The sequence below is a fragment of the Rahnella sp. AN3-3W3 genome (assembly GCF_003263545.1).
Classification (GTDB): domain Bacteria; phylum Pseudomonadota; class Gammaproteobacteria; order Enterobacterales; family Enterobacteriaceae; genus Rahnella; species Rahnella variigena.
On sequence record NZ_JYDG01000029.1, the window covers coordinates 1 to 44,928 of the forward strand.

The window sequence follows — 44,928 nt, forward strand, 5'->3', positions numbered from 1 at the left end:
AACCCTCCCCTTCGCAGGGGAGGGAGCCGTTCAGCGCGTTGCCTTCAACCTTCGCAGAACAAGGAGTTAACTGCCTTAACGTCTCAACTCCCCAGCCGCTTCCGGCTGAAACAACAATTCCAGCACTTCAATCCGGCTGTTCTCGCCATTTGGCATTTCCCACGTGATGCTTCCGCCTACGCGCAGCCCCAGCAGGGCGGCACCTAACGGCGCCATCACCGACAGTTGCTCGTTGCTGTCTTTGAGCGCAGCCGGATACACCAGCGTGCGGATGTGTTCTTCGCCGTCTTTACCTTCAGTAAAGCGAACCTTGCTGTTCATCGTAACCACGTCGGCCGGGATTTGCTCGGGTGGCAAAATCTCTGCGCGATCCAACTCTTCATTCAGTGCGTCGGCGACCGGGCTGTTGGCAAAAGCCGGTTGTGCCAGCAGTGTGTCCAGGCGTTCTGCGTCAAGTTCATTGATGATCAGTGTCGGTTTACTCATAACATTCTCCGTGGTTCCTTTTGCATCACCCGCTTCATGCGAGTGGGGTGCCGGTCGGCAAAAAATAACACCCCCGCGCGTTAACGCAGGGGTGTCAGTGATTTGCATGTGTTCTTTGATACTAGGCACTCTTAAGCGGAAATGAAAGCGTTGTGAGGGAATTAATCCGCATTGCGAAAAATCCGATTACCAGTGAAATACGCTGCTACAGACAGCAATATTCAGTGATATGCCGACTTAACTTTCCGTTTTGCGAATTGGATCTGCTCAGCTCATCGTATTTCCACTTTGAACTGGAAAAAGACCCACTACACAGGAAATCTTCCCGGAGTTAGGGTAAAGACAGACGAAATAAACGGCTGAAATAGTGAGTCAGGTAAGGAGAGAGGTAATCGCGAGTGAATAACGCAAGCGCATCTGTGAAAGGGATCGGGCGGATTGAATTGAAAGATGCTCCGGCCACAACAGAGCAAGTATTAAAAGATATTCAGACAATGCAAAGCGCGAAGAATATCTACACCACAGATGTTCAGTTGCAGATGTTAACGTCTCACGTAAAAGCCATGGTATTACGCGCCATTACCGGCGAGCCGTTACCAGAAGTCGAAAAAGATTTATTTGATGAGATTTCTGCCGAATCCATGCAAATGGCAGAAGAAGTGGTCAGCTGGTTCGGAAATTTACCGATTGAGGAAGCCTATTTGCTCTCGGTGCATTTTGAAGTCGCAAGAGACAACGAACCGAAATAACTTTTTTAGAATACCGCGAATTAATTAATCTGGAGATGTGAATTATGGGACAAGTATTAGTTGTGATCGGCGACCGTTTAGGTAAAGGCCAGAAAGTGGCGGCAGGCGTGGAAGCAGCTGGTGGCAAAGCCATTGTTGTCCCGGGTATGGCAGCAGATATGAAACTCGGCGACGTGATGAAAGCAGAAGGTGCCAGCTTAGGTATTTCCTTCTGCGGCAGTGGCGGCGCAGGTGCGATTACCGCACAAAATAAATATGGATATAAAGCCAAGTACGGGATGCGCTCAGTGGATGAAGGCGTCACGGCAATTAACGAAGGCTGTCTGGTATTAGGGTTCGGATTTATGGATAAAGAAGAACTGGGTCAGCGTCTGGTTGAAGCGTTTAACAAGAAGTATGGTCAGGCGTAATGAAGCAACAATTAACCACGACAGTTCGGGTTGAAGGAAAAGGCGAAAATAAGGCTGCCGCCTTTTCTTCCGCACTGAGTCAGGTTCAGAGGACTGTTCTCAAATCTTCCGCCAATAATGTCTTGCTGCGTATTGAACCGCAGGACGTCAAGGTAATAAAAGCAGAAGAGTCAGTGAAAAGAGAAAAGTTTCTGTTCTTTTTTCTGGCCAGGGAAAGAAAGAGTTATTACGTGGCGTTAGACATTATCGTCAACCTGACTGTTATTAATACGGAACAGGTAGTTTTTGTCATGAAATAAAAGCGTTAGCTATAAATGACAAGGATATACTGATGTTTTTAATTATTTTATTTAAGTCGCTTATTATCGGCGGACTGGTTGGCGTGGGTGTAGGTGCGGGTGCCGCACGTATGTTCCATGCGCCAACCGTGCAAGGAATGGGGGCTTTTCGTACGCTTGGGGAATTAAACTCCTGTGAAGGCGATCCGGCTTCGCATTTCTCATTCGGTCTGGGCTTCTTCTTTAACGCCTGGGCATCTTCCGTTGCAGCAGGTTCTTTCACGCAGGACGTTGACCACCGCATTATCCCTCACTGGGCTACCGCGGCGCTGATGTTCAAAAACCGCAATGTCGCCGAAACCATGCATGATCCACGCAAGATGGCGATTGCCGGCGGCATCATCGGCATGATTGTGGTGGCCTTCCTCAACACCACCGCGTCCGCCGTTCCTCCGGCGTTACAGGTTACCGCGATTAAAGTGCTGGTACCGGCGGCCAACCTGCTGGTGAACACTGTCATGCCGGTGATTTTCTGGCTGGCGGCGATTGATGCAGGGCGTCGTTCCGGTTTCTGGGCCACCATTTTTGGCGGTCTGGCGCAGATGATCATGGGTAACGCCGTACCGGGTCTGGTGCTGGGTATCCTGATCGGTAAAGGCGTCGAAGAAAGCGGCTGGAACCACGTGACCAAAGTGATGATGGCGGCGATTATCGCGCTGTTCGTCCTCAGCGGTTTCTTCCGTGGTTTCGACGTCAAACTGTTGCAGTCATTCATGCTGGACGTCCCGACATGGCTGAACGGCATTCACAATTCACTCAGCGGTAAGTAAGGGAGCATGACAATGGAAGAACAAGCCAAACGTGGTTTCTGGTACGCCGAGTGGTCGTTCCCGATTTTTGTCGGACTGCTGTCTTCCGGCGTTTTCGCCGGGACACACATGTATTACCTGTACGGCATCGGCGCATTTAACGAAGTGGCGTTTGTGTCGATGTTGCGCTCGGGCATGGACACCGGTGTGTACGGCGCAGTGGCGGCCTTCGGTGCCAGCTTCCTGTTTGCCCGCATCATCGAAGGTTCACTGGTCGGTATTCTCGATATCGGCGGCGCAATCCAGACCGGTATTGGTCTGGGCGTTCCGGCGATGCTGCTGGGTGCAGGGTTTATTTTCCCGGTGGCGAACTTCGCCGCTTCGCTGGTCACCGGCCTGATCCTCGGTTTAGCCGTTGGTTACATCATCATTCTGGCGCGTAAATTCACCATCAATCAGAGCAATTCAACCTACGGCGCTGACGTGATGATGGGCGCGGGTAATGCCTCCGGCCGCTTCCTCGGGCCGTTGATTATCCTGTCAGCGATGGCGGCCTCGATTCCGATCGGTCTGGGTTCACTGCTCGGCGCACTGGGTTTCTATCTGTGGCAGAAGCCTATCACCGGGGGGGCGATCCTGGGTGCCATGATCCTGGGCGCTATCTTCCCGGTTTCATTGTAAGAACAGCAACATAGAAGCAAATCAGCAGTAAAGCGGGCGTCGGGAATATTCCTGACGCCCGGATTATGGAGAACGTCGTATGTATGACTTAATCATCCGGCAGGCATTACGCACAGACGGCAGCCTGACTGATATTGCAATTCAGGACGGCAAATTCGCCGCCATTGGCACGCTGGCAGCCGATGCCACTGCCCGCCAGACTCTCAATCTTCAGGGCAAGGTTTATGCCAGCGCAGGCTGGATTGACTCCCACGTTCACTGTTACCCCAAATCGCCGATTTATCATGACGACGCCGATCTGATTGGCGTCGCCTGTGGTGTCACCACTGTGGCGGATGCCGGCAGCACCGGCGCGAATGATGTCGACGATTTCTATCAGATAACCCGTGCGGCGAAAACCAACGTCTACGCGTTTCTGAATATCGCCCGCACCGGCATTGTCACGCAGAACGAACTGGCGGATATGACGCAGATCGACAAAGTCGGCGTGCGTGACGCCATCGCGCGAAATCCCGGTTTTATCATCGGTATTAAAGCGCGCATGAGCAGCAGCGTGGTCGGCCAGAACGGCATCAAGCCACTGGTGCGCGCAAAAGAAATTCAGCAGGAAAACGACGACCTGCCGCTGATGGTGCATATCGGTAATAACCCGCCGAACCTCGATGAGATCGCGGATTTGCTGACGTCGGGCGACATTATCACCCACTGCTACAACGGCAAACCGAACCGCATTCTCTCGCCGGAAGGCGTGCTGCGCGATTCCATTAAACGTGCGCTGAGCCGCGGCGTATTGCTGGATGTCGGTCACGGCACCGCGAGTTTCAGTTTCGACGTGGCGGAACTGGCCATTAAGCAGGGCATTTTGCCGCACACCATCAGTTCCGATATTTACTGCCGTAACCGTATGAACGGCCCGGTGCATAGCCTGGCGACCGTCATGTCGAAGTTCTTTAGCGTCGGTATGACCCTGACGCAGGTGATTGACTGCGTCACCTCACACGCCGCTGACGCGCTGCGCCTGCCGGCTAAAGGCCGCCTGGAAGCCGGCGCTGATGCAGACCTGACCCTGTTCGAGCAGCGTTTTGCGCCACAGGTGTTTGTCGATTCCGAAGGACAGTCCGTGAAGGGCGAAAGTTTGCTGGTGCCTCTGGCCGCTGTGGTCGCGGGCGTCACCCTGTTAACCGAAGAAGGGAAATCTGCTCATGTCTTCTGAACAATCGTTATATGAAAAATATGATTTAAAAAAGGTTATTAACGCATCTGGTCGTATGACGGCGCTGGGCGTTTCCACGCCGCGCGAGGAAGTCGCCGCGGTAGTGAATACCGGTCTGAATCATTACTTCGAGATGAAAGATCTGGTGAATAAAACCGGCGCTTACATTGCGAAACTGCTGAACGTAGAAAACGCCGTGGTGGTGTCCTGTGCTTCCGCCGGGATCGCGCAGTCCGTAGCGGCGGTGATCGTCAAAGATGATGCGTGGCTGCTGGAAAACCTGCACGCCGCACCGCTGGACATCCCGCACGATATCGTGCTGCCAAAAGGCCATAACGTGAATTACGGTGCGCCGGTGGGCACGATGGTCACCATGGGCGGCGGCAAAGTGGTGGAAGCCGGTTACGCCAATGAATGTTCTGCCGCGCAGCTTGCTGCCTGCATCACGCCGCGTACCGCCGCCATCATGTACATCAAATCGCACCACTCAGTGCAGAAAAGCATTCTGTCCGTTGCGGAAGCTGCTGAAGTGGCGCGTGCGCATAATCTGCCGCTGATCGTCGATGCTGCCGCAGAAGAAGACCTGACCTGCTACTACGAGATGGGCGCAGATCTGGTGATTTACAGCGGCGCGAAAGCCATTGAAGGGCCAACCAGCGGTCTGGTGCTCGGCAAAAAACAGTACGTCGAATGGGTAAAACTGCAATCGGGCGGGATTGGTCGCGCGATGAAAGTCGGCAAAGAAGGCATTCTTGGCCTGACGCAGGCGATCGAAAGCTACATCACGCTGCCGAAAACCACCGGGCAGGAAATGGTCGACAAGATGACGCCATTTATCGCCAGCCTGAATGAAATCAACGGCGTTACCGGTCGCGTAGTCTGGGACAGTGCAGGACGTGATATCGCCCGCACGGAAATCACTTTCGATGAAGCGGTGCTGGGCTGGGAAACCAAAGACATTGTGGACGCCATGAAAAACGGCGATATCGCGATTTATTTCCGTGGCTACCGCGCCAACGAAGGCAAGATTGAAGTCGATGTGCGCAGCGTGACGCCACCGCAACTCGCCGTCGTCGCACAACGTTTTAAACAACTTTTTAGCGGAGAGAAAGCATGAAGCTGACCCCAAATTTCTACCGTGACCGCGTGTGCCTGAATGTGCTGGCGGGCTCGAAAGACAATGCCCGTGACATCTACGAAGCGGCAGAAGGTCATGTGCTGGTCGGCGTGCTTTCCAAAAATTATCCGGATGTCGCGAGCGCAGTGGCGGACATGAAAGAGTATGCCGCTCTGATTGAAAACGCGTTGTCCGTCGGTCTGGGCGCGGGCGATCCACGTCAGTCGCTGATGGTCAGCCAGATTTCTGCGCAGGTTCAGCCGCAGCACGTCAATCAGGTCTTTACCGGCGTCGGTACCAGCCGTGGAATGCTTGGGCAAAACGACAGCGTGGTCAACGGTCTGATTTCACCGACCGGTAAACCCGGCTTTGTGAAGATCAATACCGGACCACTGAGTTCTGCTTCTGCGGACGCCATTGTGCCGGTGGAAACCGCCATTGCACTGCTGAAAGATATGGGCGGCAGCTCGGTGAAATATTTCCCGATGGGCGGCCTGAAAACCCGCGATGAATTCGCTGCCGTGGCCCGAGCCTGTGGGGAACAGGATTTCTGGCTGGAACCGACCGGCGGCATCGATTTAGAAAACTTCGAGCCGATTATGGAAATCGCGCTGTCGGCGGGCGTGACCAAAATCATCCCGCATATTTACAGCTCAATCATCGACAGCGCATCGGGTAACACCCGTCCTGAAGATGTGAAAACCCTGCTGGCCAGCGTCAAAAAGCTGCTGGGCTGAGGGTTCTGACCTTTCCTGCGCGGTAAGCCGTCTGCGCGGTTAAACACCCTGCATCTCTCAGCGACTGAGCGGGTGCAGGGTTCTCTCGTTTGTCTGATATCCCAAATTCTGAGGAAATGTATGAGAAACTGGTTTCTGATTTCAGGTTTAACCTCCGCGATGCTGGCAGTGTCTGCCATGCCGCTCTATGCAGCAGAAAAAACAATGACTCCGACGACTCCTTATTTTGCTTACGTCGGCACCTACAACCCGAACGGGGAAGGTGTCTACCGCTTTAAACTCGATCCGAAAACCGGCGCGCTGAGTGATAAAACGCTCGCCAGCCAGCTGCCGAATCAGGCGCAGATGGTACTCAGCCACGACGGTAAAACGCTGTTTATCGGCAGTGAAATTGATAATTACAACGGCGGCAAACATGGCGCTGTGGCGGCCTACCGCATTGCGCCGGAAGACGGCAGCCTGACGCTGATTAACCAGGTGGATTCACAGGGTGCAGGGCCGGTGTATTTGTCGCTGACGCCAAAAGGTGATTATTTGCTGGTGGCGAACTACATCAGCGGCGTGGTGGCGGTGTTCCCGGTGGATGCCAGCGGAAAGCTGAGTGAAGCCAGCCACCGCCAGCAGGATTCCGGTCCGGCGGGGGCAGGCAAACCGGCAGCGGCGGCGGAGGGTAGTTTTGCCATCAGCGACCATAACGGGCCGCACGCGCACATGATCGCCACCGATCCTTCCGGCAAATTTGTGTTCTCCACCGATCTCGGGCTTGACCGGATCTATCAGTGGAAACTCAACAGCGAAACCGGCGTGCTGGAAGCCAACGATCCGCCGTTCATCAAGGCCTCTTCAGCAGGTGCAGGACCGCGCCATTTTGTGTTCCATCCGAACGGCAAAGTGGTTTTCCTGATCAACGAGGAAGCGTCGACCCTGACCAGTTATCGCTTTGATACCACCAAAGGCACGCTGACGGAGCTGCACAGCCTGTCATCGCTGCCGGCCGGTTTCAAAGGCACCAACTTTGCGGCAGGGATTGTGCTGAGCAAAGACGGCAGGCATCTGTACGTAGCGAACCGCCTGCATAACAGCATCGCGCAGATTAACGTGACCGGCGAAGGCGCAATGACCTGGAGTGATGAAACCTGGACGCGTGGCGATTATCCACGAACGCTTACGTTGTCACCGGACGGCAAATATATTTACGCAATGAATCAACGAAGCGATAACATCACCAGATTCAAGGTTTCTGGCGAAAACGGCAAACTGTCATTCGTTGATGATTATGTGGCTGTGGGCAGTCCGTCACAGATGGTGATTGCGCCCTGATAACGTACTGCGTCTGAACTAAACCTTCTGCGTGGAAACTTTCCCGGTGACTGCGCAGAGGGAGTATCCGCAATAATATGGAAGAACAATGGTGAGATTTCCCAATCAACGTCTGGCGCAACTGTTTGATGCGCTGCAAACCGAAACCCTTCCTCAGGATGAGCTGGCAAAACGTCTGTCTGTGTCGACGCGCACGGTGCGTGCCGATATTACTGCGCTGAATGAAATCATCGCCGATTTTGGCGCGACCTTTGTTCACAGCCGTGGCAGCGGGTATCAGCTGCGGATTGACGATCAGACGCTTTTCTCAACGTTACAGCAATCGACGCAACGCAAACCGAATCCGACGCCGCGCACTGCCGCTGAGCGGGTGAAAACGTTGCTGATCCGCTTTTTGACCTCAGCTTTTTCATTGAAGCTGGAAGATCTGGCCGATGAATGGTTTGTCAGCCGGGGAACCCTGCAAAATGATATGGCTGAGGTGAGGGAGCATCTGGCTCGCTATCACCTGAATATCGAAACCAAGCCGCGCTACGGCATGAAACTGTTCGGTGCAGAACTGGCGATCCGCGCCTGTCTGACCGATCTGCTGTTCCAGCTGGATGCCGAGGAACAGGCGAATCCGCTGCTGAAGGCGGAAAGTCTGGAGCCGGAAGCGCTGGTCCCGCTGACACGCTTTATGCATCAGGTGCTGACGCAGTCTTCTGTTCAGCTGACCGATGAGGGCGAGCAGTATCTGATTTTGTACTGCGCGGTGGCGATTAAGCGCATTACCGGCGGTTACCCGCTGACCGATTTTGATGCGGAAGACGGTGACCCGGCGGTGAAGCAGGTTTCCGTACGACTGGCGGCTGAGCTCAGAAATCTCGTCGGCAAGGAAATTCCTGCCTCTGAGGAAGCTTATCTGCGGGTGAATATCGCCGCGCGCCGCGTGCAGCAAATCCTGCCGACCGACATTAACGCCGACGATGACGAAGCGCTGGTCGATTACATTCTGTCGTATATCAATTCGCACTATAACTATGATTTGCAGGGCGATAAGCAGCTGCGTGCTGACCTGCTGACGCACATTAAGACCATGATTACCCGGGTGAAATATCAGATAAATATCCCGAATCCGCTGCTGAACAATATCAAACAGCATTACCCGATGGCCTATGACGTCACGCTGGCGGCGGTCTCCAGCTGGGGAAAATACACGCCGTATACGCTGAGTGAAAACGAGATTGGTTTTCTGGTGCTGCATATCGGCGTCGGGCTGGAGCGGCATTACAATATCGGCTACCAGCGGCATCCGCAGGTGATGCTGGTGTGCGACACCGGCAATTCAACCATCCGCATGATCCAGGCGCAGATTAACCGTAAGTATCCGCAACTGGTGATGAAACAGGTGGTTTCGCTGCGTGATTACGAGCAGCTGGAGCATATCGACGAAGATTTTATTATTTCCAACGCCCGCATTACCGAGAAGAATAAGCCGGTGGTGGTGTTGTCGCCGTTTCCGACCGAATACCAGATGGAACAGCTCGGCAAGCTGGTGCTGGTCGACCGCACACGGCCTTATATGCTGGAAAAATTCTTCGACGAAAAGCACTTCATGATCGTCAACGAACCGATGACGCAGGGCGAGTTGTTCCGCCATGTGTGTTCACAGCTGGAAGAAGAAGGATATGTCGATCAGGCGTTTTACCCGTCGGTGGTCGAGCGTGAAGAGATTGTCTCGACCATGCTGGGCGAAGGGATTGCGCTGCCGCACTCGCTGGGACTGCTGGCGAAGAAAACCGTGGTGATTACGTTGCTTTCGCCGCAGGGCATTGCCTGGGGAGAAGGGGAAACCGCGCACGTGATTTTTCTGCTGGCGATCAGCAAGGCGGATTACGAAGAAGCGATGGCGATTTACGATTTGTTCGTGACGTTTGTGCGGGAACGCTCAATGAGCCGTTTGCTGAGCAGTGAGAATTTTGAAAGCTTCAAGGCCATTGCAATCGACTGTTTAAGCCGCATTTAATACGGCTCAAATAGTGCTTCAATTATTAGTCTTCGTCAAAACCTGAATTAATCAGATTTACGACGGCGCTGAGAGCCTGTTCTTCATCTGGCCCGGTGGCTTCGATTTCGATTTTCTGACCTTTCGGGGAATCGAGCATCAGCAGCGCGATCACGCTGCTGGCTTCCGCTTCAATGCCTGTGCCGTTGCGCAGCATCACTTCTGATTCAAAGCTCTGCACCAGTTCAAATAACTTCATCGCCGGACGGGCATGCATCCCTAACCGGTTTTTGATTTCTACCGTTTGTTTTACCGTCATGATTTACGTTTTTCCAGCGTGCGATGGCGGGATTGCACGTTCTTCCCGCGGGAACGGAAATAGTCGGCCAGTTGCTCTGCGATATACACCGAACGGTGCTTACCGCCGGTACAACCAATGGCGACGGTCAGATAGCTGCGGTTGTTGGTTTCCAGCATCGGCAGCCATTGTTCAAGGTAGCTGCGGGTCTGGTAGATAAAGTTGTGCACTTCGGTATGACGGTCGAGGAACGCCGCCACCGGTTTGTCTAGGCCGGTCATCGGACGTAGTTTCGGATCCCAGTGCGGGTTCGGCAGGAAGCGTACATCGAATACGTAATCAGCATCAATCGGAATGCCGTGTTTGAAACCAAAGGATTCGAAGACCATCGTCAGTTCACGTTCGCGTTTACCCAGCAGGCGGGTACGCAGCATTTCTGCCAGTTCGTGAACGGACATTTCGGACGTGTCGATGATGAGATCAGCAGACGAACGCAGAGGCTCGAGCAGATCGGCTTCTTCATCAATGGCACTTTCGAGGGAGAGATTTTTGCTGGAAAGCGGGTGCAGACGACGGGTGTCGCTGTAGCGGCGGATCAGCGTGTTGCGGTCGGCGTCAAGGAACAACAGCTGCGGTGAGAAGCTCTCCGGCAGTTGTGACATCGCGTACTCATAAACTTCCGGGGTTTCCGGCATGTTACGCACGTCAATGCTGACGGCCGCTGACGTATTACGTTCAACGAGGGTCTGGGCAAGCTGCGGCAATAACACCACCGGCAGGTTATCCACACAGTAAAAACCCATGTCTTCCAATGCCCGTAGGGCAACCGATTTCCCGGAACCGGAACGGCCGCTGACAATCATCAGCACCATGGTGTCACTCCCCTGGCATTCAGTGTTCAGAATTCATTTTCCCGGCACCGTACCGGGAATCAGCAATTTAATCGTTTTCAGTCATTATCTGGAACAGTTCTTCATCGCTCTGCGCACCACGAAGGCGGCGACACACTGTTTTATCAGCTAATTTCTTAGCCACCAAAGATAATGTATGTAAATGGGTTTTACATTGATCTGCCGGTACCAGCAAGGCAAAAAGTAAGTCTACCGGCTGATTATCGATGGCATCAAAAGCGATCGGTTGTTCCAGCTGAATGAACACGCCGACGGCACGTAACGTATCTTCTTCCAGCTTACCGTGCGGGATGGCGATCCCGGCACCGATCCCGGTGCTGCCCATACGTTCACGGGTCAAAATAGCGTCGAAAATCACCTGTGGCGACAAATTAAGTTGTCTGGCTGCCAGTTCGCTGATGATTTCCAGTGCGCGTTTTTTGCTGGCGCAATGAACGCCGCTTTTGGTGCATTCGGCATTAAGCACCGACGTTAATTGCATTGCTATATCGTTGATCATGTCATCTTTCACTTTTGCGCTGTTTCACCCTTAAAGCTATATCGGCTCGTTTCCCGAAGGTCACAAGCCGATGCCCGAAGGTTTGTAGCACAGGGTTGGCTACATGAATGTCAGTGCTGTTTCAGTTTGTCTTTATGTTTATTCAGCTGGCGGGCCAGTTTATCAACCAGTCCGTCAATCGCTGCGTACATATCCTGATGTTCCGAGGTGGCATGTAACTCGCCTCCATTCACATGCAAAGTCGCTTCGGCAACTTTTTGCACCTTTTCCACGCTCAACACCACATACACCTGATTAATCCTGTCGAAATACTGCTCAAGCTTGGCCAGCTTCGACGTGATGAACTCTCTCAGGGGATCCGTGATCTCAATGTGATGTCCGGTAATGTTGAGCTGCATAATGTCTTCCTTCTCTGTTGAGGTCAAACTAACTGTTTACGTTGGTTTGAGGGCGGGATGGACAAAGACTCTCGGTATTTGGCGACGGTTCGTCGTGCAACCATAATTCCCTGATCGGAAAGCAGGGTCGCTAACTTACTGTCACTGAGCGGTTTTACAGGATTCTCCGCTGCGATTAATTTCTTCACCAGCGCCCGGATGGCGGTTGACGATGCCTCGCCGCCGCTGTCTGTACTGACATGGCTGGAAAAGAAATACTTCAGTTCGAAAATGCCACGCGGGCTGTGCAGAAACTTCTGCGTCGTGACGCGTGAAATCGTCGATTCGTGCATTTCTACGGCGCTGGCGATATCAGCCAGCACCATAGGTTTCATAAATTCTTCACCCAGTTCAAAGAACGCCTGCTGCTGCTCAACGATACAGCGCGTGACTTTCAACAGCGTGTCGTTACGGCTTTCCAGGCTTTTGATTAACCATTTGGCTTCCTGCAGGTTGCTGCGGATAAACTGCCCGTCGCTGTCGCTGCGTGCGGAATTCCCCATCGCGGCGTACTGCTGGTTAATCTTCAGACGCGGAATGCTGTCCGAATTGAGTTCAACCGTCCAGACTCCTGACACTTTGCGCACCAGCACATCCGGGATCACGTATTCGGATTCGCCGGTATTGATCGACTGGCCCGGACGCGGATCAAGAGACTGGATCAGGAGCATCGCTCCTTTCAGTGTATCTTCTTTTAACCGGGTTGATCGCATAAGTGCGCGGAAATCATGGTTCGCCAGCAAATCCAGATGTTCGCTGATGATAAGACGGGCTTCGGTGATGAAAGGCGTGTCGGTCACATACTGGGAAAGCTGGATCAGCAGGCAGTCGCGCAGGTCGCGCGCGGCCACGCCGACCGGGTCAAAACGCTGTACGCGTTTGAGCACGGCTTCCACTTCGTCCATCGTGACGTTTTCATCCCCGATGCTTTCCAGAATGTCGTCAAGAGAAACGGTGAGGTAACCGGTGTCATCGACCGCATCGACAATGGACGTCGCAATCGCCGCATCAGTATCTGAGAACGGCGTCAGCTCGACCTGCCACATCAGGTAATCCTGAAGGGTCTGGGTGGTTTCACCCTGATAAATCGGCAGCTCGTCGTCGCTGTAATCATTACCGGTGCCGGAAGGCGTGCCCGCGGTATAGATTTCATCCCAGGTCGCATCCAGCGGCAGCTCTTCGGGCATGTCTTTTTGCTCGAGTGCTTCGCGGGTATCTAACCCTTCGCTGTCGGTGGCTTCTACCGAGTCGATTTCTTCATGAAGGTCGGTTTGTTCCAGCAGAGGGTTGCTCTCCAGCGCGAGTTGGATCTCCTGTTGGAGCTCAAGCGTGGACAATTGCAACAGGCGGATGGCCTGTTGTAACTGTGGAGTCATTGCCAGTTGTTGGCTGAATCTGAGTTGCAAACCTTGCTTCATATCTTGGCTTTATTTCCGTTGATGAGTGAAAACGGCAACACTTCTGTCAGAGACGGCCTGTTTCATTTTAAGGCGAAACAGGCACGGTTCCGGCGGCACAGATCACAGACGGAATTCTTCACCAAGATAAACGCGTTTAACTTGTTCATCAGCAAGAATATCGGCTGGCGTGCCGTGGGCGATTAACTTGCCCTGACTGACGATGTAAGCGCGTTCACACACGTCGAGCGTTTCGCGAACGTTATGGTCGGTGATCAGTACGCCGAGGCCACTGTCACGCAAATGCTCAATGATTTTTTTGATGTCGATAACTGAAATCGGGTCAACACCGGCGAACGGTTCATCCAGCAGAATGAATTTAGGGTTCGCCGCCAGCGCGCGGGCGATTTCAACACGACGGCGTTCACCACCGGACAGTGACTGACCGAGGTTATCGCGCAAATGAGAAATATGGAACTCTTCCATCAGTTCATTGGCGCGATCGTTACGCTGTTCTTTGTTCAGATCGTCGCGGATCTGCAACACGGCCATCAGGTTATCAAACACGCTGAGGCGGCGGAAAATGGACGCTTCCTGAGGAAGATAGCCAATACCGCGACGGGCGCGGGTATGCAATGGCAACAAGCTGATGTCTTCGTCATCGACGATAATACGGCCTGCATCACGCTGCACGATGCCAACGACCATGTAGAAGGTCGTGGTTTTACCGGCACCGTTTGGCCCTAATAACCCGACGATTTCGCCGGAGTTGACCATCAGGCTGACATCTTCAACGACCTTGCGGCCTTTGTAGGCTTTTGCCAGATTCTCTGCGATTAATTTAGCCATAAAAATCAGTTACTCTTTTTGGTCGGCTGGCCCGCCGCTGCAGGTGTTTTCTGTTGCAGCTGCGAAGGAACCAGAACGGTCGTCACACGGTTGCCTTTATCACTGAAGGCTTCCATTTGCTGTTTCTGCACCAAATACGTAATACGGTCGCCTTTCACGTTGCTGTCGAGCTGTTCAAGGTAAGCGTTACCGGTTAGGGTCACCAGATCGTTTTCCACTTCATAGCGGACTTTCTGCGCATGGCCTTTTACCGGCTTGCCGTTGTCCTGCATCTGATAGAAGGTCACCGGGTTACCGTAACCTTCAACCACTTCTTTGCCGGAAACGCCTTGCGGGCGGATGACGACAACTTTGTCCGCTTTAACCTGGATCGTGCCCTGGTTTACCACCACATTACCGGTAAAGGTCGCGGTATTGGTGTTCACGTCCAGCGCCTGATTAGCCGAATCAATGGTAATCGGTTTGGTCGTGTCATCTTTCAGGGCGAATGCCGGAACGCTGACGGCTAACAATGAGCTGACGATCAGGAGATTACGGATTTTATTTTTTGCTTTGAATTTCATAAGAGGTCGTTACCTTTTCGATCAGCTCTGCTGTTTTATCACGCAGATTACCACGCATTTTCATGCCGTTAGATGTAAAACCTGTGCCATAAAGCGTTACTTCATCATCTGAGGCAACGTCCTGTGTCGTCAGGTTAACCCGTGCATTGTCCGTTTTGATTCTTTGCAACTGAGAAGTCTCAGGTGTCAGGCTGTCTGCCTGCACATGCCCGTAAAGATACAGCATTTTATCCTGAGTCAGCTTGGCCTTGTCAGAATGCAGCACCCACGTCGGGACTTTGTTTTTGTCGTACATGGTCGCTACCGGATTGGTAAACCATGTCACCTGATCAGTGGTGTAATATTTCACCTGATCTGAAACCAGTTTATACGTCAGGCTACCCAGCGGATCGTACACCATCGTGACGGTGTGGGAGCTCTGGTAGGTCGGATCCTGATCGTTGACCGCCGGCTGGACGTCATCGCTGTTGTCAGACATTGACCAGCCGATCAGCACCAGAACGATGGCTGTCAGCGCCAGAATAATCCAAAGTCTTGTTTTACTCATATCGACAGCCCTTTGGCGTCCTCCAGCTTACCCTGTGCCAGTAAAATCAAATCGCACAATTCGCGTACTGCACCACGTCCGCCGGCAATTCGGGTGACATAATGCACTTTCGGCAACAAGATGGGATGCGCGTCCTGAACGGCCACGGAAAGACCAACTTCAGCCATAACCGGCCAGTCGATCAGGTCATCACCGATGTAGGCCACTTCTTCGGCCCGCAAAGACAGTGTATCTAACAGTTCGCGGAAGGCCAAAAGCTTATCCGATTGTCCCTGGTACAAGTGGCGTATACCGAGGGTTTCAGCGCGATCTTCCAGTAATTTCGCATTGCGGCCTGTAATAATCGCGACCTCGATGTCCGAAGTCAGCAGGCAGCGGATACCGTAACCGTCGCGAACGTTAAAACTTTTCAGCTCTTCTCCCTGATTTCCCATGTAGATCAGGCCATCAGACATCACGCCATCTACATCGCAAATCAGCAGGCGGATAGCTTTCGCCCGTTCCAGCACTTGCGTGCTGACCGGACCGTAGCAAGTTTCCACCAGGGCTGCGCTATTACTCATTCAGGGGATTCCTCAATTAAACTACGCCAGCGCGCAGCATGTCGTGCATATGTAACACACCCAGCAACTGGTCACCATCAGCAACCATCACGCAGGTTATGTTTTTTTCCTGCATTAAATTCAGCGCATCCACCGCCAGAAGAGAAGGGCGGACGCGGATACCCCCGGTCGTCATGACATCGGCAATCGAGGCTTCGTTGATGTTAACGCCCATATCGAAGATGCGGCGTAAATCACCATCGGTAAAGATACCTTCGATCCGCATCAGGTCGTTGCAGATAACCGTCATGCCGAGATTCTTGCGGGTGATTTCCAGCAAGGCATCACGCAAAGACGCGTCACGGCTGACATGCGGAATTTCATCACCGGTGTGCATGATATCGCTCACGCGCAGTAAGAGCTTGCGACCCAGTGCTCCGCCCGGATGGGAAAGGGCGAAATCTTCGGGTGTGAAACCGCGAGCTTCCAGTAAAGCCACCGCCAGCGCATCGCCCATGACCAATACCGCCGTGGTGCTGCTGGTCGGTGCCAGACCCAGCGGGCAGGCTTCTTTGGGGACTTTCACGCAAAGATGCACATCAGCTGCTTTGCCCATGGTGCTTTCCGGATTAGACGTCATGCAGATAAGCGTGATGTCCAGACGTTTGAGTACCGGGATCAGCCCGAGAATTTCATGTGCTTCGCCGGAATTGGAAATCAGGATCACAACGTCCTGTTTCGACACCATGCCCAGATCACCGTGGCTGGCTTCGCCCGGATGGACAAAGAAAGCCGGTGTGCCGGTGCTGGCAAAGGTCGCTGCCATCTTGCGACCAATGTGGCCGGATTTGCCCATGCCCATCACGACGACTTTGCCGTTGCAGGCGAAGATTTTTTCGCATGCACGGGTAAAATCGCCGTTAATGTATTGATCTAACTGCTCAAGTCCTTCTCGTTCTGTTTTCAGCACATCACGCCCGACGGCCTGAAAATCAAAGTCTGAGGCGAAGTTAACGTTAGCCATAGTCAGTTCCTGACAAAGTTCAGAAGGCAATGCTGTCCGGCAACAGGAACAGAACCGCCATATAGGCGATAAATCCACACAGTAACAGTGCGCCGGCGAGATGGCCGATACGATGTTTACGCATCAGGCACAGCCCGGAAAGCACGATACTGACCGCCAGCATGACCCAGTAATCGCGATGAAACGCGTCCGGGTTGAACGAGCCTGGCGCAACCAGCGCGGGTAATCCCAGCACCAGACAGGTATTAAAAATATTCGCACCAATGATATTGCCCAGTGCGATATCATCTTCGCCCTTAATGGCACCGGCGATAAACGTCGCGAGTTCCGGCAGGCTGGTGCCGATGGCGATGACCGTCAGGCCAATCACCAGTTCGCTGACGCCAAAGTAACGGGCAATCACTGTACTGTTGTCGACAATCATGCCCGACGCCAGCGGCATGATGATAAAGCCCAGTGCCAGCCACAGAAATGCCACGGTGTTGCTGCTGTCCTGAGGAAGTTCGGACATCTGCTCGTACGTCAGCGTATCCAGCCCTTCTTTTTCGGCCGCGCGGGCGATTTTTATCACCAGCATCATAAACACTGCGGCACTGGCCAGCAGCAGAACGCCGTCAAACCGGCTGAGTTCACCGTCACTTAGCACAAAACCACAGAGTGCTGTGACCAGTAACAATAAAGGGAGTTCGCGGCGTAATATATCAGAACGAACGGAAAGTGGATGAATCAGGGCTGCACCGCCCAAAATCAGAAGAATATTAATGATATTCGAACCAATTGCGTTTCCGACGGCCAAATCCATCTGATCATTGATGGCGGCTGTGGTAGAAACCACCAGTTCCGGGAGAGATATTCCGACGCCGACGACGGTCATGCCAATCACCAGCGGAGGTATGCCTATTGAGCGTGCCAACACTGCGGCTCCGTACACCAGACGATCGGCGGCGTAAACTAACAGTAACAAGCCGACAATCATCAGTACGATAGCGAGAAGCATGAAACATCCTTTATTGGGTATAATGCGAGGTTCGTTGCCTTTGCAGGCAGGCGATTCCTTCGTCAACATGAGCTAAGGCAACATTTTCTCTGAAAACAAGGCCTGCAGGTTCCTGTATGTTAGACGATGAAGGCTTTTAATTTAAAATGATAATTCATCGATTTTGACCGTCTGTGGCGGAAAAGTAAAACGATGGCAACTTTGGTAACGAAACCGGGGTAAGTTTTTGTAAAAATACCAAAGTTATACGACACCCCATCTGGGTCAGACGTATTCTTAGCGAAAGTATTCCGAAGGGATAAACTGAATGAGTCAAAGCGAATCGAATCTGGTTGAGATCAAGGGCATGAGCTTCGTGCGTGGCGATCGTCCCATTTTCGAAGAGATCAATATGACCGTGCCACGCGGCAAAGTCACCGCCATTATGGGGCCTTCGGGGATCGGTAAAACCACCTTGCTTCGCCTGATCGGCGGGCAACTTGCGCCAAGTAGTGGGGAAATCTGGTTCGACGGAGACAACATTCCGACGTTGTCACGCCGTAAGCTGTACGAATCCCGCAAGAAAATGAGCATGTTGTTTCAGTCCGGTGCATTGTTTACTGACCTGACGGTGTTCGAGAATGTGGCATTCCCGTTGCGTGAGCACAGTAAATTACCGGAAGAACTGCTGCGCAGCACCGTGACCATGAAACTCGAAGCGGTAGGGTTACGCGGTGCCGGTGACCTGATGCCTGCTGAGTTGTCTGGCGGGATGGCGCGTCGTGTGGCGCTGGCGCGTGCGATTGCGCTTGATCCAGAACTCATCATGTTTGATGAGCCTTTTGTGGGTCAGGATCCGATCACTATGGGCGTGCTGGTAAAGCTTATCGATGAACTTAACCATGCGCTGGGCGTGACCTGTATCGTCGTCTCTCATGACGTACCTGAAGTACTCAGTATTGCGGATTATGCATATATTGTGGCGGCACAGCATGTCATTGCTGAAGGTACACCAGAGGAATTGCAGAATAACCCTGATCCGCGAGTTCGCCAGTTCCTCGACGGTATTGCCGACGGACCGGTGCCTTTCCGTTTTCCTGCCGGTGATTACAAAACCGAGCTGCTCGGATAATGGAGTTCCTGATAAATGTACCTTGTTTTGAAAATAAATAGGGCCTTAGCCTCTGTCGGGCGCCGCGGAATAAACACCTGTGCGTCTTTTGGCCGTGCCGGTCTGATGCTCTTTCGGGCGTTGGTCGGTAAGCCGCAATTTGCCAAACAATGGCCGCTGCTGATCAAACAGCTCTACAGCGTTGGCGTGCTTTCCCTGCTGATCATCCTGGTTTCCGGTCTGTTTATCGGCATGGTACTGGGCTTGCAGGGATACCTGATTTTAACCACCTACAGCGCTGAGGCCAGCCTCGGCATGATGGTGGCGCTTTCCCTGCTGCGTGAGCTGGGTCCTGTGGTGACGGCGCTCCTGTTCGCCGGTCGTGCGGGTTCTGCGCTGACCGCTGAGCTGGGTCTGATGAAAGCTACCGAGCAGATTTCCAGTCTGGAAATGATGGCTATCGATCCGCTGCGCCGCGTTGTGGCACCGCGTTTCTGGGCTGGCCTGATTTCCATGCCTCTGCTGACGGCGATTTTTGTCGCAGTCGGGATCTGGGGCGGCTCGCTGGTCGGCGTGGACTGGAAAGGCATCGATAGCGGATTCTTCTGGTCAGCGATGCAAACTTCCGTAGACTGGCGGACTGACCTGCTTAACTGCCTGATTAAAAGCCTTGTTTTCGCTATCACCGTGACCTGGATTGCGTTGTTCAATGGCTATGATGCGATACCGACGTCCGAAGGGATCAGCCGGGCAACGACACGTACTGTGGTGCATTCGTCACTGGCGGTGCTGGGATTGGATTTTGTGCTGACAGCACTGATGTTTGGAAATTAAACCATGCAAACGAAAAAGAGTGAAATCTGGGTAGGCGCATTTTTGATCATCGCACTGATTGCGGTGTTATTCCTGTGTCTGAAAGTGGCCGACATCCGTTCTATCGGCTCTGACCCGACTTACCGCATTTCTGCGGACTTCGACAATATCGGCGGCCTGAAAAGCGGTTCTCCGGTCAAAGTCGGCGGTGTGGTGATTGGTCGCGTCAGCAGCATATCGCTTGATAAAAACTATTCTCCACGCGTAGAAATGGATATTGACCAGAAGTACAACCAGATCCCGAGCACCAGTACGCTGGCTATCCGCACCTCGGGTTTACTGGGCGAGCAATTCCTGGCGCTGAACATTGGTTTTGAAGACCCTGACATGGGAACGACTATCCTTAAAAACGGTGGCGTCATTCAGGACACCAAATCGGCGCTGGTTCTCGAAGACCTGATTGGCCAGTTCCTTTATAAGAGCGGCGACGGGAAAGCGGATCCGGATGCAGGGGCTGCGACCGCAGCACCCGCGGGCGATTCTGCCCCTGCGCCAGACGCTAACACGGCTCCACAACCGGCTGCTCATTAAGAACTTGCTACTACGGATTCTCCATCAAAGAGGAAATGATTATGTTTAAACGTTTAGTGATCGCCGCACTGCTGGTGGTTATGGCTCCGCTGGCCAATGCCGCAGTTGATAAAACCAACCCTTACAGCGTGATGAATGAAGCGGCGAACAAAACCTTCACCCGCCTCAAAACCGAACAGCCGAAAATCAAGCAGGATCCTAACTACCTGCGTCAGATCGTGCGTGAAGAACTTCTGCCATACGTGCAGATCAAATACGCCGGTGCGCTGGTGTTAGGTCGCTACTATCAACAGGCGACCCCTGCACAACGTGAGGCGTATTTCGCCGCGTTCTCTGACTATCTGCAACAGGCATATGGCCAGGCGCTGGCGATGTACAACGGCCAGAACTATACCGTGCAGCCGGAACAGTCTTACGCAGATAAAGACATTATTGCTATCCGCGTGACCATTACCGATCCGAACGGTCGTCCGCCAGTGCGTCTGGATTTCCAGTGGCGTAAAAACAGCCGTACCGGCGAATGGCAGGCATACGACATGATCGCCGAAGGCGTCAGTATGATTTCGACCAAGCAAAACGAATGGGCGGATATCCTGCGTCAGAAAGGGATTGATGGTCTGACTGCGCGTCTGAAACAAGCTGCCGCAGAACCGATTACCCTGGATAAAAAATGAGTGAAGCATTGCGCTGGGAATCGCAGCCGCCGCGACTGACGTTGCACGGTGAACTGGATCGCGAAACGCTGGTCCCCTTCTGGGATGCGCGCAAAAAGCTGATGTCCGGGATTACCTGTCTGGATGTTTCCGGGCTGGAGCGTGTGGATTCTTCCGGTCTGGCGCTGTTAGTGCATTTGCGTGAAGAGGCCAGCCAGCAGGGCGTTTCTCTGACGGTGGCTGGTATCACCGACAGACTGAATACTCTGATTGCGCTCTACAATCTGCAGGATATTATTCCGGCTGCCTGAGCAAATAAGCCAGCAGTTCCGGTAAGTTAGGCGGCTGAAGACGTACCGTCGCCTGGCGCTCTCCAAAGCCCCTGTGCGAAACTCTTGCTCAGGGGCTTTTTCGTGGTTTAAGAATTGCGCCGATCCCTATAAGATATCGGGCTGTTATGATTCTTCAGAAGAATAGATCCCCTATGGAAACGAGTGAAATTAAAGACGTGCTGATGAACGCATTGGCACTGGACGAAGCCCACATTACTGGCGATGGCAGTCATTTTCAGGCCATTGTCGTTGGTGCGATGTTTGATGGCATGAGCCGCGTGAAAAAACAACAGACCGTTTACGCCCCGCTGATGGAATACATCGCCGACAACCGAATCCATGCACTGTCTATCAAGGCTTATACCCCTGAAGAATGGGCGCGTGACCGTAAACTGAGCGGTTTATAAGACTGCCGGAGTTCCGGCAGCTTCCTCATATCTGACCTGTCGTTTAAATGAATAGAGAGCAGTCATAATGGATAAATTTCGTGTACAGGGTGGGACTCGTCTAAGCGGCGAAGTCACTATCTCTGGTGCAAAAAATGCAGCACTTCCTATTTTGTTTGCCGCACTGCTTGCTGAAGAACCTGTTGAACTCCAGAACGTTCCTCACCTGAAAGATATCGATACCACCATCAAACTGCTGAGCCAGCTGGGCACCAAAATCGAACGTAACGGTTCGGTCTTTGTGGATGCCAGTGCGGTAAACGAGTTTTGTGCGCCATACGATCTGGTGAAAACCATGCGTGCTTCCATCTGGGCGCTGGGTCCGCTGGTGGCGCGTTTTGGTCGTGGCGAAGTTTCCCTGCCGGGCGGTTGTGCTATCGGCGCACGTCCTGTTGACCTGCACATCACCGGTCTGGAACAACTGGGCGCAACGATCGTGCTGGAAGAAGGCTACGTGAAAGCGTCCGTAGACGGTCGGCTGAAAGGCGCACACATCGTGATGGATAAAGTCAGCGTCGGCGCGACAGTCACCATCATGAGTGCCGCTACACTGGCCGAAGGCACCACCATTATTGAAAACGCCGCACGTGAGCCGGAAATCGTTGATACTGCGAATTTCCTGAATACGCTGGGCGCGAAAATCACCGGCGCGGGCACCGACAGAATCACCATCGAAGGCGTTGCACGTCTGGGTGGCGGTGTTTATCGCGTAGTGCCGGACCGTATTGAAACCGGGACTTTCCTGGTGGCGGCGGCGATTTCCGGTGGCAAAATTGTCTGCCGTGAAGCCCGTCCTGATACGCTGGATGCCGTTCTGGCGAAACTGCGTGAAGCTGGTGCGGAAATCGAAGTGGGCGAGGACTGGATCAGTCTCGACATGCATGGCAAACGTGCTAAAGCGGTGACGTTCCGCACTGCGCCGCATCCGGGCTTCCCGACTGACATGCAGGCACAGTTCAGCCTGCTGAACCTGGTGGCTGAAGGCACCGGCGTTATCACCGAAACCATCTTCGAAAACCGTTTCATGCATATTCCTGAGCTGATCCGTATGGGCGCTCACGCTGAAATCGAAGGCAGCACTCTGATTTGTCATGGCGTTGAAAAACTGTCTGGCGCTCAGGTGATGGCGACCGATTTGCGCGCTTCCGCCAGCCTGGTTCTGGCCGGCTGTATTGCAGAAGGCGTGACAGTCGTTGACCGTATTTATCACATCGATCGTGGCTATGAGCGTATCGAAGATAAACTGCGTCAGCTGGGTGCAAAAATCGAGCGTTTTAAAGGCGAGTAATTCCTGAGCCTGACGCAATAAAAAAGCCGGAAGGGGAGACCTTTCCGGCTTTTTCGTTTCTGTCTTCAGCAGTTATCAGTGATCAGGGTATTCCTGCACGGTGACCTGCAAGGTCAGCTGCTGACCATCACGGATGATTTTAACCGGGATCACCGTGCCAGGGCGGACTTCCGCCACCTGATCCATCGTCTCAATCGCGGAAACAGCCGGTTTATTATTCACGTTAACAATCACATCCCGCACCTGCATACCCGCATTTGCCGCCGGACCGTTCGGGGTGACTTCATTAACCACAATCCCCTGAATGCGATCCAGTCCGCTGTTCGGCCCGTGCAGAGGCGATACCTCGCGGCCGCTGATGCCGATATAACCGCGAATGACGCGACCATCACGAATAAGCTTGCCCATCACTTTGGTGGCCAGCGCTGTCGGGATTGCAAAGCCAATGCCTTCCGGCGTCGCACCGTCATTACTCTGGTCAAATGACAGCGTGTTAATCCCCATCAGCTCACCCAGTGAGTTCACCAGCGCACCGCCGGAGTTCCCCTGGTTGATTGAGGCATCGGTTTGCAGGAAGTTCTGGCGACCGGACGGACTAAGACCGATACGACCGGTGGCACTGATAATGCCTTGTGTGACGGTCTGCCCGAGGTTATACGGGTTACCAATCGCCATAACCACATCACCGACATGCGGAGTCCGGTGTGAGTTAATCGGGATCACCGGCAGATTTCCGGCGTTGATTTTGAGTACCGCCAGGTCAGTCAGGCTGTCAGAACCGACCAGCAAGGCTTCAAATACGCGGCCATCTTGTAGCGCCACGATGATCTGATCGGCATTATTAATGACGTGCTTGTTGGTCAGGATATAGCCGTTGTCATTCATGATAACGCCGGAACCCAGCGTGCGAATGGCCAGTTCGTTTTGCGAACTGTTACCCATGTTGCGGTTATAGACGTTCACGACGGCAGGAGCCGCGTGACGAACGCCCGAGTTATAGCTGACAGGTTCTTCGCTGGTTTGGGTGAAATTGCGTTCGAACAGCGGGTCTGTGATGTTTTTACGCAACATAGGTACCGCCGCCAGCAAAATGCCAGCAACAATCAGGCCGATAACAGCGGATCTCAATAGCTTAACAAACATGGGTGTATGGGATGCGAGATAAAAAGTGAGGGAAGAATAGCATGAGTTAATCGGACGCAGCAGCACCTGCGTCCGATTTTCAACGCTTTACGGCATGAATAAGTAGATATTCTGCCCTTTACGCACAATGCTCAGCGCAATCAGGTCCGGTTTGCTTTCCAGAATTTTGCGGAAGGCGGCAAGATTCTCAAGCGGCTCACGGTTTACGCCGATAATCACATCGTCTTTTTGCAGACCTATCTGATCAGCCGGTGTGCCTTTCTTCACGTCATCGACATGTACGCCTTTAGCATTTTTATCTGCCGGATCGCTGAGTGTCACACCCTGCAAGGCAGGATTGAGTTTCTCAATGCTGACTTCCACGGCCGGGCTTTTATCCAGCGTGACGTTCACGGTCATCGGTTTGCCATCGCGCAGCAAACCAATCTGCATGGTAACGCCCGGACCGGCGGTACCGACTTTCGCACGTAATTCTGCAAAGCTGCTGAGCTTTTTGCCCTGAAGTGTGACCAGCACGTCACCGGATTTAATCCCGGCTTTTGCTGCCGCCGAATCAGGCAGCACTTCATTGACGAACGCGCCACGCTGGCTGTCGAGTTTAAATGCCTGTGCCAGTTCCGCCGTCATTTCACTGCCGCGGATCCCCAGCAGGCCACGTTTCACTTCGCCGAATTCAATCAGCTGATGGCTGAGGTTTTTCGCCATGTTTACCGGGATAGCAAAGCCGATACCAACGCTACCACCCTGGGAAGAAATAATGGCGGTATTGATGCCAATCAGTTCACCTTTCAGGTCGAGCAGGGCTCCGCCGGAGTTGCCGCGGTTAATCGAGGCATCGGTCTGAATAAAGTTTTCCAGCCCTTCAAGGTTCAGGCCGCTGCGACCAAGAGCAGACACAATACCGGATGTCACGGTCTGACCGAGCCCGAACGGGTTGCCGACGGCGACCGCAAAATCGCCCACGCGCAGATTATCTGAATCGGCCATGGTGATTTGTGTGAGATTTTTCGCATCGATCAACTGGATGACAGCGATGTCAGACTGATCGTCTTTACCGATGAGCTTGGCTTTATATTCGCGGCCATCGTTGAGCTGAACGCTGATCTTGTCAGCGTTATTCACGACGTGATTGTTAGTCAGCACGTAGCCTTTAGCGGCATCAATAATAACGCCCGAGCCCAGACCTTCAAAAGGCTGCGGCCCTGCATTTGGCTCCGGATCTTGCTGACCAAAGAAGAATTTGTATTCCGGTGGCACATCCGCACTTGGCGGCTGCGTGCCGGAAACCTGAACGCCCACGACGGCCGGCAGCACTTTATCCAGCATCGGTGCCAGGCTCGGCAAAGGTTGTCCCTGAACTTGTGTCGGTAAAGCAGCATTCGCCATAGGCGCAGAAGCGAAAGTTAATCCAAGGCTAACAGCTAACACACTGAGCAAAAATGACTTTTTCTTCATCACGATAACTCTCTCGCTTTCTGTAAGGGACGTTAGTTATGGACAATAGAACGATGATTCACTACACGGGAAGGGGCTTGAGAACGGCACATGCACGAAACATGTGCCGTAAATACGCCTGCACAAAGATTATCATGCAGGCAGGAGCGTCTGTTATTTACGAACCGGACGCTCGCCACGCAGCAAACCCGATGCGCCATCAGAATAATCACGCGGCATTTGTACCGGCACCTGATCGTTATCGGCTTCAGAACCGGTCAGGCGATAGTTGAACGGATTATCCTGCTCTGGCATATCAGGCAGCAGATTGTTGGAGCTCTTCGCCATATGCTGATAAAGCTGACGGTAATCTGTCGCCATGTTATCGAGCAACTCAGCGCTGCGGGCAAAATGGCCCACCAGCTCCTGACGGTATTCGTCGAGTTCGGCTTTGCTTTTCTCCAGTTCGTTTTTCATGACTTGTTGATCACGTAATTTACGATTACCAAAGCGCATCGCGACCGCACCAATCGCGATACCGACCACTAATCCAATGAGTGCATACTCCCAGGTCATAATGACTCCTATTTTGACTTCGTTGTCCCGCAGGGCTTTTTCACGTAACTTTTATGACTTAACTTTTTTACACAATGGTTTTAACGTAATTGTCACACGCATTCGTCATGCAATAGCTCCACTATAACCGTTAACCTTGTCAGAGTGGAATCCTGCCGGGAAAATCGCTGCCGTCTGATGGTTTTTTAGCACACAGACAGCCGGGAAAAGCGGCGAACCTACGGCAAAAAAGCGGCTAAACGACGTGAAAAACTTAAAATTTTTTTCTCAGGGACGTTAACTAAGATGCAACCCAAATCACCACTTTTCGTTTATCAGAACGCCGTTGATGCTGGCGAGTTCCAGCCGGACGCGGTTCAGAAACAGGCTGTTGCCCAGCTCGACGCTATTTATCAGGCCTTATCTTCCCGTCCTGCGGCGGAACCTGCGACCAGCCGGGGTGGCTTGCTGGGGCGACTGTTTGGCAAAAGTGCGCCAAAAACCACGCAACGCCCGGTTCAGGGCTTATATATGTGGGGTGGCGTCGGGCGCGGCAAAACCTGGCTGATGGATTTGTTTTTCTACAGTCTGCCGGGCGAGCGCAAACTTCGTCTCCACTTTCACCGCTTTATGTTGCGCGTTCACGAAGAACTGACGCAGCTCCAGGGGCAGGAAGATCCGCTGGAAGTGATTGCCGACCGTTTCAAAGCGGAAACCGACGTGCTGTGTTTCGACGAGTTTTTTGTCTCGGATATCACCGACGCGATGCTGCTGGCGACATTGCTACAGGCGCTGTTCGCACGTGGGATCACGTTAATCGCCACGTCCAACATTCCACCTGACTCGCTTTACCGGAACGGCCTGCAACGCGCGCGTTTCCTGCCAGCTATCGATCTGATTAAAGAATATTGCGATGTCCTGAATGTGGATGCCGGAATTGATTACCGCCTGCGTACGCTGACTCAGGCCAATTTATGGCTGACTCCGGCGGGCGGGGATACGACGGCCGCCATGCAAAGTATGCTGGGAAAACTGACCGGTAATCACAGCGGTTCGGCGGGTACTGAGGCGGTCACGCTGGAAGTGAATCACCGCCCGATGCGGGCGATTGCCGCCGTTGATGGCGTGCTGGCGATAGAATTCCATACGCTTTGTGAAGAGGCGCGCAGCCAGCTCGACTACATTGCGCTGTCAAAAATCTACCACAGCGTGCTGCTGCACAATGTGCCGGTGATGAAGGCGGACAATGAAAATTCGGCGCGACGTTTTCTGGCTCTGGTGGATGAGTTTTATGAGCGTCATGTCAAACTGGTGGTTTCTGCTGCGGCACCGATGTTTGAGATTTATCAGGGCGAGCGGCTGAAATTCGAGTATCAGCGCTGCCTGTCCCGTCTGCAGGAAATGCAAAGTGAGGAATACCTCAAGCGACCGCATCTGCCGTGATTTTTAGCTGATTATATTTTGCTCGATTTGTGGTATAAGAACACGCAGTACATTCTGCATGGCGAACCCTTCTGCTGTCGTGAAGGAAATCTTTCTTTTCGTCGAAAAAGGGTTCGATCTTTGCAGGAGACTTCTCTATAATCTTGCGACCCCACGTTACTACAAAGTTTTTTTCCCGAAACTTTATAAGTGCCAGCATTGGCTATTCGAAGGGGTAGGTTTGCTGGACGATGGTCGTGTGAACCTCCAATACTTATTTTATAAACCTGGGTTCTTATGTGGTTTATAAAAACATATAGGCGTTTGGGTGTTCGCCAACGTGTAACTTTAATTGGGTAAGCTTTTAATGAAAACTTTTACAGCTAAACCGGAAACCGTACAACGTGACTGGTTCGTAGTTGACGCTACCGGCAAGACCTTAGGTCGCCTGGCCACTGAACTGGCTCGCCGTCTGCGTGGCAAACATAAAGCGGAATACACTCCGCACGTTGATACTGGTGATTACATCATCGTTCTGAACGCAGAAAAAGTTGCTGTAACCGGCAACAAGCGTAACGACAAGATTTATTACCATCACACCGGCCACATCGGTGGTATCAAGCAAGCGACCTTTGAAGAGATGATCGCTCGCCGTCCTGAACGCGTGATCGAACTCGCGGTTAAAGGCATGTTGCCAAAGGGCCCGCTGGGTCGTGCAATGTACCGTAAAATGAAAGTTTACGCGGGTAACGAGCACACTCATGCGGCGCAACAACCGCAAGTTCTTGACATTTAATTCGGGATTATAGGCAATGGCTGAAAATCAATACTACGGCACTGGTCGCCGCAAAAGCTCCGCCGCTCGTGTTTTCATCAAACCGGGTAGTGGTAACATCGTAATTAACCAGCGTAGCCTGGAACAGTACTTTGGTCGTGAAACTGCCCGCATGGTAGTTCGTCAACCACTGGAACTGGTCGACATGGTTGAGAAATTCGACCTGTACATCACCGTTAAAGGTGGTGGTATCTCCGGTCAAGCTGGTGCTATCCGTCACGGTATTACCCGTGCACTGATGGAATATGACGAAAATCTTCGTGGCGAACTGCGTAAAGCTGGTTTCGTTACTCGTGATGCTCGTCAGGTTGAACGTAAGAAAGTCGGTCTGCGTAAAGCACGTCGTCGTCCTCAGTTCTCCAAACGTTAATTTTCTGCTGCTTTGCAGCTCAGTGCTTCGGCACGAAAATCAGCGTCAAAAACCCGGTGCTTCACCGGGTTTTTTTATGCCTTTTTTTCAGCAATCGCAGGCGAAATGATCTCCTGACACACAATTCCCCACGAAATCGTCTCACCGTCCACCACAGCCCGCGTAAAATCTGGTAAACTATCACACACTTTTGTGCCTATTCGCCGAGCAGTTGACGTTGCCGCGCTTCCTGGCTGGGTTCGCCTTGCCGATGGTTGTCTATGAAACTACGGGACAAAAACTGCAGGCTGGCGATAACTCGCTGTAATATTCTAGATAAACTTGGAGGTTTTCATGGCTGTCGCTGCCAACAAACGTTCGGTAATGACGCTGTTTTCCGGCCCGACCGACATTTTTAGCCATCAAGTACGTATCGTACTGGCGGAAAAAGGTGTCAGTGTCGAGATCGAGCAGGTTGAGATGGATCACCTGCCGCAGGATCTTATTGACCTCAACCCTTACCGCACTGTACCGACGCTGGTTGATCGTGAGCTGACCCTGTTCGAATCCCGCATCATCATGGAATATCTTGATGAGCGTTTCCCGCATCCACCGCTGATGCCGGTTTATCCGGTTGCCCGTGGTGAGAGCCGTCTGATGATGCACCGCATCGAAAACGACTGGTATTCGCTGATGCGTCAGGTCGAGCAAGGTTCTGCGACTGAAGCGGACGCTGCGCGTAAGCAACTGCGTGAAGAGCTGCTGGCGATTGCGCCAATCTTCTCGTACATGCCTTACTTTAAAAGCGAAGAGTTCAGCCTGGTCGATTGCTATCTGGCTCCGCTGCTGTGGCGTTTGCCAGAGCTGGGCATTGAGCTGTCAGGTGCCGGTTCTAAAGAGCTGAAAGGCTACATGACCCGCGTCTTCGAACGTGATGCTTTCCTGGCTTCCCTGACCGAAGCAGAGCGCGAAATGCGTTTGCATACCCGAGGCTAAGGTATGGAGATGACCGACATGTCTCCGCGTCGCCCCTATCTGCTGCGGGCTTTTTATGACTGGTTGCTCGACAACCAGTTAACCCCGCATCTGGTGGTTGACGTGACGATGCCTGGCGTGATGGTGCCGATGGAGTTTGCGCGTGACGGACAAATCGTTCTGAACGTTGCGCCGCGTGCTGTCGGCAATCTCGAACTGGGTAACGATGATGTACGCTTTAACGCCCGTTTTGGCGGCGTGCCGCGTAACGTATTTGTACCGATCGCTGCCGTTTTGGCGATTTACGCCCGTGAAAACGGTGCCGGTACCATGTTCGAACCTGAACCTGCTTATGAAGCTGAAGGCGCCTTTGATGGCGACCTGAGCGCGGATGAGCCGACAGAGCCGACCATGTCAGTCATTGATGGCGATTTGCCGGATGTGGCTGAAGAAGATCCGGATGATGAGCCGCCGGCTCCGCCACGCGGTGGTCGCCCGGCATTGCGTGTTGTGAAATAACAACCCGACTCAGCCCGGTTTCATGCTTAAACCCTGCGATGTTCGCGGGGTTTTTTATTGCCCTGAATTCATGGGCCTCTCATTTCGCCTGTACTGATTGCGTTCGTTTAAAAAAAACGGGGCTGCCATCGCTGGCAGCCCCGTTTTTACGACAGACCGGATCAGACTTCGAGGAAGTTCATGATGCCTTCTGCTGCCTTACGGCCTTCGGCAATCGCCGTGACGACCAGATCGGAACCGCGAACCGCATCGCCACCGGCGAAGATTTTCGGGTTGCTGGTCTGGAAGGCGTTGTCGCTGCCTTCAGGGGCTACGATACGTCCCTGCGTGTCCAGCTCGACGTCATGGGCTGCCAGCCATTCCATTTTGTGTGGGCGGAAACCAAACGCCATCACCACAGCATCCGCTTCCATCACATGTTCGGAACCCGCCACGATTTCTGCACGACGGCGGCCATGTGCATCCGGAGCGCCCAGCTCGGTACGCGCCATACGCACGCCACATACGCGGCCTGAATCGTTCAGTTCAATGCTCAGTGGTTGCAGGTTAAATTTGAAATCCACACCTTCTTCGCGCGCATTCTTCACTTCACGACGCGAGCCCGGCATGTTCTCTTCATCACGACGGTACGCACAGGTCACATGGGTTGCACCCTGACGAATTGACGTACGCACGCAGTCCATGGCGGTATCACCACCGCCCAGCACCACGACGCGTTTCTTGTCCATCGTCACGTAAGGCTCTTCCTGGCTGTCATCGTAGCCCATCAGCTGCTTGGTGTTAGCGATGAGGAACGGCAGGGCATCGTACACGCCCGGCGCATCTTCGTTCGCCAGACCACCGCGCATGGACTGATAAGTGCCAACGCCGAGGAATACAGAATCGTATTCCGCCAGCAGCGCATCAATGGTGATGTCTTTGCCGACTTCGGTATTGAGCTGGAACTCGATACCCATCTCAGTGAAGATTTCGCGACGCTTGGTCATTACTGATTTTTCCAGCTTGAAGGCCGGAATACCGAAAGTCAGCAGGCCGCCGATTTCCGGATGGCGATCGTAAACCACCGCTTTCACACCGTTACGGGTCAGCACGTCGGCACAAGCCAGACCTGCCGGACCTGCACCGATGATCGCCACACGTTTGCCGGTTGGCTGCACGTGAGACATATCCGGACGCCAGCCCATCTCGATGGCTTTGTCGTTGATGTAGCGCTCGATATTACCGATGGTCACTGCACCGAACTCATCGTTTAGGGTGCAGGAACCTTCGCACAGACGGTCCTGCGGGCAAACGCGTCCGCAGACTTCCGGCAGGCTGTTGGTCTGGTGCGCGAGGTCGGCGGCTTCCATGATGCGACCTTCGTTCGCCAGCTTCAGCCAGTTCGGAATGTAGTTGTGAACCGGGCATTTCCATTCGCAGTAAGGGTTACCACAGGACAAACAGCGGTCTGCCTGAGATGCGGCCTGAGTTGCTGAGAACGGCTTGTAAATTTCCACAAACTCAATTTTACGGATCTTCAGCGCTTTTTTCGGCGGATCAACACGCTGTAAGTCGACAAATTGATAAACGTTTTGACTCATCTTAACCTCTTACTGCGCTTGTACCCGCAGCTCAGCTGCGGAACGACTACGGTGACCCAACAATGCTTTGACATCACTGGACTTCGGTTTTACCAGGGCAAATTTAGGCGCCCATTCCGGCCAGTTCGCCAAAATCTCTTCACCACGGGTCGATGCGGTCAACTGTACGTGTTCGATGATCAAACCGCGCAGGTGCTCTTCATGGATAGCCAGTTCGGCCACTTCCAGGACTTCAACCAGTTCCGGGTTAACACGTTTGCGGAATTCGCCGTCTTCATCAAGAACGTAAGCGAAACCGCCGGTCATGCCTGCGCCAAAGTTGACGCCGGTACGACCCAGCACACATACAATGCCGCCGGTCATGTATTCACAACCGTTATCTCCAATGCCTTCGACGACAGTGATCGCACCGGAGTTACGCACTGCGAAGCGTTCACCCGCACGACCCGCTGCAAACAACTTGCCGCCGGTTGCGCCGTACAGACAGGTGTTACCGATGATGCTGGCTTCGTGGCTGCGGAACGCTGAACCGATTGGCGGACGGATGGCAATGCGGCCACCGGCCATGCCTTTGCCCACGTAGTCGTTCGCGTCGCCGGTCAGCATTAAATCGACGCCGCCTGCGTTCCAGACGCCGAAGCTCTGGCCCGCGGTACCGTTGAAGTTAATACGCACCGGATCAGCCGCCATGCCTTGATCGCCATGTTTCTCAGCAATTGCACCTGACAACATTGCACCCACAGAGCGGTCAGTGTTGCGGATATCAAAGTAGAACGCTTTGCTCTGCTTAGAATCGATGTGCGGCGCGGCCTGTTCCAGAATGTCTTTGTTAAGCTGACCCTTGTCGAACGCCGGGTTGCTTTCGGTGCAGTACACCGCTTTGCCTTCATGCGGCGTGGCAGTCGCCAGCATCGCAGAAAGGTCGAGATTGTTTTGCTTGGCGGTGAAACCGTCCAGCTCAGTCAGCAAATCGGTGCGACCAATCAGATCCACCAGCTGGCTGACGCCCAGTTCGGCCATGATTTCACGGGTTTCCTGCGTGATGAACTTAAAGTAGTTCACTACGCGTTCTGGCAGGCCGTGATAATGGTTGCGACGCAGTTTGTCGTCCTGGGTTGCCACGCCTGTTGCGCAGTTGTTCAGGTGACAAATACGCAGGTATTTACAACCCAGCGCGACCATCGGTCCGGTACCGAAACCGAAGCTTTCTGCACCCAGAATCGCGGCCTTGATGATGTCGAGGCCCGTTTTCAGACCGCCATCCACCTGCAGACGGATTTTGTGGCGCAGGCCGTTGGCGACCAGTGCCTGTTGTGTTTCCACCAGACCCAGTTCCCATGGGCAACCGGCGTATTTCACCGAGGACAGCGGGCTTGCGCCGGTACCGCCATCGTAGCCGGCAATAGTGATGAGATCCGCATAGGCTTTCGCCACACCGACCGCGATAGTGCCGACGCCCGGTTCAGACACCAGTTTCACCGAAATCATCGCTTTCGGGTTGACCTGTTTCAGGTCGAAAATCAGCTGTGCCAGATCCTCGATAGAATAAATATCGTGGTGCGGCGGTGGAGAAATCAGGGTCACGCCCGGCACGGAATAACGCAGTTTCGCGATGTACGGCGTCACTTTGTCACCCGGCAACTGACCACCTTCGCCTGGTTTTGCACCCTGTGCGACTTTAATCTGAATAACGTCAGCATTCACCAGATACGCCGGTGTCACGCCGAAACGACCGGAAGCCACCTGTTTGATACGGGACACTTTATTGGTGCCGTAACGCGCAGGATCTTCGCCGCCTTCGCCGGAGTTAGAGCGTCCGCCGATGCTGTTCATCGCTTCAGCCAGAGACTCATGCGCTTCCGGGCTTAACGCACCGATAGACATCGCTGCGGTATCGAAACGGGTATACAAACCTTCCGCCGGCTCAACCTGATCCACAGGGATTGGCTGACCTTTTGGTGTCACTTTCAGCAGGTCACGCAATGTCGCAACCGGACGTTCATTAACCAGTTTGGCGTACTTTTTGTAATCGTCGTAATCACCACTGTTCACTGCGGCTTGCAGGGTAGTGACCACGTCCGGGTTATAGGAGTGATATTCGCCGCCGTGGACAAATTTCAGCAGGCCGCCCTGATCCAGTGTTTTGCGTTTCAGCCACGCACGTTTGGACAGGTTCAGCAAATCCTGTTCGAAATCGCTGTAACCGGCACCGCCGATACGGCTGACCACGCCGTTGAAACAGGTGTTGCACAGATCCTTCGCCAGACCGACTGCTTCAAACAGTTTTGAGCAGCGGTAAGAGGCGACGGTTGAGATGCCCATTTTGGACATGATCTTGTACAGACCTTTGTTGATGCCGTTACGGTAGTTCAGCATCACTTCACGGTATTTCTTCTCGATAACCTGTGTATCGACCAGTTTGGCCAGCGTCTCGTAGGCCAGATACGGGTAAACCGCGGTCGCACCGAAACCAATCAGTACGGCGAAATGGTGCGGGTCACGTGCACTGGCGGTTTCAACAATGATGTTGGCATCGCAGCGCAGGCTTTTCTCAACCAGACGCAGTTGCAGCGCGCCGACGGCCATTGGCGCAGGCAGCGGCAGACGGTTCGGCGCGATATTGCGGTCAGACAGCACCAGCAGAACCGCGCCGTTACGCACTTTCTGTTCGCCTTCGTCACAGAGTTTCTGGACGAACTGCTCCATGTTTTGTTCGCTCGGATCGTAAGTCAGATCCAGCGTTTCAGCGCGATAGTGTTTGCTGTCGAGCGTGGTGAGCTGTTTAAAGTCAGACCACAGCAGAATTGGCGATTTAAAGCTCAGACGGTGCGCCTGACCTTCGGCTTCGCAGAACACGTTCATCTCGCGGCCAATGCTGGTCGCCAGAGACATCACGTGCGCTTCACGCAGCGGATCGATTGGCGGGTTGGTGACCTGCGCAAACTGCTGACGGAAGTAGTCATATACAATACGCGGACGGCTGGAAAGCACGGCGAATGGCGTGTCGTCGCCCATTGAGCCGACGGCTTCCTGACCGTTTTCACCCAGTACGCGGATGATCTGATCGAGTTCTTCGCTGCTGTAGCCGAACTGTTTCTGGAACGTTTCCAGTAACGTGTCTTCCATCTCGCGGCTGCCGACCTGATCTTCCGGCAGGTCTTCGAACGGCACCAGACGCTGAACGTTTTTCTCCATCCATTGCTTATAAGGATGGCGGCCTTTCAGGTCGTTATCGGTTTCCGCGGAGTGGTGGATCTTGCCGCTGCGGGTGTCGATCACCATCAGTTCACCCGGTCCGACGCGGCCTTTTTCGACCACTTCGTCCGGCTGATAATCCCAGATCCCGACTTCGGACGCACAGGTGATCAGCTTATCTTTGGTGATGACATAACGCGCAGGGCGCAGACCGTTACGGTCGAGGTTACAGGCGGCATAACGGCCGTCTGACATCACGATACCGGCCGGGCCGTCCCACGGCTCCATGTGCATGGAGTTAAAGTCGAAGAACGCGCGCAGGTCGTCGTCCATATCCGGGTTTTGCTGCCAGGCTGGTGGCACCAGCAAACGCATGGCGCGCAGCAAGTCCATCCCGCCGGCCAGGAAAAGTTCCAGCATGTTATCCAGCGAGCTGGAATCCGAACCGGTTTCGTTGACGAAAGGCGATGCGTCCTGCAAATCGGGGATCAGCGGCGTTTTAAATTTGTATGCACGGGCACGCGCCCACTGACGGTTACCGGTGATGGTGTTGATTTCGCCGTTGTGCGCCAGATAGCGGAAAGGCTGAGCCAGTTGCCAGCGCGGCACCGTGTTGGTCGAAAAACGCTGGTGGAACAAGCAGATGGCCGATTCCAGACGCAGGTCGGCCAGATCTAAATAGAAGCGTGGCAGATCCGCAGGCATACACAGGCCTTTATAGATCGTGACCACGTTGGAGAAACTGCACACATAGAAGTCTTTATCCTGAATGCGTTTCTCAATGCGGCGGCGCGCCATATACAGGCGGCGCTCCATGTCACGCGGACGCCATCCGGCAGGCGCGTTGACAAAAATTTGTTCGATACGAGGCAGGGAGGAAAGCGCGATTTCACCGAGTACGTCCGGATTGGTCGGAACGTCACGCCAGCCCACCACGGACAGCGTCTCGTTTTGCAATTCTTCTTCTACAATGCGGCGGCTCGCCTCAGCTTCTTTTTCATCTTTGCTGAGGAACAACATGCCCACGGCGTAGTTTTTCGCCAGACGCCAGCCACGTTCTTCGGCAATCATGCGGAAGAAGCGATCAGGTTTCTGTAAATGAAGGCCACAGCCGTCGCCGGTCTTGCCGTCAGCAAGGATCGCGCCACGGTGTTGCATACGGGCCAGTGCGTGAATTGCAGTACGCACGACCTTATGGCTAGGTTCGCCTTCTATATGGGCGATCAGGCCGAAACCACAGTTGTCCCTCTCTTGGGATTTATCGTACAACATAACGTGAACCTCCCCAGGCTCTGCGAGACTCTCACACCAATCGCGAGCGGTCTTATTCACAGAGTTTGTCCGCAATTTCGCGCACTCTTGCGGTGCGTTGATTGCCCGGACATCTCCGTCAAAGGCCTCTCGTGATGGTTCTCACAAGTGGTGGTTGACTTGTTTTAATGAGGGAGTCTTCAATTACTGCATAAATATGACGAGTTGCTCACCCGTCGAGATTGCTTCCAGCGGACTCCCAACTTAGCGAGAAAGCCCCATCAGGTCAAATGGCGAATTAACTTATATTAAAAGTGATATAAAAGAGTTTAACTCATTGATATATAAAAATTAGATTGCCTTTTTAATGGCATAATATCGGTGTGGTAAAGCGTGCAAAGTGTGAGCTGACTCACTATAGGAAAAGCTTCAGATCTCCGCACCGTGCTGGCAGGTGCTTAATTACCAGTATTTTATACTGGAAAACTCTGCGAGCATGCGGTTTGTCACTGTTTTTAACGTGACAGTAATAATGTGTCTGAGCGGGGTTTGTAATAAGAATTATTCATATTGCCGGGAATGACTTTATTTGCAGTAATAATGAATAGTTATGCCTGCGCCAAAAGCGCCGAGAGGGAAGGAATTCGGAGGATTAAAGGAAAAGATGTTAGCCACAGGGCATTTGGCGACTTTATCAGCCTGATAAAGCCGGCCGATATTAATAATATCACCCTGCAAAATAGTCAATAACTCTGCCCTTATTTCCTGCATTGCACCATGACCAGCCCTTGTACGGTGCATCTCACAAACTTCACGCTCAATGATGACCCCGCCATCACGCCGGGTAGGTTTTGCGGTATGATTCAGGCGTCTTCGTTTTAAGGGAACCGTTATGAAGCAAATCCGGGTTTTAGCGCAGTATTATGTCGATCTGATGGTCAAGCTGGGGCTGGTGAGATTCTCACTGCTGCTGGCATCTGCGCTGGTGGTGCTGGCGATGATTGTCCAGATGGCCGTCACCATGCTCCTGCGCGGGCAGGTGGAAAGTATCGACGTCGTTCGTTCCATCTTCTTTGGTTTGCTGATCACGCCCTGGGCAGTCTACTTCCTGTCGGTGGTGGTCGAGCAGCTTGAAGAGTCGCGTCAGCGTTTAGCGCGTCTGGTGGATAAGCTGGAAGAGATGCGTCACCGCGACCTCGAACTGAATCAGCAGCTCAAAGACAACATTACCCAACTGAATCAGGAAATCGCCGACCGTGTAAAAGCGGAAGAAGCGCGTCTGGCAGTGGTCGATAAGCTGAAACTGGAAATGCACCACCGCGAACAGGCGCAGATCGAACTGAGCCAGCAATCTGCATTATTACGCTCTTTCCTCGATGCCTCACCAGATCTGGTGTATTACCGCAACGAAGACAAAGAATTCTCCGGCTGTAACCGGGCGATGGAACTGCTGACCGGTAAAAGCGAGAAGCAGCTGGTCGGCCTCACCCCTAACGACGTCTATACTCCGGACATCGCCGAGAAAGTGGTCGAAACCGACGAGAAGGTATTCCGTCACAACGTTTCCCTGACGTACGAACAATGGCTCGTCTATCCGGACGGGCGTAAAGCCTGCTTTGAACTGCGCAAAGTGCCGTTCTATGACCGTATCGGTAAACGACATGGCCTGATGGGCTTTGGACGCGATATTACCGAGCGTAAGCGCTATCAGGATGCGTTAGAGAATGCCAGCCGTGAGAAGACCACCTTTATTTCCACGATCAGCCACGAGCTGCGTACGCCGCTTAACGGCATTGTCGGGCTGAGCCGCATTCTGCTCGATACCGAGCTGGACAAAGAACAGCACAGCTATCTGAAAACGATTCACGTCAGTGCCATCACCCTCGGCAATATCTTCAACGACATTATCGAAATGGACAAAATCGAGCGCCGCAAAGTGCAGCTCGATAATCAGCCGGTGGATTTCACGGAATTCCTGTCAGATTTGGAAAACCTCTCCGGTCTGCTGGCGCAGCCGAAAGGGCTGAAGTTTGTGATGGAACCGGATCTTCCGCTGCCGCGCAGCATCACCACGGATGGCACGCGCCTGCGCCAGATCTTGTGGAACCTGATCGGCAATGCCGTCAAGTTCACCCGTGAAGGCGAAATTGTCCTGAGCGTCCATTACGAGCCGAACGATATGCTGCGTTTTGTGGTGCGCGATTCCGGGATGGGGATCCCGCAGGACGAGCAGGACAAAATTTTCGCCATGTATTATCAGGTGAAAGATCAGAACGGCGGCAAACCGGCGACCGGTACGGGCATCGGGCTGGCGGTATCCAAACGTCTGGCGCAGACGATGGGCGGCGATATTACAGTCAGCAGCGTGCCGGGTCAGGGCTCCAGCTTCACGCTCACCGTGCGAGCGCCTAAACTGGATGCACCGGCAGAACAGGTGGACGAAGAAGAAGATATGCCACTCCCGGCACTGCATGTGCTGCTGGTGGAAGATATCGAGCTGAACGTCATCGTGGCGCGTTCGGTGCTGGAAAAACTGGGCAACAGCGTGGAAGTGGCCATGAACGGGCACGATGCGCTGGAGATGTTCGATCCTGACGAGTTTGATCTGGTCTTGCTGGATATTCAGTTGCCGGACATGACCGGTCTGGATATCGCCCGTAAGTTACGCACCGATTACGCCGGTAAGCATCTGCCGCCGCTGATTGCGCTGACGGCGAACGTGCTGAAAGATAAAAAAGAATACCTTGATGCAGGAATGGACGATGTGCTGAGCAAGCCGCTGTCTGTTTCCGCACTGACTGCGATGATCCAGCAGTTTTGGGATCATCAGCCTGAAGTTTCCGTTTCTGAAAAGGAGCCTGTAGTGATGAAAGACAGTGAATCGTTGCTTGATACTGCCATGCTTGAGCAGTACATCGATCTGGTTGGCGCGAAACTGATTTATCAGAGTGCAGATATGTTTGAAAAGATGATGCCGGGTTATCTCGCGGTTCTCGATTCAAATATGACGGCGCGCGACCAAAAAGGCATTGCAGAAGAAGGGCACAAAATCAAAGGCGCTGCGGGTTCCGTTGGCCTCAAGCATTTGCAGCAACTGGCGCAACAGATTCAGACCCCGACGCTGCCGGCTTGGTGGGATAACGTACAGGAATGGATTGATGAGCTGAAGGCCGAGTGGCGCAATGACATCAAAGTGTTACGCGACTGGACGGCAAACGCTGAAAAAAAAATAACCCCAGCCGAGGCCGGGGTGCGCGAATACTGCGCCAACACCAGGGAAAGAGGTAACCCACGATAGTTTTTAGGGTTCGGTTTTCGCAGGTCTTGGAATTCAGTCTTAAAGTCTAATACATCCTGTAGCAATCAACATAACAAATATAAGCAGAACTGTTACAACATTCATTAAAAACTGTGATGTAGATTAGTCTTTGTCTATACAAAACATCAAGCCTTTATCGCAGGATTTTTGACAGAATACAAATGAACCCTACTGATGTTGTACTGGTGACATGCAATTTTACTTATGGAAGTGAACAATCACAGGCCTTTTAGCCAGTGATTTTGCAATGTAAACGGCTATGAAACCGGTTGTCTAAAATGCAAAATCACTGGCAAGTGACTGTAATTCATCGTTTATGTGTGATTTTTTCTGAAATGCTATTTTCGGAGCCAAAAGAGATCTGAAATTTATTTCAAATGAAAAAATTTCACTTAGGTTGCTGGATTTTTTGTCTGTGAAAAAGGCGTACATACTGCTGATTTGTTATGGTTTACAGGTGGCGGATTTGGCTTAGGGGTTCGCCTGATATGGAATAATCGATGAGAATTTATTCACTTTCCTAATCGATATACATAAGACATGCTTACGTATTGTTTGCAAATCTTTTCACAAATATTTTACTTTATCGTTTAAAAATGCATCGGCATGAAAAAAGCAGGAATTTCAGGCAGTTTTCCGGAACTCCTTGATGGTAGTGGGTAAATAGGAATTTTCCGCTCTGAATGTAAGCAAAAGTTTCATTCATATTGCTCAATTGTTAGCACTATTAATTTGCATTTCGCTAGCCTAATCTTGCAGATTATTCTCGAGATTGATTAGATGGTCGGATGTGTTGTGGAAAGCGTTAAATGAATAAAATTACTCGAAAGGGCCTTTTGCGCAAGCCGGCCTTATGGCTGAAACGTGCGCTGATACTGTTACTCTGCTTATGGGTAGCGGGCATTCTTCTTTTTTCATTTCTGCCGGTTCCTTTCTCCGCAGTCATGGTGGAGCGGCAGGTTTCGGCCTGGCTGACTGGTGATTTTGGCTATGTCGCACATTCAGACTGGGTGCCGATGAGTGAGATTTCCTCACCAATGGCGCTTGCAGTGATGGCTGCTGAAGATCAGAAATTCCCTGAGCACTGGGGTTTTGATGTGGATGCAATCCAGTCCGTTCTGGATAAAGATGGCGGCAAAATGCGCGGTGCCTCTACGTTATCCCAGCAAACTGCCAAGAACCTGTTCCTTTGGGATGGCCGCAGTTGGGTGAGAAAAGGGCTTGAAGCGGGCCTGACCGTCGGTATTGAAACAGTGTGGAGCAAACGCCGGATACTCACTGTGTATCTGAATATCGTGGAATTTGGTGACGGCGTATTTGGTGTGGAGCAGGCTTCGCAGCATTTCTTCCATAAACCTGCCAGCCGCCTTACGGCTTCTCAGGCGGCGTTGCTGGCAGCAGTGTTGCCTAATCCGCACCTGTACAAAGTGAATGCGCCTTCCGCTTATGTGCTGCGTCGCCAGCAGTGGATACTGCGCCAGATGAGCCAGCTGGGCGGTGAGTCCTTCCTGCAAGAGCATAAGCTTCATTAGCGCCTGACGTTTTTGAGGAATAAAAAAGGACAGCCTGAGCTGTCCTTTTTTGTTATTGCGTTCACGCCATTATTTAACGTAGGTAAACGCCGTGGTGACGTGTTTAACACCGCTGATACCCGCCGCAATGCCTGCCGCCGATTTACCTTCTTCCTGAGTGACCAGACCCAGCAGGAAGACTTCACCGTTTTCAGTGGTCACTTTCACGTTAGAGGATTTCACCGAATCGCTGGTCAGCAACTGAGAGCGAACTTTGGTGGTGATCCACGTATCCGTTGAAGCAGTGCCCATACTGACTGGCTTGCCTGTACGGATCTCGTTATACACTTCTGTCGCACCGTCTACACCCACAGCAATCTGTTTGGCGCGGGCAGCCATGTCAGGCGTCGGAGCCTGGCCGGTCAGCAGAACTTTACCCTGATAGGCAGTCGCCACAACACGGGCTTCATCTTTCAGCTGTTTGTCTTTACTGATGGCATTGGAAACACGGGCTTCCAGAGTGCTGTCATCAACCTGAGTGCCCACAGTACGCGGGTCAGTGGTCGTTTTGGTGGCCACGCCAGCCACACCAACCACGGCGGCTGCAACACAGCCTTGTAACAGAAGGGCGCTTAACAATACAGCAAAGAGAGGACTCGCCTTCATTGGATCTCCTTAATCGTCCTGGTGTGGGAACAGCGTATTATCTATCAGGTCACAGAGACAGTTAACTGTGAGCATATGCATTTCCTGAATACGGGCGCTGCGATGGGAGGGAATACGGATCTCAACATCGTGAGGCCCCAGTAAACCCGCCAGTTCGCCGCCGTCATAACCCGTCAATGCGACAATCGTCATATCGCGGGTCACCGCTGCTTCAACGGCTTTGACAATATCACGGCTGTTACCGCGGGTAGAAATAGCCAGCAGAACATCACCCGCCTGACCTAAGGCGCGCACCTGTTTGGCATAGATTTCTTCATGCAGTCGATCGTTAGCAATCGCGGTCAGCACAATGTTATCTGCACATAGTGAGATTGCAGGAAGGCTCGGACGTTCAGTTTCAAAACGATTAATCAGACTGGCGGAAAAATGCTGAGCATTCGCCGCAGAGGTGCCGTTGCCGCAGCACAGAATTTTATTGCCGTTGAGCAGCGATTGCACCAGCGTCATCGCGGCGCGTGAAATCGCGTCAGGCAAGGCTTCTGCCGCTGCAATCTGAGTTTGAATACTTTCTGTAAAGCAGACTTTGATTCTATCCAGCACGGGTTTTCGTCCAGTCAGTCGTCGTAATATTTATTCCGCATTGAATGCATCACGCAGCCATTCTACCTGGCTGCCGGTGATGGCAAAAACATCAAAACGGCAAGATGATGTGTCAAAGCTCGCATTCTTTCCTGCAAGCCAGAAAGACGCCGCGCGTAACAGGCGCTGCTGTTTTTGAACGGTCACGCTGGCCGCCGCACCGCCAAAATCAGCGTTACGCCGGTAGCGGACTTCTACAAACACCCAGGTCTGCTGGTCACGCATGATGAGGTCAATCTCACCTGCACGGCAGGCCACGTTGGCCGCCACGAAGATTAACCCGGCTCTTTCAAGATAACGACGGGCAAAGGCTTCGTACTTATCGCCGCATGCCCGCGTTTTAGATAAAAAAGAGTTCATCAGTACGTCCTTGTACTTGTTATGGCTGAAGGTTCCCGTCTCAGCGGCGCGGCCGGGTTTCTCTTATGAAGAAACCGGCACCAGCGAGCCCTGACGGTATTGCAGCCAAGGCAGTTTGCGATGGATAACACAATTCTCATTGGCACTCAGGTCGCCGGTGCTGCCGGAAACCTGGAAGCCAGGCAGGGTGCGCATCTGCGAGAAATGATTTGCCAGACTCCAGGCATCAATCCCCATCGCGTAGAGGCGAACCAGCGAATAGTCATTACCAAATTTTGCGGTGGCCTGCTGCATCAGCGCCGGGTTACCGCCCGCCAGCAATGGAATATCGCTGAACTGCACGCCTTCCATTTCCAGACGATAGTCCGGGCCGGCACCTGCCTGATAGCTGCGGGAACTTGCGTATACGGAAGGATGTACGCGACCATTTACGGCCAGATCCAGCATCGGTTTAATCAGCGTCAGTTCGCTCTGCGTCGCCACCACGTAAACGGAATCCACGCTGCCACCGGTGCTGCCTTGCGTAATCTGGGCATCTGTCGGCGGAGCCGGGATGGTAATGCCACCAATCGTCACGCCCTGCGCTTGTGCCGGCGCGGCGGCATCAGTGGCGATGACCGGTGTACCGGTCAGACGGATACCGCTGCCGATAGAAGAACGCAATTCGCTGCCTGAACCGAGACCTTGTTTCAGAACGGTGCCACCGCCCAGCTTCTGCCATTCGTTAGCAAAAGCCTGCGCGATACGGTCACCAAAGTTGCCACGTGGAACCAGCAACAGCGGCAACCGTTTTTGCTCCGCCCACATATGGCGCGCAGCATCCTGTGCTTCGTCTTCTGGCGAGAGCGCAAAGTAACAGATATTCGGGCTGTTTTTCTCAGTTTCTGGCTGATTAAGCGCTAAAACATTCAGCGGAGTCTGATCGGAAGAGAGTTCGTTGACCTGATCTTTGAGCAGCGGGCCGACAACCAGTGTGGCGCCATCCTGCTGAGCCTGTGTCAGAAGCGCCGCCAGAGGCTGACCGTTGGTGTCATACACTTTCACCTGCGCATTGCTGCTGGCAACAGGCGCTGGCGCAGCTGGTGTTGCAGCCGGCTGAGCCTGAGCGGCATCGGTTTGCGGCTGGCTGGCATCCGGCGCGGAAGTACTCACCGCGGCGTCCGGGTCTGCCGGTGGTTGTGTCTGTGCATTCGGATCAGCCGGCGCGGCTTGCGGTGCTGGCTGGCTCAATTGACCGTTCATTGCCGCGTTGAAACCTTGCGAAATCGCATTCCCGTAAACCTGCGCCGGACCGCTCATCGGCAGGAAAAGCGCAATTTTGCCGGTAGAGGCTGGCTGGAAGCTCAGCACATTATTCAGCTGAGTCGGCAGGGTTTTCGCTGCCGGATTTACCGGATAACGACGCTGCCAGTCTTTGATTCCGGCTTTCAGCAGATCAGGATCCTGCTTGTTACTCTGCCAGACGCTCAGTAAATCCAGCCATCCCTGCAACGTGTTTTCATCAGCATTAATCACAATACTGTTGACGTCCTGCGCGGACATTTGCGTCAGCGCGGTCCAGGTCTCGTCAATATTGTCCTGATGCAGTTTGCCCTGCAACAGCGGTTCCTGTGCGATATATGCGCGGATCAGTCCGAGACTGGTGCGTCCCTGGCTGGCATCAATTTGCGCCTGGTAGTAACGCGCTTTCTGATCGTTGGTCAGATTGGTCGGGTCTATCTTGCTCAGACTGGTGGCCGCGGCCTGAACGTTTTTCTGCGCGACCTGTACTTCCGCGCTGGTCAGTTGTTGCTCGAGAGTTTGTGCGGCGGTCAGATTTTGCGGTACTTTTGCGAGTTGTTCAGCGGCCTGCGGCACTTTGCCTTCACGTATCAGGGCACGCACTGCAAGCAATTGCCAGTCAGCCTTGTTATCATCACCGCTTTGCTGTGCCTGTTGCAGATAATAGTCAGAGCTGCCGGACGCTGCACCCTGGACACTTTCTGTCGGCGCCTGTGGTGCCTGACCGGAACAGCTGGCGAGAAGCATAGCCACGATAATGGCAGGGAGTAAACGTCCCGAACGGGTACGAAAGGTCATTGAGGAAGGCATTCAGTTTCCAGTGATGTTTT

At 53.1% G+C, this 44,928-nt stretch carries 44 protein-coding genes and 1 pseudogene; 24 read left to right on the forward strand and 21 right to left on the reverse strand.

What is annotated here, in order from left to right; genetic code table 11:
• Window positions 1–75 precede the first annotated feature (75 nt).
• Window positions 76–486: a nucleoside diphosphate kinase regulator gene (gene rnk, locus UC15_RS10295; RefSeq protein WP_112288356.1), complete on the reverse strand. Its 411-nt coding sequence runs from the start codon at window positions 484–486 to the stop codon at window positions 76–78.
• 398 nt (window positions 487–884) lie between these two features.
• On the opposite strand from rnk, the gene UC15_RS10300 reads away from it, so the two are divergent.
• The 10 genes from UC15_RS10300 (at window position 885) to UC15_RS10345 (ending at window position 9,808) form a co-directional block, all read left to right on the forward strand.
• Entirely contained in the window at window positions 885–1,235 is a 351-nt protein-coding gene (locus UC15_RS10300) for a PRD domain-containing protein (protein WP_112288357.1), read from the forward strand.
• A gap of 44 nt (window positions 1,236–1,279) precedes the next feature.
• On the forward strand, window positions 1,280–1,645 hold the full coding sequence (locus tag UC15_RS10305) for an SFCGS family glycine-rich protein (protein ID WP_112288358.1): 366 nt from the start codon (window positions 1,280–1,282) through the stop codon (window positions 1,643–1,645).
• Window positions 1,645–1,944, forward strand: coding sequence for a DUF4312 family protein (locus UC15_RS10310; protein WP_112288359.1), 300 nt, complete (start codon window positions 1,645–1,647; stop codon window positions 1,942–1,944). Before UC15_RS10305 ends, UC15_RS10310 begins: the two co-directional genes overlap by 1 nt.
• A 32-nt stretch (window positions 1,945–1,976) precedes the next feature.
• On the forward strand, window positions 1,977–2,753 hold the full coding sequence (locus UC15_RS10315) for a DUF4311 domain-containing protein (RefSeq protein ID WP_056776226.1): 777 nt from the start codon (window positions 1,977–1,979) through the stop codon (window positions 2,751–2,753).
• Between the two features lie 12 nt (window positions 2,754–2,765).
• Entirely contained in the window at window positions 2,766–3,413 is a 648-nt protein-coding gene (locus UC15_RS10320; protein ID WP_112288360.1) for a DUF4310 family protein, read from the forward strand.
• A gap of 79 nt (window positions 3,414–3,492) precedes the next feature.
• Window positions 3,493–4,626, forward strand: a complete 1,134-nt coding sequence (locus UC15_RS10325) for an amidohydrolase/deacetylase family metallohydrolase (RefSeq protein WP_112288361.1) — start codon at window positions 3,493–3,495, stop codon at window positions 4,624–4,626.
• Window positions 4,616–5,743 (forward strand): DgaE family pyridoxal phosphate-dependent ammonia lyase, encoded by a 1,128-nt coding sequence (locus UC15_RS10330; RefSeq protein ID WP_112288362.1) that lies wholly within the window; start codon window positions 4,616–4,618, stop codon window positions 5,741–5,743. The genes UC15_RS10325 and UC15_RS10330 overlap by 11 nt, the downstream gene beginning before the upstream one ends.
• On the forward strand, window positions 5,740–6,480 hold the full coding sequence (locus tag UC15_RS10335) for a KDGP aldolase family protein (protein WP_112288363.1): 741 nt from the start codon (window positions 5,740–5,742) through the stop codon (window positions 6,478–6,480). Before UC15_RS10330 ends, UC15_RS10335 begins: the two co-directional genes overlap by 4 nt.
• Before the next feature lie 120 nt (window positions 6,481–6,600).
• Window positions 6,601–7,800 (forward strand): lactonase family protein, encoded by a 1,200-nt coding sequence (locus UC15_RS10340; RefSeq protein ID WP_112288364.1) that lies wholly within the window; start codon window positions 6,601–6,603, stop codon window positions 7,798–7,800.
• A gap of 88 nt (window positions 7,801–7,888) precedes the next feature.
• Complete coding sequence (locus tag UC15_RS10345; RefSeq protein WP_112288365.1) at window positions 7,889–9,808, forward strand: transcription antiterminator; 1,920 nt, start codon at window positions 7,889–7,891, stop codon at window positions 9,806–9,808.
• A 25-nt stretch (window positions 9,809–9,833) separates the two neighbouring features.
• On the opposite strand, the gene npr is transcribed toward UC15_RS10345, so the two are convergent.
• From npr to UC15_RS10400, 11 genes are all read right to left on the reverse strand, one after another.
• Entirely contained in the window at window positions 9,834–10,106 is a 273-nt protein-coding gene (gene npr, locus UC15_RS10350) for a PTS phosphocarrier protein NPr (protein WP_112288366.1), read from the reverse strand.
• A complete protein-coding gene (gene rapZ, locus UC15_RS10355) occupies window positions 10,103–10,957 on the reverse strand; it encodes an RNase adapter RapZ (RefSeq protein ID WP_013577261.1) in 855 nt (284 codons plus the stop codon). The genes npr and rapZ overlap by 4 nt, the downstream gene beginning before the upstream one ends.
• Window positions 10,958–11,024: 67 nt before the next feature.
• Window positions 11,025–11,507, reverse strand: a complete 483-nt coding sequence (ptsN, locus tag UC15_RS10360) for a PTS IIA-like nitrogen regulatory protein PtsN (RefSeq protein ID WP_181955558.1) — start codon at window positions 11,505–11,507, stop codon at window positions 11,025–11,027.
• A 98-nt stretch (window positions 11,508–11,605) separates the two neighbouring features.
• Window positions 11,606–11,893: a ribosome hibernation promoting factor gene (hpf, locus tag UC15_RS10365; protein WP_013577259.1), complete on the reverse strand. Its 288-nt coding sequence runs from the start codon at window positions 11,891–11,893 to the stop codon at window positions 11,606–11,608.
• 23 nt (window positions 11,894–11,916) lie between these two features.
• Entirely contained in the window at window positions 11,917–13,350 is a 1,434-nt protein-coding gene (gene rpoN, locus UC15_RS10370) for an RNA polymerase factor sigma-54 (protein WP_112288367.1), read from the reverse strand.
• A 102-nt stretch (window positions 13,351–13,452) separates the two neighbouring features.
• The gene (gene lptB, locus UC15_RS10375) at window positions 13,453–14,178 is read right to left on the reverse strand and encodes an LPS export ABC transporter ATP-binding protein (protein ID WP_112288368.1); all 726 of its coding nucleotides are present in this window, start codon (window positions 14,176–14,178) and stop codon (window positions 13,453–13,455) included.
• A 5-nt stretch (window positions 14,179–14,183) separates the two neighbouring features.
• Window positions 14,184–14,741 carry a lipopolysaccharide ABC transporter substrate-binding protein LptA gene (gene lptA, locus UC15_RS10380; protein WP_112288369.1) on the reverse strand — a complete coding sequence of 186 codons (558 nt, stop codon included), beginning with the start codon at window positions 14,739–14,741 and terminating at the stop codon, window positions 14,184–14,186.
• Window positions 14,719–15,288 carry an LPS export ABC transporter periplasmic protein LptC gene (lptC, locus tag UC15_RS10385; RefSeq protein WP_112288370.1) on the reverse strand — a complete coding sequence of 190 codons (570 nt, stop codon included), beginning with the start codon at window positions 15,286–15,288 and terminating at the stop codon, window positions 14,719–14,721. Before lptC ends, lptA begins: the two co-directional genes overlap by 23 nt.
• On the reverse strand, window positions 15,285–15,851 hold the full coding sequence (kdsC, locus tag UC15_RS10390) for a 3-deoxy-manno-octulosonate-8-phosphatase KdsC (protein ID WP_112288371.1): 567 nt from the start codon (window positions 15,849–15,851) through the stop codon (window positions 15,285–15,287). Before kdsC ends, lptC begins: the two co-directional genes overlap by 4 nt.
• Window positions 15,852–15,867: 16 nt before the next feature.
• Complete coding sequence (gene kdsD / locus UC15_RS10395) at window positions 15,868–16,854, reverse strand: arabinose-5-phosphate isomerase KdsD (RefSeq protein ID WP_112288372.1); 987 nt, start codon at window positions 16,852–16,854, stop codon at window positions 15,868–15,870.
• A gap of 19 nt (window positions 16,855–16,873) precedes the next feature.
• Window positions 16,874–17,851, reverse strand: a complete 978-nt coding sequence (locus UC15_RS10400) for a calcium/sodium antiporter (RefSeq protein WP_112288373.1) — start codon at window positions 17,849–17,851, stop codon at window positions 16,874–16,876.
• Window positions 17,852–18,158: 307 nt separating this feature from the next.
• On the opposite strand from UC15_RS10400, the gene mlaF reads away from it, so the two are divergent.
• From mlaF to murA, 7 genes are all read left to right on the forward strand, one after another.
• Window positions 18,159–18,962, forward strand: a complete 804-nt coding sequence (mlaF, locus tag UC15_RS10405; RefSeq protein WP_112288374.1) for a phospholipid ABC transporter ATP-binding protein MlaF — start codon at window positions 18,159–18,161, stop codon at window positions 18,960–18,962.
• A gap of 15 nt (window positions 18,963–18,977) precedes the next feature.
• Window positions 18,978–19,775: a lipid asymmetry maintenance ABC transporter permease subunit MlaE gene (mlaE, locus tag UC15_RS10410; protein ID WP_112288375.1), complete on the forward strand. Its 798-nt coding sequence runs from the start codon at window positions 18,978–18,980 to the stop codon at window positions 19,773–19,775.
• A gap of 3 nt (window positions 19,776–19,778) precedes the next feature.
• Entirely contained in the window at window positions 19,779–20,345 is a 567-nt protein-coding gene (gene mlaD / locus UC15_RS10415; protein ID WP_112288376.1) for an outer membrane lipid asymmetry maintenance protein MlaD, read from the forward strand.
• Window positions 20,346–20,386: 41 nt separating this feature from the next.
• Window positions 20,387–21,019, forward strand: a complete 633-nt coding sequence (gene mlaC, locus UC15_RS10420; RefSeq protein ID WP_112288377.1) for a phospholipid-binding protein MlaC — start codon at window positions 20,387–20,389, stop codon at window positions 21,017–21,019.
• Window positions 21,016–21,309 (forward strand): lipid asymmetry maintenance protein MlaB, encoded by a 294-nt coding sequence (gene mlaB, locus UC15_RS10425; RefSeq protein ID WP_112288378.1) that lies wholly within the window; start codon window positions 21,016–21,018, stop codon window positions 21,307–21,309. The genes mlaC and mlaB overlap by 4 nt, the downstream gene beginning before the upstream one ends.
• A gap of 173 nt (window positions 21,310–21,482) precedes the next feature.
• Window positions 21,483–21,737, forward strand: a complete 255-nt coding sequence (ibaG, locus tag UC15_RS10430; protein ID WP_013577246.1) for a BolA family iron metabolism protein IbaG — start codon at window positions 21,483–21,485, stop codon at window positions 21,735–21,737.
• A gap of 67 nt (window positions 21,738–21,804) precedes the next feature.
• Window positions 21,805–23,064, forward strand: a complete 1,260-nt coding sequence (gene murA / locus UC15_RS10435; protein WP_112288379.1) for a UDP-N-acetylglucosamine 1-carboxyvinyltransferase — start codon at window positions 21,805–21,807, stop codon at window positions 23,062–23,064.
• A gap of 75 nt (window positions 23,065–23,139) precedes the next feature.
• On the opposite strand, the gene degS is transcribed toward murA, so the two are convergent.
• From degS to zapG, 3 genes are all read right to left on the reverse strand, one after another.
• A complete protein-coding gene (gene degS / locus UC15_RS10440) occupies window positions 23,140–24,207 on the reverse strand; it encodes an outer membrane-stress sensor serine endopeptidase DegS (RefSeq protein ID WP_112288380.1) in 1,068 nt (355 codons plus the stop codon).
• 87 nt (window positions 24,208–24,294) lie between these two features.
• Window positions 24,295–25,662: a serine endoprotease DegQ gene (degQ, locus tag UC15_RS10445; RefSeq protein ID WP_112288381.1), complete on the reverse strand. Its 1,368-nt coding sequence runs from the start codon at window positions 25,660–25,662 to the stop codon at window positions 24,295–24,297.
• Window positions 25,663–25,815: 153 nt separating this feature from the next.
• The gene (gene zapG / locus UC15_RS10450) at window positions 25,816–26,217 is read right to left on the reverse strand and encodes a Z-ring associated protein ZapG (RefSeq protein WP_013577242.1); all 402 of its coding nucleotides are present in this window, start codon (window positions 26,215–26,217) and stop codon (window positions 25,816–25,818) included.
• A gap of 285 nt (window positions 26,218–26,502) precedes the next feature.
• On the opposite strand from zapG, the gene zapE reads away from it, so the two are divergent.
• The 5 genes from zapE to sspB all read left to right on the forward strand — a co-directional run bounded on the left by zapE (window position 26,503) and on the right by sspB (window position 30,296).
• Entirely contained in the window at window positions 26,503–27,639 is a 1,137-nt protein-coding gene (gene zapE / locus UC15_RS10455) for a cell division protein ZapE (RefSeq protein WP_112288382.1), read from the forward strand.
• Between the two features lie 346 nt (window positions 27,640–27,985).
• Window positions 27,986–28,414: a 50S ribosomal protein L13 gene (gene rplM, locus UC15_RS10465; RefSeq protein ID WP_013577239.1), complete on the forward strand. Its 429-nt coding sequence runs from the start codon at window positions 27,986–27,988 to the stop codon at window positions 28,412–28,414.
• A gap of 16 nt (window positions 28,415–28,430) precedes the next feature.
• On the forward strand, window positions 28,431–28,823 hold the full coding sequence (gene rpsI / locus UC15_RS10470; protein WP_013577238.1) for a 30S ribosomal protein S9: 393 nt from the start codon (window positions 28,431–28,433) through the stop codon (window positions 28,821–28,823).
• A gap of 333 nt (window positions 28,824–29,156) precedes the next feature.
• Window positions 29,157–29,798: a stringent starvation protein SspA gene (sspA, locus tag UC15_RS10475; RefSeq protein ID WP_112288384.1), complete on the forward strand. Its 642-nt coding sequence runs from the start codon at window positions 29,157–29,159 to the stop codon at window positions 29,796–29,798.
• Window positions 29,799–29,801: 3 nt separating this feature from the next.
• Window positions 29,802–30,296 (forward strand): ClpXP protease specificity-enhancing factor, encoded by a 495-nt coding sequence (gene sspB / locus UC15_RS10480; protein ID WP_112288385.1) that lies wholly within the window; start codon window positions 29,802–29,804, stop codon window positions 30,294–30,296.
• Between the two features lie 161 nt (window positions 30,297–30,457).
• Here sspB and UC15_RS10485 read toward each other — a convergent pair whose 3' ends face one another.
• A complete protein-coding gene (locus UC15_RS10485; protein ID WP_112288386.1) occupies window positions 30,458–31,876 on the reverse strand; it encodes a glutamate synthase small subunit in 1,419 nt (472 codons plus the stop codon).
• 9 nt (window positions 31,877–31,885) lie between these two features.
• A complete protein-coding gene (gltB, locus tag UC15_RS10490; protein WP_112288387.1) occupies window positions 31,886–36,343 on the reverse strand; it encodes a glutamate synthase large subunit in 4,458 nt (1,485 codons plus the stop codon).
• An 871-nt stretch (window positions 36,344–37,214) separates the two neighbouring features.
• Here gltB and arcB point away from each other — a divergent pair.
• Together arcB and mtgA are read left to right on the forward strand one after the other, a co-directional pair.
• Window positions 37,215–39,551: pseudogene (gene arcB / locus UC15_RS10495) on the forward strand (aerobic respiration two-component sensor histidine kinase ArcB); the annotation flags it as partial.
• Between the two features lie 899 nt (window positions 39,552–40,450).
• On the forward strand, window positions 40,451–41,173 hold the full coding sequence (gene mtgA, locus UC15_RS10500; protein ID WP_112288389.1) for a monofunctional biosynthetic peptidoglycan transglycosylase: 723 nt from the start codon (window positions 40,451–40,453) through the stop codon (window positions 41,171–41,173).
• Between the two features lie 69 nt (window positions 41,174–41,242).
• On the opposite strand, the gene dolP is transcribed toward mtgA, so the two are convergent.
• From dolP to UC15_RS10520, 4 genes are all read right to left on the reverse strand, one after another.
• Window positions 41,243–41,818: a division/outer membrane stress-associated lipid-binding lipoprotein gene (dolP, locus tag UC15_RS10505; protein WP_112288390.1), complete on the reverse strand. Its 576-nt coding sequence runs from the start codon at window positions 41,816–41,818 to the stop codon at window positions 41,243–41,245.
• 9 nt (window positions 41,819–41,827) lie between these two features.
• Window positions 41,828–42,418 (reverse strand): DnaA initiator-associating protein DiaA, encoded by a 591-nt coding sequence (diaA, locus tag UC15_RS10510; RefSeq protein ID WP_013577230.1) that lies wholly within the window; start codon window positions 42,416–42,418, stop codon window positions 41,828–41,830.
• Between the two features lie 30 nt (window positions 42,419–42,448).
• Window positions 42,449–42,817 carry a YraN family protein gene (locus UC15_RS10515; protein ID WP_112288391.1) on the reverse strand — a complete coding sequence of 123 codons (369 nt, stop codon included), beginning with the start codon at window positions 42,815–42,817 and terminating at the stop codon, window positions 42,449–42,451.
• A gap of 63 nt (window positions 42,818–42,880) precedes the next feature.
• On the reverse strand, window positions 42,881–44,908 hold the full coding sequence (locus UC15_RS10520) for a penicillin-binding protein activator (RefSeq protein ID WP_112288392.1): 2,028 nt from the start codon (window positions 44,906–44,908) through the stop codon (window positions 42,881–42,883).
• Between the last annotated feature and the right edge of the window lie 20 nt (window positions 44,909–44,928).

What these genes read in the sequence shown, in the direction of transcription:
- rnk (WP_112288356.1), bottom strand. Translation starts at nt 486, where the DNA reads ATGAGTAAACCGACACTGATCATCAATGAACTTGACGCAGAACGCCTG.
- UC15_RS10305 (WP_112288358.1), top strand. Translation starts at nt 1,280, where the DNA reads ATGGGACAAGTATTAGTTGTGATCGGCGACCGTTTAGGTAAAGGCCAG.
- UC15_RS10310 (WP_112288359.1), top strand. Translation starts at nt 1,645, where the DNA reads ATGAAGCAACAATTAACCACGACAGTTCGGGTTGAAGGAAAAGGCGAA.
- UC15_RS10315 (WP_056776226.1), top strand. Translation starts at nt 1,977, where the DNA reads ATGTTTTTAATTATTTTATTTAAGTCGCTTATTATCGGCGGACTGGTT.
- UC15_RS10320 (WP_112288360.1), top strand. Translation starts at nt 2,766, where the DNA reads ATGGAAGAACAAGCCAAACGTGGTTTCTGGTACGCCGAGTGGTCGTTC.
- UC15_RS10325 (WP_112288361.1), top strand. Translation starts at nt 3,493, where the DNA reads ATGTATGACTTAATCATCCGGCAGGCATTACGCACAGACGGCAGCCTG.
- UC15_RS10330 (WP_112288362.1), top strand. Translation starts at nt 4,616, where the DNA reads ATGTCTTCTGAACAATCGTTATATGAAAAATATGATTTAAAAAAGGTT.
- UC15_RS10335 (WP_112288363.1), top strand. Translation starts at nt 5,740, where the DNA reads ATGAAGCTGACCCCAAATTTCTACCGTGACCGCGTGTGCCTGAATGTG.
- UC15_RS10340 (WP_112288364.1), top strand. Translation starts at nt 6,601, where the DNA reads ATGAGAAACTGGTTTCTGATTTCAGGTTTAACCTCCGCGATGCTGGCA.
- UC15_RS10345 (WP_112288365.1), top strand. Translation starts at nt 7,889, where the DNA reads ATGGTGAGATTTCCCAATCAACGTCTGGCGCAACTGTTTGATGCGCTG.
- npr (WP_112288366.1), bottom strand. Translation starts at nt 10,106, where the DNA reads ATGACGGTAAAACAAACGGTAGAAATCAAAAACCGGTTAGGGATGCAT.
- rapZ (WP_013577261.1), bottom strand. Translation starts at nt 10,957, where the DNA reads ATGGTGCTGATGATTGTCAGCGGCCGTTCCGGTTCCGGGAAATCGGTT.
- hpf (WP_013577259.1), bottom strand. Translation starts at nt 11,893, where the DNA reads ATGCAGCTCAACATTACCGGACATCACATTGAGATCACGGATCCCCTG.
- rpoN (WP_112288367.1), bottom strand. Translation starts at nt 13,350, where the DNA reads ATGAAGCAAGGTTTGCAACTCAGATTCAGCCAACAACTGGCAATGACT.
- lptB (WP_112288368.1), bottom strand. Translation starts at nt 14,178, where the DNA reads ATGGCTAAATTAATCGCAGAGAATCTGGCAAAAGCCTACAAAGGCCGC.
- lptA (WP_112288369.1), bottom strand. Translation starts at nt 14,741, where the DNA reads ATGAAATTCAAAGCAAAAAATAAAATCCGTAATCTCCTGATCGTCAGC.
- lptC (WP_112288370.1), bottom strand. Translation starts at nt 15,288, where the DNA reads ATGAGTAAAACAAGACTTTGGATTATTCTGGCGCTGACAGCCATCGTT.
- kdsC (WP_112288371.1), bottom strand. Translation starts at nt 15,851, where the DNA reads ATGAGTAATAGCGCAGCCCTGGTGGAAACTTGCTACGGTCCGGTCAGC.
- kdsD (WP_112288372.1), bottom strand. Translation starts at nt 16,854, where the DNA reads ATGGCTAACGTTAACTTCGCCTCAGACTTTGATTTTCAGGCCGTCGGG.
- UC15_RS10400 (WP_112288373.1), bottom strand. Translation starts at nt 17,851, where the DNA reads ATGCTTCTCGCTATCGTACTGATGATTGTCGGCTTGTTACTGTTAGTT.
- mlaF (WP_112288374.1), top strand. Translation starts at nt 18,159, where the DNA reads ATGAGTCAAAGCGAATCGAATCTGGTTGAGATCAAGGGCATGAGCTTC.
- mlaE (WP_112288375.1), top strand. Translation starts at nt 18,978, where the DNA reads ATGTACCTTGTTTTGAAAATAAATAGGGCCTTAGCCTCTGTCGGGCGC.
- mlaD (WP_112288376.1), top strand. Translation starts at nt 19,779, where the DNA reads ATGCAAACGAAAAAGAGTGAAATCTGGGTAGGCGCATTTTTGATCATC.
- mlaC (WP_112288377.1), top strand. Translation starts at nt 20,387, where the DNA reads ATGTTTAAACGTTTAGTGATCGCCGCACTGCTGGTGGTTATGGCTCCG.
- mlaB (WP_112288378.1), top strand. Translation starts at nt 21,016, where the DNA reads ATGAGTGAAGCATTGCGCTGGGAATCGCAGCCGCCGCGACTGACGTTG.
- ibaG (WP_013577246.1), top strand. Translation starts at nt 21,483, where the DNA reads ATGGAAACGAGTGAAATTAAAGACGTGCTGATGAACGCATTGGCACTG.
- murA (WP_112288379.1), top strand. Translation starts at nt 21,805, where the DNA reads ATGGATAAATTTCGTGTACAGGGTGGGACTCGTCTAAGCGGCGAAGTC.
- degS (WP_112288380.1), bottom strand. Translation starts at nt 24,207, where the DNA reads ATGTTTGTTAAGCTATTGAGATCCGCTGTTATCGGCCTGATTGTTGCT.
- degQ (WP_112288381.1), bottom strand. Translation starts at nt 25,662, where the DNA reads ATGAAGAAAAAGTCATTTTTGCTCAGTGTGTTAGCTGTTAGCCTTGGA.
- zapG (WP_013577242.1), bottom strand. Translation starts at nt 26,217, where the DNA reads ATGACCTGGGAGTATGCACTCATTGGATTAGTGGTCGGTATCGCGATT.
- zapE (WP_112288382.1), top strand. Translation starts at nt 26,503, where the DNA reads ATGCAACCCAAATCACCACTTTTCGTTTATCAGAACGCCGTTGATGCT.
- rplM (WP_013577239.1), top strand. Translation starts at nt 27,986, where the DNA reads ATGAAAACTTTTACAGCTAAACCGGAAACCGTACAACGTGACTGGTTC.
- rpsI (WP_013577238.1), top strand. Translation starts at nt 28,431, where the DNA reads ATGGCTGAAAATCAATACTACGGCACTGGTCGCCGCAAAAGCTCCGCC.
- sspA (WP_112288384.1), top strand. Translation starts at nt 29,157, where the DNA reads ATGGCTGTCGCTGCCAACAAACGTTCGGTAATGACGCTGTTTTCCGGC.
- sspB (WP_112288385.1), top strand. Translation starts at nt 29,802, where the DNA reads ATGGAGATGACCGACATGTCTCCGCGTCGCCCCTATCTGCTGCGGGCT.
- UC15_RS10485 (WP_112288386.1), bottom strand. Translation starts at nt 31,876, where the DNA reads ATGAGTCAAAACGTTTATCAATTTGTCGACTTACAGCGTGTTGATCCG.
- gltB (WP_112288387.1), bottom strand. Translation starts at nt 36,343, where the DNA reads ATGTTGTACGATAAATCCCAAGAGAGGGACAACTGTGGTTTCGGCCTG.
- mtgA (WP_112288389.1), top strand. Translation starts at nt 40,451, where the DNA reads ATGAATAAAATTACTCGAAAGGGCCTTTTGCGCAAGCCGGCCTTATGG.
- dolP (WP_112288390.1), bottom strand. Translation starts at nt 41,818, where the DNA reads ATGAAGGCGAGTCCTCTCTTTGCTGTATTGTTAAGCGCCCTTCTGTTA.
- UC15_RS10515 (WP_112288391.1), bottom strand. Translation starts at nt 42,817, where the DNA reads ATGAACTCTTTTTTATCTAAAACGCGGGCATGCGGCGATAAGTACGAA.
- UC15_RS10520 (WP_112288392.1), bottom strand. Translation starts at nt 44,908, where the DNA reads ATGCCTTCCTCAATGACCTTTCGTACCCGTTCGGGACGTTTACTCCCT.